Here is a 57,671-nt window from a genome sequence, read left to right as displayed (position 1 = left end):
AGGGACGGTATTCCCTTTCATCTCAATGCCGACAGCGCCGCCGCCTATCTGATGCAACAGGGCCTGATCCATGCGGTGATCGTTGGTGCCGACCGCATTGCCGCCAATGGCGACGCGGCAAACAAAATTGGCACCTACAGCCTCGCCGTGCTGGCGCAATATCATCAGATTCCTTTCTATGTCGCGGCGCCTTTGAGTACGGTGGATTTCGCCATGCCCGATGGCGGCGGTATCGTTATCGAAGAGCGCCCCGCCGCCGAGGTGCAGCAATGTGCGGGCCATGCGGTGGCACCAGAAGGTGTCGAAGTGCGCAATCCGGCTTTTGATGTCACCCCCGCCAGTCTGATCACCGCCATTATCACCGAGCGTGGCGTGGCGCGCCCGGGGTTTCAGGCGGCGCTCCAGGCGCTGGCCGCTGGCCACATGCAGGCTTAGCCCCGCTGTGGCATAATGCCGCGTTGAAAAAATAATCAGGGGTACTCAGTCTCCACATGATCGAATTCGCCAAAGAAACTATTCCTGTCAGTCTCGAAAAGGAGATGCGCCAGTCTTACCTCGATTACGCCATGAGCGTGATCGTCGGCCGCGCCCTTCCCGACGCCCGCGACGGCCTCAAGCCAGTGCATCGTCGTGTGCTCTTCGCCATGCACGAGATGAACAACGACTGGAATAAGCCCTATAAGAAGTCGGCGCGTGTTGTCGGTGACGTCATCGGTAAATACCATCCCCACGGCGACACTGCCGTCTATGACACGATGGTGCGGATGGCGCAGGACTTTTCCATGCGCTACCCGCTCATCGACGGGCAGGGTAACTTTGGTTCGGTGGATGGCGACAGTCCAGCCGCCATGCGCTATACCGAAGTGCGCATGTCCCGCATCGCCCACGAAATGCTGGCGGATCTGGAAAAAGAGACCGTCGATTTTGGTCCCAACTACGATGAGAAGGAGTGGGAACCGCTGGTCATGCCGGCGCGTATCCCCAACCTGCTGATCAACGGTTCCGCCGGCATCGCTGTCGGTATGGCGACCAATATCCCGCCCCACAATCTGACGGAAGTGATCAGTGCCTGTCTGGCGCTGGTGGATGATCCCGAGACCCCGGACGAAGACTTGTTTACCTTGGTCCCGGCGCCGGATTTCCCGACGGCAGGCTTTATTCATGGCCGTGCCGGCAGTATCGAAGCCTACCGCACCGGGCGGGGCCGAGTGGTCATGCGCGCGCGCTGCGAGTTCGAGACGGACAAAAAATCCAACCGGCAGAGCATCATCGTCACCGAACTGCCCTATCAGGTGAATAAGGCCAAGCTCATTGAGCGCATCGCCGAGATGGTCAAGGAAAAGCGTCTGGAAGGCATCAGTGACCTGCGCGACGAGTCGGACAAATCGGGTATGCGTATCGCCATTGAACTCAAGCGGGATGCCAATGCCGACGTGGTGCTGAATAATCTCTACCAGCACACGGTTATGCAGAGCGTGTTCAATATCAATATGGTGGCGCTGCTGGACGGGGCACCGCGGACCCTCGGTCTGCGCGATCTGCTGCAGGCCTTCATTCAGCATCGCCGCGAAGTGGTCACCCGGCGCACCGTCTTCGAGCTGAAGAAGGCACGCGACCGCGCCCATATCCTCGAAGGCCTGGCGGTGGCGCTGGTCAATCTCGACCCGCTCATCAGCCTGATTCGGGCGGCGGCCAACCCGGCGGAAGCCAAGGCGCAGATGCTGGCGAAGGCCTGGGAGCCGGGCATGGTCGCGGCACTGCTGGTCGAACGTGGCGAACCCTCGGAGGGGATGCAAACGGACGGATATCATCTGTCCGAGCTGCAGGCCCAGGCCATTCTCGATTTGCGTTTGCACCGTCTGACCGGGCTGGAGCAGGACAAAATCCGCGATGAATACCTGGCCTTGCTGGATCGCATCCGTGAGTTACTGGAGATTCTTGGCTCAAAGACCCGGCTGATGGAAGTCATCCGCGAAGAGCTGGTGGCCATCCGCGATCAGTACGGGGATGCCCGGCGCAGCGAGATCGTGGCGGACACGGGTGATATTTCGACGGAAGATCTGATTACCGAAGAGGAAATGGTGGTGACCTTCACCCACGCCGGTTATATCAAGGCGCAGCCGGTGACGGTCTTCAATGCCCAGAGGCGGGGCGGCAAAGGCAAGATGGCCACTACCACCAAAGAAGAAGACTTTGTCGAACGCATGTTCTGCGCTTCGACCCATGCGTATTGTTTGTTCTTCAGCAATCTCGGTAAAGTCTTCTGGCAAAAAGTGTATCAGTTGCCGCAGGCAGGTCGTGGCGCCAAGGGCAAGCCCATTGTCAACATGCTGTCGCTGGCACCCACGGAGCGCATTACCGCCGTGTTGCCGGTTCGTGACTTTACCGAGGGCCAGTTTGTCTGCATGGTTACCTCCCTCGGGGTCGTCAAAAAGACGCCGGTCATGGAGTATTCCCGACCGCGCAGTCAGGGGATCAATGCCATCAACCTCGACCCCGGTGATCGTCTGGTCGCCGTTGGCCTCTCCGACGGGCAGCGCGAGTTCATGCTCTTTACTCGGCATGGCATGGCGGTGCGCTTTCCCGAGGCGAAGGCCCGAGCCATGGGTCGCAACGCCCGTGGCGTACGCGGCATCAGTCTGGAAGAAAATGATCGGGTGATCTCGGCACAGTGGGTGGACTCCAGTCAGGTGATCCTCACCACTACCGCCAATGGTTATGGTAAATTGACGAAAGTGGATGAATACCGCCGCACCAACCGGGGTGGGAAGGGCGTTATTGCCATCCAGACCAACGAGCGTAATGGTGATGTGGTCGGCGCCCTGGCGGTAACGGAGCGGGACGAACTGATGCTGGTCTCTGATCATGGCACGCTGATTCGTATGGCGATTAACAGCATTCGTCGCACCGGTCGGAATGCGCAGGGGGTGCGCCTGATTAACCTGGGCGAGGGCGAGCAATTGGCGGGACTGGCATTGATTGCCGATACAGAAGAAGAGGAGGGGGAGCAGACTGATCTGCCCCAGTAACACATAATGAACTATCCTGTTTATAATTTTGGCGCGGGTCCGGCGATGCTCCCCCATGCGGTACTGGAGCAGGTGCAGGCGGAACTGCTCGATTGGCATGGCCGCGGTATTTCGGTCATGGAAATGAGCCATCGCGGTGCCGACTACATGCAGATTATCGCCGGGGCCGAACAAGACCTCCGTGACCTCCTGCAGATTCCCGCCCATTACAGGGTGCTGTTTTTGCAGGGTGGGGCGACCTTGCAGTTTGCCATGGTTCCCATCAACCTGCTGCGTGGTCATGGGCGGGCGAGTTATGTGCAGACCGGTATCTGGTCTGCAAAGGCCATGAGCGAGGCCAGGCGTTTTGCGATCGTCGAAGTGGCGGCCAGCAATGCGGATCGCCAGGCTCGTGTGGTGCCTCTGCAATCGGAGTGGCGGGTTAGCGCCGATACTGCCTACGTGCATATTGCCGGTAATGAAACCATCGGTGGTCTGGAGTTCGATTTTATCCCGGAACTGGGCGATATTCCGCTGGTGAGTGATGCCTCTTCCCATATTCTCTCGAAGCCGGCGGACGTCAGCCGTTTTGGCCTCATTTATGCCGGTGCCCAGAAGAATATCGGGCCGGCCGGTCTGACTCTGGTTATTGTTCGTGAAGACCTCATCGGTCATGCGCCAGCCGGTACTGCAACCATGCTGGACTACGCCGTGCATGCCAAAGAGGGCTCCATGCATAATACACCTCCTACCTTTGCTATTTACGTGGCTGGTTTGGTGTTCAAGTGGTTGAAACAATTGGGTGGGCTGGACGCTATGGCGGAGGTCAATGCGCGTAAGGCCGCATTGCTGTATGCGGCGATTGATAACTCTGGCGGCTTCTATAACAACGCCATCGAGCACCGCAACCGCTCGCAGATGAACGTGCCCTTTACCTTGCACGATGCGGTATTGGACGCGATATTCCTGAAAGAGGCGGATGAGCAGGGGCTCCTCCAGCTCAAGGGACACCGCCTGCTGGGTGGTATGCGCGCTTCTATCTACAACGCCATGCCGGAGGCCGGGGTGCGGGCGCTGGTCGACTTCATGCGGGATTTTGCCCGCCGTCAGGGTTAGGGAGGCAACTTGTCCGCGACTGTACGAACGTTGCCTGAATTGCGCGCCGCTATTGATGTCGTAGACGGAGAAATCCTCCATTTGCTTGCAGAGAGAGGCCGCTTGGCTGCCGAAGTAGGTGAAGTCAAACGCGCCGCTGATGAGACGAATTTCTACCATCCTGATCGGGAGTCCGAAATTCTCCGTCGGCTGATGGCCGAGAATCCCGGACCCTTCTCTGCGGAGCAAATCGCCACTATCTTTCGCGAAATCATTTCTGCTGGCCTGGCCCTGGAAGAGCCGTTACAGGTGGCCTATCTCGGGCCGGCAGGCACCTTCACGCAAATGGCTGCGCAAAAGCATTTCGGGCGGGCTGCGGTGTTGCAACCCACCACGGGGATTGCCGAGATTTTTCTTTTGGTGGACAGTGGGCAGGCGCAGTTCGGCGTGGTGCCGGTGGAAAACAGCACCGAGGGTTCTGTCAATCTCAGCCTCGATCTGCTACTGGATTATCCGCTGCATATTTGCGGTGAGGTGCAGTTACGCATCGTCCATAATCTGGTGGCTAAATGCTCCATGGATGCGATCCAACGGGTCTATGTGCACTACCAGACTCGTGCCCAGTGTCGCCAGTGGCTTGCCGCACACCTACCGCAGGTGCAATTGGTGGACGTCCCCAGTAATGCCGTGGCTGCTGAACGCGCAGCGGCGGATGCAGAGGGTGGCGCTATTTCCACTACCGTGGCTGCCGAGGCTTACGGCCTCGATATTCTGGCCGCCAGTATTGAAGACAATCCCGAGAACACCACGCGCTTTTTGGTGATCGGTAAGATCAGTACCCGCTCCACAGGGAACGACAAGACCAGTCTGGTGGTAGCCGCGGCCAATCGCCCGGGGAGCCTGCATGCGCTGCTGTCGCCATTGGCCGATGCGGGGATCAGCCTCACGCGCATTGAGTCGCGACCGGCACGCTCCGCTGTTTGGGAGTATGTCTTTTATCTCGATCTGCTCGGTCATCGTCAAGATGCCGCCATTGCACCGGTGCTGGATGCCCTTGCGCAACAGGCGTCTTTCTATCGTTGTCTCGGCAGTTATCCCAGAGCGGTATTTTAATGCGCAATAAATATCTGGAATATGCGGCAGCGGGGGTGTCTGACTTGCGTCCTTATCAGCCGGGTAAACCCTTGGCGGAACTGGAACGGGAACTGGGTATCCGTGATGCCATCAAACTGGCCTCCAATGAAAATCCGCTGGGACCCAGCCCCGCGGCGCTGGCGGCTATCCGCGATGCGCTGCCCACCCTGGCCCTGTATCCCGAGGGGTCGGCGCCGGAGTTGCGCGCACTGCTGGCATATCAGTTGGATCTGGACCCGCGGCAATTTATCTTCGGCAACGGTTCTGATCAGGTGGTGGAGTTTGCTGTACGCGCCTTTGCCGGGCCGGGCACCGAGGTGATTGTTTCCCAGTATGCCTTTGCTGCTTACGCCATTGCCGCGCAGGCGAACGGAGCGACCCTGCGGATTGCCCCTGCGCGGGATTACGGCCATGATCTGGATGCCATGGCCGGCCTGCTCAACGCAAAAACCCGGCTGGTGTTTATCGCCAACCCCAACAATCCCACGGGTACCCACCTTTCTGCTGAGGCACTGGAGGCCTTTGTCGACAGCGTGCCCTCACATGCCCTGGTGGTGCTGGATGAGGCTTACCTGGAACTGATGGATACCGCGGATTATCCCGACGGTAAGCTATGGCTGCGGCGCTTCAGCAACCTGATAGTTACCCGGACCTTTTCTAAGGCCTATGGGCTGGCAGGCCTGCGTTGCGGTTACGGCATCGGCCACCCTGACCTGATAGCGGTGCTGGAGCGGGTTCGTCAGCCCTTTAATGTTAATACGTTAGCGCAGGTGGCAGCGCACGCTGCGCTCACCGACCGCGCCCATCTACAGGCTACCCTGGCCAACAATCGCCAAGGGATCGTGGCCCTCCGCGACGGATTACGTAATCTTGGATTGACAATCCTGCCGCCTGCAGGCAACTTTACCGCCTTTGCCGTACCGGGGGGGGGGCAGCGTGTCTACGACGCGCTGTTGCATCGGGGCGTAATCATCCGGCCGCTTACCCCTTACGGCATGCCGGATCATCTGCGGGTCAGTGTTGGTCTGCCGGTGGAAAATCAACGTTTTCTAAAAATGCTGGGCGAGGTCCTGTAATTTTATGATCGTCATTGTTAAGCCACAAGCTACCGCAGAGCAGATGGAGCAGTTGCTGGAGCGTATCCGCCAGTTTGGCCTGCAGCCCATGGTCAGTACCGGTTCCGAGCGCACCGTGGTGGGCCTGTTAGGAGATGAACGGTTGCTGCCCGAGGGAGCCTTGGAATCTTTGCTTGCTGTGGAACAGGTCATGCCTATTCTTAAACCCTACAAACTCGTTAGTCGTGAGTTCAAATCCACCGACACCGTGATCGAGGTGCGTGGTGTGCCCATCGGCGGCAATCAGATTCAAGTGATCGCTGGCCCTTGTTCGGTCGAAACACCTGAACAGATGCGCAGCTCCGCAGAAGCCGTCAGGGCGGCAGGCTGCCGCCTGATGCGTGGCGGAGCTTTCAAACCTCGCACCAGCCCCTACACCTTTCAGGGCGTGGGCGATGAAGGCCTGGATTATTTTCGGGCCGCTGCGGATGCCGTCGGTTTGCCCATCGTCACCGAGCTGATGGATGTCCGCAAGATTGATCTTTTCCTCGAAAAAGGGGTGGATATCATTCAGATCGGCACGCGCAACATGCAGAATTTTGATCTCCTCAAAGAAGTCGGTCGCCTGGATGTGCCGGTTATCCTTAAACGTGGCCTGAGTGCTACCATCAAGGAATGGCTCATGGCGGCTGAATATATTGCTGCTCACGGCAATCACCGGATTATTTTCGCCGAGCGTGGTATTCGCACCTTTGAGACGGCCTATCGCAATGTCCTCGATGTCACCGCTATACCGGTCCTCAAGCGGGAGACGCATCTGCCGGTTATCGTCGATCCCAGTCACGCGGGCGGTAAGGCCTGGCTGGTGCCGCAATTGTCCAAGGCGGCCATTGCGGCTGGTGCAGATGGTTTGCTGGTGGAGTCGCATCCCTGTCCCCAAGAAGCCTGGTGCGATGCCGATCAGGCCTTGAGTCCGGAGCAACTCATGACACTGATGGGTGATCTGCGCAAGATTGCCGAGGCCATCGGCCGCGAGCTCTAGCATGCCAGACTTTCCCTTCCAACGGGTCGCCATTGTCGGCCTTGGCCTGATAGGGGGAAGTGTCGCCAAAGCCCTGCGCGCGGCGGATTTCAGCGGAACAGTCTGGGGCGTGGTCGCGGATAAGGAAGAAGCAATGCGGATTCGTAAGGCAGCAGGTAAGTGGCAGGTCAAGCTGAGTCATGTCCTTGCCCCCGCATTGCAGGACGCTGACCTGGTCATTTTGGCCACGCCTCCGCAGGTGCTCATGGCGCAGTTGCCAGAGGTGGCGCGTCTGGCGTCTCCAACGGCAGTGGTTAGCGATGTCGCGAGCATCAAAGTGCCGGTAGCGCAGCTCGGTGCTCGGCTTTTAGGGAATCGTTTTGTGGCGGCACATCCCTTGGTGGGTGGCGAAAAAACCGGCTTTGGTGCGGCTCGGAAGGGGCTCTATCAGGGCGCACGAGTGATCTTGACCCCGTTGCCGGGTCAGGCAGACGGGTCCCTGGAGGCTATGCGCACATTCTGGCAAATGTTCGGAGCCACCATCGTTCAAATGACGCCGGAAGCCCACGATCATGCTTTGGCTGCCACCAGCCATGTGCCACATCTGCTGGCTTTTGCCTACATGGCAGGTTTGGAGGATCAGGCGAATGTGCTGCAGCAATTGGCGGGTGGTGGTCTGCGCGACTTTTCCCGTATCGCCGCCTCGGATCCCCGGCTCTGGGCCGAGATCCTCTGGGAGAATCGTGCCGCTGTCCGCCAGCATTTGAGCACGGTGCAAAGGACTCTTGGCGCCGCCGAGCGGATGCTGGCGGGTAACGATGCCCAGGCGCTGAATGATCTGCTGGGACGTGGTCAGCGCTGCCGACAAAAATTTCAATTTCCTCCGGTGCATTCCTGAATTATGTCCAGATATCTTGTACATCCAGGTGGTCAGCTCAAAGGTCGTTTTTCGGTCCCCGGCGACAAATCCATTTCCCATCGTGCCGTTATTCTTGGCGCGCTTGCCGAAGGCATCACCGAAGTAGAGGGGTTGCTGGAGGGTGCGGACGTGCTCGCCACCATCGCCGCATTTCGCGCGATGGGCGTCGAAATGGAAGGGCCGAATAATGGGCATTTGCGCATACAGGGTGCCGGCCTGCATGGGTTGCATGCGCCTGCTGTCCCGTTGGATTGTGGAAACTCCGGTACGGCCATGCGTCTGCTGGCGGGGGTGCTGGCCGGGCAGGCTTTTTCCAGCACTTTGATTGGCGACACCAGTTTGCAGAAGCGACCGATGGGCCGCTTGCTGAACCCGTTGCGTGCCATGGGCGCGGAAATCACCGCGCAGGAGGGCAGGGCACCCTTGCATATTCATGGACGGCCCCTGCATGGCATCGAGTATGCGCTGCCGGTGGCTAGCGCCCAGGTCAAATCCGCCGTGCTGTTGGCCGGAGTGTATGCCGACGGGCAAACCTGCGTGACCGAGCCCGCGCCCACCCGCGATCACAGCGAGCGGATGCTGCAAGGCTTCGGCTATCCATTGGAGCGTCAGGGTCCACGCATTTGTCTGCGCAGCGGTGGTCAGTTGCACGGGCAGTCGCTGCAGGTGCCGGGCGATATTTCTTCGGCGGCTTTCTTCCTGCTCGGTGCCACTATCGCGCCGGGCTCCGATCTCACCCTGGAAGGTGTTGGTATCAATCCGACCCGGACCGGTATCATCGAAATCCTCACCCGCATGGGTGCTCGGATTGACCTGACCGCCTTGCGCGAAGTGGGCGGTGAGCCGGTCGCCGATATCCGCGTCCGCTATGCACCGTTGCAAGGCATCGCTATCCCTCCCCGTCTGGTACCTCTGGCTATTGATGAGTTTCCCGCGCTGTTCATAGCGGCGGCGTGTGCGAAGGGGCAGACGGTGATTACCGGCGCCGAAGAACTCCGTGTCAAGGAAAGTGACCGCATCGCGGTGATGGCTGGTGGGCTGCGTGCACTGGGTGCCACTATAGAAGAGCGCGCGGATGGAGCCATTATCAGCGGATCACCGCTGCTGGGTGGCCAGGTAAACAGTCACGGAGATCATCGTATCGCGATGGCCTTCGCTATGGCGGCACTGGTGGCGCGAGGTGATATCGAAATTCTCGACTGTGCCAACGTGGCTACGTCCTTTCCGAGTTTTCCCGCTCTGGCACAGCAGGCCGGGCTGCTGCTGGAGATGGTAAGCGCATGAATATCATCCCCGTCATCACCCTGGATGGTCCCGGCGGGGTCGGTAAGGGCACGCTGGGTCGTCTCTTGGCCCATGATCTGGGTTGGCATCTGTTGGACAGCGGCGCTATTTATCGGGCGTTGGCGCTGGCGGCCCAGCGGGCCGGGCTTCATGCAGATGAGGAAGCGGCGCTGTCCGACCTTGCCCGTGCCTTACCGCTGAGCTTTCGCGGTGCAGTGGACCAAACCCACGTACTACTTGGGGGAGAGGTCGTGGATGCGGAAATCCGCAGCCCCGAAATCAGTGCGTTGACCTCACAAATTGCCGCGCTTCCTGCGGTCCGCGCCGCTTTATTGCAGCGGCAGCGGGATTTTCGCCAGGCGCCGGGACTGGTGGCCGACGGCCGGGATATGGGGACCGTGGTTTTCCCGGACGCACCGCTTAAGATATTTCTGACTGCCAGCGCCGAAGTCCGTGGCAAGCGGCGTCTGAATCAGTTGATGGAACAGGGTAGTAGTGCTAATCTCGCCACAGTTGTGGCGGAAATTGCGGAACGCGATGCCCGGGATCAGCAGCGCAGCGTGGCACCGCTCCGGCCCGCGTCCGATGCGCGCCTCCTGGATACCAGCGAACAAAGCGTTTCTGACACATACAGGGTTCTGCAAAGCTGGGTTCAATCGGCTTTGCAGGAAAATTGAAACCGCCATTTATGGCATCGAGCAGTGATTCAAGGGGCGCCTATGGCGTGCCCGGTAAATGAGGCCTACTGAAATTTATGACCACCCCTAACGCTGAAATGCTTGTTGAACCCAGTTTTGCCGAGATGTTTGAAGAAAGCCAGAGCACCCAGGGCCTCAAGCCTGGCGAGTTGCTCACCGGCATAGTGACCCGCGTCGATAACGACTTTGTCATCGTCGATGTGGGTCTCAAGTCTGAAGGGCCGATCCCCGCTGAGCAGTTCCGTAATGCGGAAGGTGAAATAGAGGTGAAGGTCGGTGACTCTGTGGAGGTCTGTCTGGAGCTGGTGGAAGACGGCATGGGCGAGACCCGCCTCTCCCGTGAAAAAGCCCGTCGCGCCAAGACCTGGGTCGATCTGGAGAAGTCCTTCAACGACAACGCCGTGGTGCATGGCTTCCTTACCGGTAAGGTGAAGGGTGGTTTTACGGTCAGCATCGATGGTGTGCGCGCCTTCCTGCCTGGCTCTTTGGTCGATGTGCGTCCGGTACGGGATGTGGCCTATCTCGAAGGCAAAGACCTGGAGATGAAGATCATCAAGCTGGACCGCAAGCGCAACAACGTGGTGGTTTCCCGCCGCGCGGTGGTCGAGCAGGAACAGAGCGTGGAGCGTGGCGCACTGCTGGAAAGCATTCAGGAAGGTGCCATCCTCGAGGGTGTGGTCAAGAACCTCACCGATTACGGCGCGTTCATCGACCTGGGTGGTATCGACGGCCTGCTGCATATCACCGATATGGGCTGGCGCCGGGTCAAGCATCCCAGCGAAGTGGTCACCGTGGGCGGCGAAGTGCGCGTCCTGGTCCTCAAGTTCGACCGCGAGCGCGGCCGTATCTCTCTCGGCATGAAGCAACTGGGTGAAGATCCCTGGCGCGATATCGCCCGCCGTTATCCCGAGGCTACCCGTATTTTCGGTAAGGTCACCAACGTTACGGATTACGGCGCGTTCGTCGAGATCGAAGAAGGCGTCGAGGGCCTGGTGCATGTCTCCGAAATCGACTGGACCAACAAGAACATCAATCCGGCCAAGGCCCTGCATGTCGGCCAGGAAGTCGAAGTGATGATCCTTGATATCGACGAAGAGCGGCGCCGCATTTCGCTGGGCATCAAGCAGTGCCTGCCCAATCCGTGGGACGACTTCGCGCAGAACTTCCAGAAGGGCGATCGTGTCTCCGGTCAGATCAAGAGTATTACCGACTTCGGTGTGTTCGTTGGCCTGGATGGCGGTATCGATGGCCTGATCCATCTTTCTGATCTCGCCTGGGATCGTACCGGCGAAGAAGCGGTGCGGGACTTCAAGAAGGGAGATACTCTGGATGCGGTCGTCCTCAGCATTGATCCGGAGCGGGAGCGTATCAGCCTCGGGATCAAGCAGATGGAAACTGATCCGTTCATCCAGTTTGTGGTGGCCAATGAAAAGGGTGCCCTGGTCGAAGGTGAAGTCATCTCGGTGGATAGTCGAGGTGCCGAGATTCGGCTTGGCGAGGGTGTGGAAGGATTTCTGCCCCACCGTGAACTGGCTCGTGGTCTGACCTTGTCAGCCGGGGATAAAATTGAGGTCAGCATTGCGATGGTAGATCGCAAGAACCGCACCTTGACCCTCAGCACCAAGGCCCGGGAAGCGGCTGCTTCTCAGGAGGATCAAGCGGCGGCGGTGCAGCAATACGCGCGTAGTGCGGCGACGGGCACCACCAGTCTGGGCGACCTGATCAAAGAACAGCTCAAGCGTAAGCAGGAAGAAGAAAGTTAAGTGTGACCCTTTCCCTCCCGGTCATGTGCTGATCGGGAAGAGGGGGTGAATGAGGTGGCGTCAGGTAAAGGCTTTTTTGAAGCGTCAACCTGCCGCTTACCTTTTTAATTTTATGATGTCCTGTCAGTTCACCATTCTTTGTAAGAAGCTAATAAACTATGACTAAATCGGAATTGATCAAAAACATCAGTGCACAATATCCACATTTGAGTGTGCGCGATATTGAAATGGCTACCCGCCAGATGCTCGATTATCTGAGTGACGCACTGGCTGAGGGTGAACGTATTGAAATTCGTGGTTTTGGAAGTTTTTCCATGCACGTGCGCCCCGCCAAGCAGGGGCGTAATCCGAAAACGGGAGAGCCGGTGCTGGTGCCTGAGAAGCGGGTTCCGCATTTTAAACCGGGTAAGGAACTCCGCGAGCAGGTTGATTACCCTGAGGCGGTTGCAGGTAGCAAGGTCTAATTGACGGTTTCTGGGGTGGAGACCGTTGTCGTCCTCGTCTTGCTCGCGGCGATCGCGCTGGGCGTGTGGATTGGTCGGATTACCGCTCACCGAAAATCTGCGCCGATTGCCCCCGACACGATTCCCGAAATTTATATTCAGGGACTCAACCATCTCCTCAGTGAGCGCAATGATGAGGCGGTAGAGGTTTTTCTCGATGCGCTGCGGCAACATCCGGAGAGCGTTGACATTTTGCTCGCCCTGGGACGCCTCTTTCGGCGGCGCGGAGAGTTGGAACGTGCTTTGCGGGTACATCAGCATCTTCTGGATCAACCGGCACTGGCGCCTGATCTGCGGCAAAGTGTGCTTTTCGAGATCGCGCAGGATTACCTCAAAGCAGGGATTCTCGATCGGGCGGAATCTATCCTCAAAGAATTATTGGATCGTCAACCCGATCATCTAGAGGGCCTTGCTACGCTTGCCGAGCTGTACGAACTGGGTAGTGAGTGGGCGCAGTCTATCGCGGTTCGTCAGCGCTTACATAAAGCAGGTAAGCGCGACCAGCGTCCCGTGATTGCCATGCTCTATGGTGAACTGGCCGAGCAATCGCTGCTCGCCGGAGAGACAGGACAGGCAAAGTTTTTTTTGGAGTTGGCCCGGAAGGAGGATCCAGAAAATCCGCGGGCTTTGGTGATTGGCGGACGCATCGCCTTCGATCGGCAGGACTGGGGTGGTGCGTTAAGGCTTTGGGAAAAACTTCTCGACTCCCCAGTGGAATCTGTAGTTCTGCTTATTTTGGAACCCTTTCTGAGCGTTTTACGATATGCTGAGAACGGCACGGGTGTGCAAGAAGCACGAGAACGCCTGTTGGAGATGTGCAATTCGCCACTGGCCGTAAAACTTTTGGCGCATGCCTTGCAGGCGGTTGAGGGAACCCCCGCGGCGACGGCATATTTAAGACGTGTTTTGTTGCGGCAGCCAGATATGCGGGTGATGCAGGTTTTGCTGGAACTGGATCCCGATGCACCGGATCCCGCATTGTATCCCGTTATGGCGCTAGCAGTCAGGGGACTGTCGGTGGAACCAGCGGTTTTTCATTGTCAGTCTTGTGGTTATCAAAGTCCCCAGTACTATTGGCGCTGCCCTAGCTGCCGTCAGTGGGGTACCTTTTCCGGAGGGTGTAGTTTGTGATTTCACCGCTCATTGTTGCGCTGGATTATGCGAACGAATGCGACGCCCTGGTTTTGGCGGATCAGCTTGATCCTGCCGCGTGTCGGGTCAAGGTCGGTAAGGAACTCTTTACCGCCTGTGGCCCCGCCATTGTGGAGCACCTGCAGGAGCGGGGATTTGACGTATTTCTTGACCTCAAATTTCACGATATTCCGCAGACCGTCGCCAAAGCTTGCAGGGCGGCAGCGCGTCTCGGCGTATGGATGCTCAACGTGCATGCGAGTGGTGGTAGCACCATGCTGCGCGCCGCACGCGAAGCGGTAAACGATGCCGCTGGAACACAGCGGACTCTTCTGGTTGCGGTGACGGTACTCACGAGTATGAACGATGCCGCTTTACGCGAAGTTGGCGTCAACAGCTCGGTGCAGGATCAAGTTGGGCGTTTGGCGACACTTGCAGCAGAATGTGCCTTGGATGGCATCGTCTGTTCTGCGCTGGAGGCAAGTCGTCTACGGGAGTCAGTGCCTGAACTCCTGCGTGTGACTCCGGGGATTCGTCCCGCGCAGTATGCGGAGGATGACCAGAGACGTATTATGACGCCAGCGGCGGCACTGGCAGCGGGATCAGACTTCCTCGTGGTAGGCAGGCCTATTACGGCTGCCGAGGATCCGGCACAGGCCCTTGGCCAGATATTGAGTGAGTTGCCAGGGAGCGCCGCCGGTTCTCAGAAATCCGATTGATATGCTTTTTTAAAGAGGTGGTAAGGGCTGTGCTCCGCGCAACACTGATCATGGAGAAGAAATCTGCTGTGACTACAGACGAAGTAGTGGCGTTGTACAAAGAAGATGGAGCACTGCTCCAGGGACACTTTCTGCTATCCTCAGGGTTGCATAGTGATACCTACCTGCAGTCGGCCAGGGTACTGCAACATCCCGAGCACGCAGCGCGACTGTGTGCGGCGATGGTGGCGGGTATTCCTGATGATCTGCGGCAGCGCATCTCCTGTGTCGTGGGGCCAGCCATGGGTGCGGTTCTGGTGTCCTACGAATGTGGCCGCGCGCTTGGAGTACGCAGCCTGTTCACCGAGCGGGAAGCCGGGCAGATGGTGCTGCGCCGGGGCTTTGCGCTGGCGCCGGGTGAAGGTGTGTTAGTGGTTGAAGATATTACGACGACAGGCGGCTCGACGCGGGAATGTATAGCGGCCATTACCGCAGCAGGTGGGCAAGTATTAGCGACATCGGCAATTATTGATCGCAGTTCAGGATTCAGCGATTTTGACGGCGTACCATTTTTTCCGCTGTTGACGCTCCCGGTACGTACCTGGGAAGCTGTTGATTGTCCGCTCTGTGCAGTTGGCGGGACGCCCGTTAAACCGGGGAGCCGCGGTCTGCGCTGACCTTGAGGGGCAGGTGGCTTGTGTTTATTATTAACGTTTAGGCTTAGACAAAATGCAAAAGAAGGATCAGTTCATGCAAATCTCGACACCAGAGGCCGCGCCTTTGGAAAGACACATCCATGTGACCATTCCCGCCAGTGAGGTGGAGAGTGGGGTATCCCAGCGTCTGCGTAACAAGGCGCGCTCCGCGCGTTTCCCCGGATTCCGGCCCGGCAAGGCGCCCATGGCCCTCATCGAACGCCATTATGGTTCGGATGCCCTCATGGAGACCTTCGATCATCTTATCAATGAACGCTATTCTCAGGCAGTGCGTGACGAGTCCTTACGTCCGGTTGGAAGACCGGAAGTGCAGGTCGAGAAAGGTGGGCGCGGCGAGGACCTCGTGTTTACGGCCGTGGTAGAGGTGTATCCCGAATTTGATCCGCAGGTGCCGGACGCCACCGTTATCCGCAAGACGGCTGAGGTGACGGATGCGGACGTGGATGCCACCATAGACATTATGCGTCAGCAGCGGCGTTTTTATGTGTCTGCCGAGCGTGCTGCACAGGACGAAGACCGGGTCACCGTGGATTTTCAGGGGACCATTGATGGTGCCCCCATGGCGGGCGGGGATGTGACCGACTACCCCGTGGTGCTGGGCTCCGGTCGTTTGCTGCGGGACATTGAGCAGGGACTGCTGGGGATGTCTGCGGGAGAAGACCGGACCGTCGCGGTACAGTTTCCGGCAGAATATCATGCTCCGGAACTCGCCGGTCAGGCTGCCCAGTTCCATCTTCAGGTCAGGGAAGTGGCGGCCCCCCAATTGCCCGAAGTGGACGCGGCTTTTGCCCTGGCACTGGGTATTGAGGATGGGGATGTAGCCATATTGCGGCAGGAAGTACGGGAAAATCTGGAACGTGAAGCGCAGCGGATTAGCCGGGGTCAGGTGAAAGCGCAGATTCTGGAACTGGTAGCGGAGAGCAACCATCCCGATTTGCCCAGGCAAATGATCGGACAGGAATTGGAGCGTTTGCAAAAAGACGCCGATGCAGCAGTTGGCAGCAATGATCTGGACGCGCTGGCCAGGCGGCGAGTGGTACTCGGCCTGGTTTTGTCGGAAATTGTCCGGCGCGAGAAGCTGCGGGCATCCCCAGCGGAAGTCACTCAGGTTATTCGGGACATGTCCGAGCAGTATGAGGACCCTGAGCAGTTCATGAGTTGGTACCGCAGTAATCCCGAGCAGATGGAGCAGGCCGAGGCCCTGGTGCTGGAAGACAAAGTGGTGGCATGGCTTCTGGAGCGTGTTAAAGTGAACGACGAGGTTGTCAGCTTTAACCAGCTCATCGGCCGGGCACCGGTAGCCGAAGCAAACGCGGAATAACCGGTGCCCGTTGCGGGACCGTGTCAACAGACAGGAGCATGGATTATGTGGAAGCAGGCAGGAGACCAGTTGGCGCCCGCCGTACAGGGCTTGGGGTATGTGCCCATCGTGGTCGAGCAGACCGGGCGTGGCGAGCGATCCTATGATATTTACTCGCGGCTGCTCAAAGAGCGGGTGATCTTTATGGTGGGCCAGGTGGAAGACATGATGGCCAATCTGGTGGTCGCTCAGTTGCTTTTTCTGGAAGCGGAGAATCCTGACAAAGATATCGCACTGTATATCAACAGCCCCGGTGGTTCTGTCACGGCTGGCATGGCGATTTATGACACGATGCAGTTTGTTCGCCCGAAGGTCAGTACGGTCTGCATTGGTCAGGCGGCGAGCATGGGGGCTGTATTACTGGCCGCTGGTGCCGAAGGCAAGCGTTACGCGCTGCCTAACGCACGGATTATGCTGCATCAGCCCTCCGGTGGTTTTCAGGGGCAGGCGCATGATATCGAAATCCATACCAAAGAGATTCTGCGTATCCGTGAGCGGCTCAATGATATTTTGGTCCATCATACCGGACAGGATCGTGAACGCATTGAGCAGGATCTCGACAGAGACTTTTTCATGTCGGCCGAGGAGGCCCAAACCTACCGTCTTGTGGACGCTGTGATTAGCCATCGCGGTGAAAACGAGACCGCCTGAACAGGCAGGAGAACAGCTATGGCTGGAAAGCACGAGGGAAGCGGTGAAAAGACGCTGTATTGTTCATTCTGTGGCAAGAGCCAGCATGAAGTCCGCAAGCTGATTGCCGGTCCTTCGGTATTTATCTGTGATGAATGCATTGAGTTGTGCAACGATATCGTCAAAGACGAGATACTGGACGACCACAGCGAGGGTCAGGACAAACTTCCCAAACCTATGGAAATCCGCAAGACGCTGGATGATTACGTCATTGGTCAGGACGTTGCCAAAAAGGTCTTGTCCGTAGCGGTTTACAATCATTACAAGCGTCTTGAACATGGTGGCAAGGACAATGAGGTGGAACTGGACAAGAGTAATATCCTGCTCATCGGCCCCACCGGTTCGGGCAAGACCCTGCTGGCGCAGACCCTGGCGCGCCTCCTGAACGTGCCCTTTGCCATGGCCGATGCCACGACACTCACGGAAGCCGGCTACGTCGGTGAGGATGTCGAAAACATCATTCAGAAGTTGCTGCAGAAATGTGATTACGATGTGGAAAAGGCGCAGACCGGCATCGTCTATATCGATGAGATCGACAAGATCACTCGTAAGTCCGAGAACCCCTCTATCACCCGCGATGTTTCCGGTGAAGGCGTGCAGCAGGCGTTACTCAAGCTGATTGAAGGGACGGTGGCCTCGGTTCCGCCACAAGGCGGCCGCAAGCACCCTCAGCAGGAGTTTCTGCAGGTGGACACGCGGCATATCCTCTTCATCTGTGGTGGTGCCTTTGCGGGTTTGGAGAAGTCCGTCTCTACGCGTCTGGAGAAGGGCGGTATGGGCTTCAATGCGCCCCTCAAGCGCCGCGATAAAGAAGCGACCGCAGCCATGCTGATGCAGAATCTGGAGCCGGAAGATCTGGTTCGTTATGGTTTGATTCCCGAGTTTGTCGGACGGTTGCCTATTCTGGCGCTGCTGGAAGAACTGGATGAAGAAGCACTAATTTCCATCCTCACCGATCCGAAGAATGCTTTGGTGAAGCAATACCAGAAGCTCTTCGCCCTCGAAGGTGTGACTCTGGAGTTCCGTACCGAGGCATTGCGGGCCATTGCCAAGAAGGCACTGACCCGCAAGACCGGAGCACGTGGTTTACGCTCTATTCTTGAGCAGATTCTGTTGGATACGATGTACGAATTGCCCTCGATGAGTGGCGTGAAAAAGGTGGTAGTGGATGCCGCCGTCGTGGAAAGCGGCACCAAGCCGCTGCTGGTTTACGATGATGCTGCCAAGGTGGATATGTCTCATCCGGCCTGACGTAGAGCGTGGTCGTTATTGAAAAGCACTGTCGACGACCCCATCTGCACTGTTATTGGTAGTAATCACCTACTTTTGGAGTAGACCGTGGCCCAAATCGATAAAAGTCTCCTGGTGGAAGAGGAAGCGCAGATGGTACCGGTGTTGCCGCTGCGCGATGTTGTGGTATTTCCGTTCATGGTTATCCCTCTTTTCGTGGGGCGGACGAAGTCGATTCGCGCCCTGGAAGAGGCAATGTCTGGTGAAAAGCAGATTTTGCTGGTGTCACAAAAAAATGCCGCGGACGATGATCCTCAACCGGAAAATATTTATCGGATCGGCACGCTGGCGACGATTCTACAATTACTCAAGTTGCCTGATGGTACGGTCAAGGTGCTGGTCGAAGGTACGGACCGGGCTAGAATTGTCTCCTTCCTGCCTGCGGAGGAATCCTTGCGTGCTCAGGTGCAGATCGTCGCCAGTGGTGCGGCAAACGATCGTGAGCTGGAAGCGCTCATGCGTTCGGTCAGTGCCCAGTTTGAGGCCTACGTCAAACTGAACAAAAAAATTCCCCCGGAGATCCTGTCTACTCTGGCGAGCATGGATGATCCGGCACGACTGGCCGACACGGTAGCGGCACATCTCAGCCTCAAACTCGAAGAAAAACAGGAAATTCTGGAGAAGGCGGACACCCGCGCCCGGCTGGAGCATCTGCTGGGCATGATGGAGTCTGAGATTGACCTGCTGCAGGTGGAAAAGCGCATCCGCGGCCGCGTCAAGCGGCAGATGGAGAAGAGTCAGCGCGAGTATTATCTGAATGAGCAGATGAAGGCCATTCAGAAAGAGCTGGGTGATCTGTCGGAAGAGGGCGGTAGTGAGCTGGATGAGTTGACGCGTAAAATCGACAAGGCCGGAATGCCTAAAGATGTACGGGTCAAGGCGGACGCTGAACTAAAAAAACTGCGGATGATGAGTCCCATGTCCGCAGAGGCGACGGTCGTGCGTAACTACATCGACTGGCTGGTGGGGGTGCCGTGGCGCAAGCGCAGTAAAATCACCAAGGATCTTAAGCGGGCTAAGGCTATTCTCGACGCCGATCATTACGGTCTGGAGGACGTCAAGGAGCGCATTCTCGAATATCTTGCCGTACAGGAACGGGTTGGCAACAGCCGCGGTCCCATCCTGTGTCTGGTAGGTCCGCCTGGCGTGGGTAAGACCAGTCTGGGGCGCTCTATCGCAGCGGCGACCGGACGCAAATTTGTGCGGATGTCCCTAGGTGGCGTGCGCGACGAAGCGGAAATTCGCGGACATCGGCGTACCTATATCGGTGCCCTGCCGGGTAAAATCGTCCAGAGTCTGGCCAAGATTGCTACGCGCAATCCGCTGATGCTGCTGGATGAAGTGGATAAGATGGCGATGGATTTCCGGGGTGACCCGGCCTCCGCCCTCCTCGAAGTGCTGGATCCCGAGCAAAATGCGACTTTCAACGACCATTACCTGGAAGTGGATTTCAATCTCTCGGAGGTGATGTTTGTCACGACGGCGAATACGCTCAATATCCCGGCACCGTTGATGGATCGCATGGAGGTGATTCGTATATCCGGGTACACCGAAGACGAAAAGATCCACATCGCCACCAAGTATCTTCTGCCTAAGCAAACAGAAAAAGCGGGGCTACTGGATGGGGAGATGCAAGTTTCACAGACGGTCATCCGGGACATCATCCGTTACTACACCCGGGAAGCCGGCGTGCGTAATCTGGAGCGGGAGCTCGCACGTATCTGTCGTAAGGTAGTAAAGGAACTCCTGCTCGACAAAAAGCGCACGCGGGTGCAGGTGTCGGATCGCAATTTGGACAAGTATCTCGGGGTGCGTCGCTTCGACTTCGGCAAGGCGGAGAAGGAAAACCGCATCGGTGAGGTCACTGGTCTGGCCTGGACTGAGGTGGGCGGTGAATTGCTGAGTATTGAGGCTGTCGTCGTACCGGGTCGCGGCAAGCTGCTGATCACCGGTAAGCTGGGAGATGTTATGCAGGAGTCTATCCAGGCCGCCATGAGCGTGGTTCGTGCCCGGTCACGGGCGCTGGGCATTCCTGCAGATTTTTACCAGAACCGTGACGTGCATATCCATGTGCCAGAAGGTGCCACGCCTAAAGATGGGCCAAGTGCCGGTATTGGCATGGCCACTGCCTTGGTATCGGCGCTGACCAATATTCCGGTGCATGCCACGGTCGCCATGACCGGGGAGATCACGCTGCGCGGTGAGGTCCTGCCCATCGGTGGGTTAAAGGAGAAGTTGCTGGCAGCACATCGCGGTGGCATCAGCACGGTCTTGATTCCGGCGGAGAATGAAAAAGATCTGCAGGAAATTCCAAAAAATGTGCGTGATGCACTGACCATCAAACCGGTCCGGTGGATTGACGAGGTTCTGGCTATCGCGCTGGAGTCATCACCGATGCCGCTGCCCGCCGACAGCGGAGAAGCGTTGGTTGGCGTAGTAGCGGTTAATGAGCCTTCCGAGGACAAGGCAATGGCACATTAAGGATGTGGTGTGAAAACTGTCTCCATAATTTTTTAGTTATGTAGAATAGGCGTAGGAGCATGACGACATTTATGTCGTCATGCTCCTGACAGCAATGGTTCATTGGCGAAGGCCGGTCTATGATTCGTGATTCAGGCCATTTTTTGCACTTTCTTGACAAGTCTTTTTTTACCCTGCTATAACGTTTTCTGGATAGAGTTGATGCGCAGTTATACCTAGTAACCGAGTCCATAACAGGAGAAAGAAATATGAATAAATCGGAGTTGATCGAGAAGATTGCAGAAGAAGCTGGCGTGACTCGCGCCGCCGCCGGCCATACTCTGGATGCGGCAGTCAAGGTGATTACAGAGGCACTGAAGGCTGGTGATCAGGTAACTCTGGTCGGTTTCGGTTCCTTCCTTGTTTCCAGCCGTGAGGCGCGCAAAGGCCGTAATCCCGCTACTGGTGCAGAAATCATGATCGCCGCAAGTCGCACACCTAAATTTAAGGCTGGTAAAGCACTGCGTGATGCAGTAAACTAGCGCGTCTGGTTTGGGCGGTTAGCTCAGTTGGTAGAGCGTCGGCTTTACACGCCGAATGTCGGGGGTTCGAGCCCCTCACCGCCCACCACCAATTTTATTGGGGTGGTAGTTCAGTTGGTTAGAATGCCGGCCTGTCACGCCGGAGGTCGCGGGTTCGAGCCCCGTCCGCCCCGCCAATGCGAGTAAGGCGACCCTTTTAGGGCGCCTTTTTTTGTGTCTGTTTTTTTGTATAGCGAGACACTGATGCAGCCATTATGGCGTTTTGAGAGCTCTTCCTTTATGGTAGAGCGCTAAATATACAGACAGCTTTACCTCGGTACTATGGCTTTGTGGAGATGTGCTTATGATGGATAGATTTCGGAATTTTGGTCAGTCCTGGGTAGCCAAAATACTCATGATCTTAATCGCATTATCTTTCGTGCTCTGGGGCGTAAGCGGGTATTTATTCTCGGGGGGTTCAAATTCGTCGGCTATAGCGACGGTGGATGGCCAGAAGATTACCGATGCCGTATTTCAGAAACGTATGAAGGATGCTCAGGAACGTTATAGTCACATTTTTGGTGCAGCAACCGCAGCGAAGATGGCGGCGGACAAGAGCTTCGGGCTGGATGTTCTTAATGGTTTGATTGACAATATGCTTTTAGGTGCAGAGGCGGGACGTCTGGGGTTACAGGTGCCCGATGCCGCATTGGCGAAAAAAATCGAATCCATTCCGGCCTTTCAACAGAAGGGTGTTTTTTCTAAAAATCATTACCAGACATTGTTGGCCGCTAACGGAATGACACCAGCACAGTTTGAAGGCATGTTGAGAGAGAGTATGCGCCTGGAGCAGTTACAAGTCATTCCCCAAGTCATTGCTACCGCCTCGGATGCTGAGGCAACCCAGGTTTGGGCCTGGTCTCAGGAATACCGCGATGTCAGTGCAGTAGATATCCAGGACGCCGACTTCGCGGCGGCGGCTAAGCCAACAAGTGCCAAAGTGGCCGGTTACTATCACGCCAACGTCGATCAATTCCAGTTGCCCGCGCAGGCGCAGGTGCAATATGTCGTTCTGGGACCGAAGAATTTTGTCGGTAAGAGTTCAGCCCCGACGAGTTCGACCATCAGCTCTTCCGCAGTGGCGGTGGGGCAGAGCGCTTTGCCTTTTAATAGCCAGGCCGAAAATGCCTTCCAGGCCCAGGTGGAAAACTTCAAGGATCGTCTGTTTAGTAGTCCTGACGGGTTAGGTACGGTTGCCAAAGCCTATGGCCTGAAGGTTCAGGAGAGCGGGATACTCACTGCCGGGACGTTACTTGCCCAGGGGCCTTTTGCCGACGCCAAAGCGCTCGACCTTGCCTTTAGCAAGGCTGTGCTTGCCGGTAAAAATAGTACAGCGCTCACGTTGACGAACGGGGATTTGCTGGCTGTGCATTTGCTCCACTATACGCCGGGTAGCGTCCAACCTCTGAGTGCTGTTGCGGGCACCATTACGGCAAAATTAACCTCGGAAAAGGCGTCGCAACTGGCTCAAAACAAAGCACAGGCATTGTTGGCGGCAGCGCGGCAAGCGAAGAATATGGATGTGCTGACAGATCGTGGTGCATATCCGCTGCACGCTTATCTCGATGTAACCCGGCGTAATGGGCAGGGGCTGGATAATGCGGCGTTAGTGGCTGCTTTTACGGCACCCGCACCAGTAGACGGAGTCCCCTCTATGGATATGGTGAAGACGTCGTCGGGCTACCAGATTTTTGCCGTCACCCGCGTAACTGCACCTTCGGCAGCGGCAATAAACCCCAAAGTGGCGATGCAAATTCGCGCATCTCTGGAGGAGCAGAGAGGTCGTTTGTTGTCGACAGCTTATCTGAAGGACTTGCGGGAGCATGCCAAAGTGAAGATCAACGACGCGCAGTTGGCCCAGATCTCCCATTGATCAATGGGGGTTCCCAGTTCGTCGCGCCGGTTTTAATTGGTCGAAACCCGGGTCCAGATAGTGTCGCCACCGAGCCAGGAAAAACCGATATAGCCATATACTTTAAGTTCATGGGGATCTAAAGCCGTCAGCGTGCCATGAAAATAGGTTTTGTTGTTCGGGTCGTAAATGCGGCCCTGTGCCCATTCTCCCGGGCGTTCGGGTACGAAGTCGGCCAGAATTTGCGGCTGGCCCTTGGCACGGGCCTGCTGCACAGTGTCTTGCAAGTGCCCCACACTTTGCCCGAAAAGTGCGCCATTTTTCTCATAAATACGGATATAACCGCTGCCACCTGCAGTTTGCCACAGGCCAATAATGCCTCCACTGCTCGTACTTGCGGAAGCGATACTGGCGCTCCCAAGAAGCAGTCCGACGAGGACGAAGTAACGAGTTAAAAGACGCGTCATTTTTGGACCTTTTCAGCCTTGTATTCTTGCTGCACATGGTTGTTGCAAAATCTTAACAAAGTAAGAATTGTTAATCAAATGGACAGGTCGTAATAATCTATCGTTTTGATTTTGTTTGTAATGTTTATAAACTATGAATAAAGTCATGGGTTTCGTATGGATCGTATTGCTGGTACCGGCGCCGGCCGGAGAGCCAGAGCAGCAGATTCAGCTCAGTGTGAATCAGGCGTATCGCGTCGCCTCAGCAACGGCGGCCCACCACCGCCGGGTCTGCCGGTCATGAATATGATGGCTGCGCGCGCCCCAGTGGCGGTGGTGCCTGGCCAGGCGAGCTTGTCGGTAGAGGTGGCGGGCAGCGCCCGCTGCGCCTCCGATAAACCCACAGCTTGAAGCGGCAGCACCGAAAACCGATAACTGCCAAGTCATAGTCAAAATGCAGCGCTGGGACTGAGTAGCGGCGCTGCTCTGAACCAGCCTCTTGCATTCCGCAGTGAGACTGTATAAAAATACAGATATTGCCAACGATGATAACCCGCTGGCCCTCAGGAGATATTGCATGGACGAACTCACCCCCCGACAGTCCGAAATTCTCGCCTGGATTCGCGCCCGCATGGCAGAAGATAGTCTGCCGCCCACCCGTGCGGAGTTGATGCGGGCCTTTGCCTTCCGTTCACCCAATGCCGCTGAAAGTCACTTGCGGGTACTGGCGCGCAAGGGCCATATCCTGCTGCAGAGTGGTACGGCCAGGGGCATCCGCCTCTGTGCGAGCGAAGAAGAGGAAATCGGTTTGCCGCTGATCGGGCGGGTGGCCGCCGGGCAACCCATGCTGGCCGAAGAGTTCCGGGAGGGGCAGTTGCCCGTCGACCCAAAGCTCTTTTCGCCAGGGGCCGATTATCTGTTGCGGGTGCAGGGCATGAGTATGCGTGATGCCGGCATTCTCGATGGCGATATCCTCGCCGTCCGTCACGAAGCCTCGCTCACTCCCCACGACGGGCAGATGGTAGTGGCCCGGGTTAACGGTGAGGTGACGGTCAAACGCTGGAAGCGGGACGGCAATCAGGTCTGGCTCTTGCCGGAAAACCCCGATTTCTCACCTATTTCTGTGGATTTGCAGCGCGATAGTCTGACGATTGAAGGTGTGGTGGTCGGACTCTTGCGTATTGGAGGCAAGTTATGAGTCCATCTGCACATAAGGCTGTTGTCAACACCCTGTTGACCAAGCATCCCCAGCGCTTGTGGCAGGGTCTGAATAATCAGCGGACGCCGGGCGTAGCGGTGCATTGGCCGGAGCTGGATCTGTTGGTAGGTGACTGGCCACGTGGCGCCATCACTGAAGTGGTGAGCGCTCAGGACGGTATCGGCGAATTGCGTCTGGTGCTGCCCGCCGTGGCGGAACTCAGTCAGCGCGAGGCACGCTGGATACTCTGGGTCGCGCCTCCGCATATCCCTTATCCGGCAGCGCTGGCGGCTGCAGGCGTCGATCTTTCGCGGATGCTGGTGCTGCATCCACGCAAAGATCAGGATATGCTCTGGGCACTGGAACTGGCCCTGCGTTCCGGCAGTTGCAGTGCGGTGCTGGCCTGGCCACCGGCTTTGCAGGATACCCAGTGGCGTCGCCTGCAACTGGCGGCCGAGGCGGGCAACAGTCTGGCCTTCTTCTTTTTCCGTCAAGGCAGCGCCGCTACCGTGCCCGTCGCCTTACGTCTGGAGCTGCATCCCGCCCGGCAGGGGGTCGACGTAGACGTCCGTAAACGCCGTGGTGCCATGCCGGCACGGGGTATGGTGGCGCTCAGCGATCAACTGGCGCTGGCGCTCTGAGATCACATGCCCTGGCTGGCGGTACAGTTCCCGCATTTGGGTGTGGAGCTTCGGGAGCGGGCGCAGGCAGAAGCAGTCGCGCTGGCGATGGTGGACGCGCAGGGCAGTGCTGGGACCTTGTTGCAGGTCAACGCGATAGCGCTTCAGGCGGGCTTGCGGACTGGCATGACGACGGCGCGGGCCCTGGCCATGCTCCCGGAACTGCAGCTCTGCACCCGTGATCCGGATTTAGAGGCACAGGCGCTCAGCCACTGGGCCAGGCTGCTTTATAGCCTGGCGCCACAGGTGGTGCTACTGGAGGAAATTTCACCCACACTGGCGGTGGAGATCACCGGTAACACCCGCTTGCAGCAGGGCAGGGCACTATTGGAGGACGTGGCGGCATGGGCTGTTGCGACGCGGCTGAGTGTTAGTGCCGGGGTGGCTCCGACACCCCTGGGTGCCGCCTTGCTGGCGCAATGGCAAGGAGCCGGTCCGGGCTCCAGCTTTTGCCCGGGGGCCGTCGACTGGGCGCTGCTCTGGCCACAAATCCCCATAACTCTGCTGCCTTGCGCCGCCACCACCCGTGCGGCCCTGCTGGCCTTGGGTGTTCGCCATTGCGCCCAACTTCAGGCCCTGGACCGCGCGGACTTGGCCAGACGCTTTGGTCCCGAACCTTTGCGTGTGCTGGATCGTCTGAGCGGCAGGGTAAGTGATCCGCGTTCCGCACTGTCCTTCCCGGCGGATCTGGAAGCTTCTATCCCCCTGCACAGTGAAATCAGCCACTGGGAGGGTCTGCGCTTCGCCCTGCACCGCGCTTTGCAGGATATTCATCTCCTGCTCAGAACGCAGGCGCAGGCCAGCCGCTCCTGGCTGCTGCAGTTGCAGGGCCGGGGACGGCAATGGTCCTCCACGCTGGAAGTGCGCGATCCCGCCACGGATGTGGAGATGCTGTTGACGCTCTGGCAATGGCGGCTGCAACAACAGCCCCTGGATTTTGCTGTGCATACCCTGCGCTTGCAGGCACTGGCGCCGCAACACTGGTCGGGGCGACAGGTAGCCTGGTGGCAGGATGGCGCAGAGGAGGCGTGCTGGCAGTTGGTGGAGCAACTACGCCAGCGTCTGGGTGCTGTCGCGGTGCATGCCATCGCCGGAGTCGCGGATCATCGCCCGGATTATGCTTGGCAGAGGGTGCCGCCGGGAGCGGGGCAGGGGGAGGCCAACCCCGCTCGTCCCCTCTGGTTGCTGGCGCAGGCACGGTCACTCACTGCACCATCGTTACATCTGCCCGCGCAGGTGGAGCGCATTGAAGGCGGCTGGTGGGATGGCCGGGATCAGAGCCGGGATTACTTCCGCTGGCGGCATCCTGCCGGGGTCCAGTGCTGGGTCTATCGGGACCGGCGTCAGGCGCGTTTCTATGTGCATGGCTACTTTGCCTGAGTATGTCGAACTCCACTGTCTGAGCGCACTGAGTTTTTTGCGGGGCGCCAGCACCGTGGAAGACCTGCTGGACCGCGCCCAAGCTTTGGAATATCGCGCCCTCGCCATTACCGAGGAATGCTCCCTGAGCAGTGCGGCGCGGGCCCATAGCCATGCCTGCAGTATCGGTTTTCCGTTGATACTGGGCAGTGAAATCGCCCTGGCCGATGGCCCGCGCATCGTCTTGCTGGTGCGGGATGGTGACGGTTACGCCGCGCTATCCCGCTTCATCACCCGCGTCCGGGGACGGGCGGAAAAAGGCAGGTATCAGGCCCTGCTGGCGGACTTGCAAGGACTTGCGGGTTGTCTGGCCATCATTCTCCCCGGTCCGCAAGGCCTGCGCTTTGATACTGCCGGCACCATCGCCGTAAGGGATTATCTTGGCGCTGGAAATGTCTGGCTCGGCGTCGAACTATTGCGTAGCGGCGACGATACGGTGCAACTTCGGGGGGGGCTGGAGCAGGGCAGGGCGCTGGATATTCCCTGTCTGGCTTGCGGGGATGTCCACATGGACCGGCGCAGCCGTCGTTTTTTGCAGGATGTGCTCACTGCCATCCGCCTGCGGCGTCCGCTGGCAGATCTGGGCTGGGCACTGGCCCGCAATGGTGAGCGTCACCTGCGCCCGCGCCCCGTACTGGCAGAACTTTACCCCCCAGAGCTGCTGGCCGAAACCCTGCGGGTGGCAGAGCGTTGTCAGTTTTCTTTAGATAGTCTCGTTTATCGCTACCCCGATGGCACTTGTCCCGCAGGCCAGCAGCGGGATGATTATCTCGCCGAACTGGCCAGGCAAGGCCTGCAACGGCGTTATCCCGAAGGCATTGCCGCGGCGGTCGCTGCGCAAATGGAGGAGGAACTGGCACTGGTGCGGGAACTGGATTACGCCGGCTATTTCCTGACCGTCCACGATATCGTTCGGTTCGCCAAGGGGCGCGGTATCCTCTGCCAGGGCCGGGGCTCGGCGGCCAATTCGGTCATTTGCTATGCCCTCGGCATTACGGAAGTCGATCCCAGCCGGATGCAACTGCTTTTCGCGCGCTTCATTTCCCGCGACCGCCGCGAGCCGCCGGATATTGACGTGGATTTCGAGCATGAGCGCCGCGAAGAAGTCATCCAGTACGTGTTTCAGCACTACGGGCGGGACCATGCCGCGCTGACCGCCACCATCATCCACTACCGGCCGCGCAGCGCCATGCGCGATGCCGCCCGTGCCCTCGGTTTTGCGCCGGTCGAGATTCAGCGCCTCACCCAAGGTCTGGCTTGGTGGGATGGTCACCAGATTCGCCCGGAGCGTTTGCAGGAGCAGGGCTTCGACCCCACCAGCCCGACCATCCAGTGCCTGATCACCGTGGTCAATGCACTGGTCGGCTTCCCGCGTCATCTCTCCCAGCATGTCGGCGGTATGGTGCTCTCTGCGACTCCCCTCAATGCCCTGGTACCCATCGAACCCGCCGCCATGGCAGAGCGCACGGTGATTCAGTGGGACAAGGACGATCTCGACGTCCTTGGTATCCTCAAGGTCGATATACTCGCGCTGGGGATGCTGAGTGTGCTCCGCCGCGCCCTGAGCCTTCTGCATCTGACCCTGGCCGATATTCCCGCCGAAGACCCGGCTACCTACGCCATGCTCCAGCGCGGTGAGAGCCTGGGCGTCTTTCAGGTGGAATCGCGGGCACAGATGAGCATGTTGCCGCGCCTCAAACCCCGCTGTTTTTACGATCTGGTGATCGAAGTCGCCATCATCCGCCCCGGCCCTATCCAGGGCGATATGGTGCATCCCTATCTGCGCCGCCGCCAGGGGCTGGAGCCGGTGCGCTATCCCGGCCCGGAAGTAAAAAAAGTGTTGGAGCGCACCCTGGGAATCCCTATTTTTCAGGAGCAGGTGATGCAGATCGCCATCGAGGCCGCCGGTTTCAGTGGCGACGAGGCCGATGGCCTGCGCCGGGCCATGGCGGCCTGGCGACGTAAGGGGCATCTTGGCCCTTACAGCGACCGCCTCATCAGTGGCCTCCGTCAACATGGTTATTCCGAGGCCTTCGCCCAGCGCCTTTGCCGACAGATTCAAGGTTTCGCTGAATATGGTTTTCCCGAATCCCATGCCGCGAGCTTTGCCCTGCTGGTTTACGCCTCTGCCTGGATCAAGTGCCACCATCCGGCCATATTCACCGCCGCGCTGTTGAACAGCCAGCCCATGGGTTTTTATGCCCCCGCCCAGATTGTGCAGGAGGCCCGCCGCCGTGGCGTTGAGGTATTGTCCGTGGATATCTGCCACAGCGACTGGGACTGTAAGGTGCAGGATGGCGTGCTGCGTCTGGGGCTTTGTCTGATCAAAGGCCTGTCTCCCAAAGAGGCAGAAAAACTCCTGCATTGGCGAGCGCAGGGCGGTGCACTGCACAGCGAAGTACTTCGTCATAGCCTTGACCTGTCCGCCATCACCTTGGACAGACTGGCACGTGCAGGGGCTTTGTCCAGCATGCAGGGGGACCGTCATCAGGCCCTGTGGGCGGTGCAGGGCAGTCTGCCCGCACCCACTGTATTGCCAATGCCGGTCGTACCGGAGCAGGCACCCGCCCTCCCCGTCGAAACGTCTGCCGCCGCCTGTGTTGCCGACTATCAGCAACTGGGTCTGAGCCTCGGTCCCCATCCCCTGCATTTTCTGCGCACGCGGCTCGGCCAAAGTGGCTATCGCAGTATCGCCGAGGTGCGCATGCAGCACCACGGCCGCCCGGATCGTCTCGCCGGTCTGGTCACCCACCGGCAGCGTCCCGGTACAGCCCACGGTACGGTATTCCTGACCCTGGAAGACGAGTCCGGTATGATCAATGTCATCGTCTGGCCGCAAAGGGTCGAAGGCTGGCGGCGACCGCTGCTGCAGGGCCGCCTGCTGGGTATCGGCGGCCGGCTGGAGCGCCAGGGTGCCAGTCTTCATTTTATCGCTGACGCCATGGAGGACCTCAGTCCCTGGCTGGGTACACTGAGTACACGCTCCCGGGATTTTCATTAGTCCCGCTACCATAATCAGCGGGGGCGCTCCGGCATCATTTATTCTGATGGGAAACAAAGGGTGGATACACGGTCTCTCTGATCAGGGCGGCTTTACCAGGACGGGGTCGTCTGGCTTTTACCATGGGCACCGGTTTAGAATCCCAGCATGTTGTTGTTACATCCCACCAAAACATAAGGACAGCATTCACTCATGGAGAAAAAATCCATCGCGTTGGCCGCAGGCCTTCTTATCATCGGAGGCCTTACCGGCGCCGTCGTGGAACGTTTTGCGGTAATGCCCGATATGGGAGCGGGAGTCAGCCTCGGCGCTGCGGCAAGCTTGCTGGAATCCGTGACCCATGGGCAGGCCAAGGCCGAGAAGGTGTTCCCGGGCCCCGGTGGATTAACGGGGATCGAAGCGACTCTGCAGGGACATCCGACCGTTGCCTTTGCCACCGCGGATGGCAAATATCTGGTTGCCGGCCCGGTCCTGAATACGCAAGGTGAGGATGAGGCGCACGCGGCGATGATGAAACTCGGCCTAATTCCCAAGCCGACGAGTGCGGCGACCATGGCCGGGAAAGCTGCTCATGCCGCTAGCTTTGTGCTGGGCACCAGCGGGCCGGAGATTACCGCTTTTGTCGATCCTAACTGCATTTTCTGCCATAAGTTCTATGAAGAGGCCAAAGCGCTGATTGAAGCCGGCAAGCTCAGGGTGCGTTATGTGGTAGTGGCTTTTCTCAAGCCGAGCAGCGCACCGAAAGCCGCGGCCATTCTTGGTGCCACGGACCCTGCTGCCGCTATGGCGGAGAACGAAAAGGGCTTTGATACGGTGACGGAAGAGGGGGGGATTGCACCGGCGCAAAATCCTGCCGCCGCCACCCTCAGCGCGGTAGAAAATAATACCAGGCTGTTGGGCGAGAGCGGTGAAATGGCTACCCCCACCCTGATCTACTGTAATCAAAAGGGTGAGCCGACCTTGGTACACGGCCTGGACAAAGAAAGTTTCAAGGATTTTGTTGCGCATATCGGTAATCTGCAAAATGGAGCGTGCCGGAAGTGAATATGTCGGGATCGAAAGCGGCGGTCATTCGGCGTGGTGACTATCAAGCGCCCAGCTATCAAATCTCCGAAATCGTTCTGGATTTGCGCCTGGATCCGGAAAATACCGAGGTATATGCCCGCCTCCATTTTCAACGCACCGCACCGGCGCCGGTTACCGAATTGCATCTGGACGGTGAGTCTCTGGAGTTGTTGAACCTCCAACGGGATGGCCAAGTGCTGGCAGAAAGCGAGTATCGACAGACCGATGCTGGTTTGTTGTTGCTGAATCCTCCGGAAGCTTTCATTCTGGAGAGCCGGGCGCGCATTCATCCTACGGCTAACACCTCTCTTTCCGGACTCTACCATGCGGGCGGGCAGTTCCTGACCCAATGTGAGGCAGAGGGTTTTCGGCGCATCACCTATTATCTGGATCGTCCTGACTGCCTCGCCCGCTTCACGGTTACTCTGCACGCCCCGCAAAACAGTTGCCCGGTGTTGCTCGCCAATGGCAACTGTATGGCCACAGGCGATGAGGAGGGCGGCTGGCACTGGGCCCGGTGGGAAGACCCCTATCCCAAGCCGGCCTATCTCTTCGCCATGGTGGCCGGTGATCTGGCGGTGGTCCGCGATCAGTACCGTACCGCTTCCGGCCGGGACGTGACCCTGGAAATCTACGTGGACGAACGTGACACCGGCGCCTGCGCCCAGGCCATGGACAGCCTCAAGCGCGCCATGCGCTGGGACGAAGAAGTTTATGGCCGGGAATACGATCTGGACCGCTACATGATTGTCGCTACCGACAGCTTCAATATGGGCGCGATGGAGAACAAAGGCCTCAACATTTTTAATGCTAAATATGTGCTCGCCAGCCCGGAGACCGCTACGGACAGCGACTATCAGGGCATTGAGTCGGTCATTGCCCACGAATATTTCCACAACTGGACCGGCAACCGGGTGACTTTGCGTGACTGGTTTCAGTTGAGCCTCAAGGAAGGCCTGACCGTGTTTCGCGATCAGGAGTTCAGCGCCGACCAGAATTCCCGCGGTGTCCAGCGCATTGGCGATGTGCGCCGCCTGCGTGCCGCCCAGTTCCCGGAAGACGCTGGCCCGCTCGCCCATCCGGTGCGGCCCGATGCCTACTCCGAGATCAACAATTTCTACACCGCCACGGTCTATGAAAAGGGCGCTGAACTGGTGCGGATGATTCATACCCTGCTCGGTAAGGCGCAATTTCGGCAGGGAATGGATCTCTACTTCGAGCGTCACGACGGTCATGCGGTTACTATCGAAGACTTTGTTGCCGCCATGGAGGATGCTAACCAACGCGATTTTTCCGCTTTTCGCCGTTGGTATAGCCAGGCGGGAACACCCGTTTTACGGGCCGTCGGCAGCTACGATCCCGCCCGGCACAGCTATACTCTCACCTTGCACCAGGAAACCCCGGCAACCCCCGGTCAGCCCGTTAAGGAACCAGTGCCGATCCCGGTACGTATCGCACTGCTCAACACGCAGGGGCAACGAGTGCCTCTGGATAGTGTCGTGGGCACCTCCGAAACCGTGTTATTGCTGGAGCAGTCGGAGCAGTCATGGGTCTTTGCGAACTTGCCTGATCCGGTGATCCCCTCCATTCTGCGCGGTTTCTCCGCCCCGGTGCGTCTGCAGGACCCCCTGGATGACGAGGCCCGCAGTTTTCTGGCGCGCCACGACGACGATCCCTTCAATCGCTGGGAGAGCACTCAGGACCTCGCCGTAAAAGCCTTACTCGCCGCCGTGGCGGATTCAGCGACCACCCCATTACCAGGCGCCTTACGGAACGTTATTGCGGCAACGTTGGCTGACCGTCAGGCGGACCCTGCCTTCCGCGCCGAACTGCTGGCTCTCCCCAGTGAGGATTACATCGGCGAACAGATGCCGGTAGTCGCCGTTGAGGCCATCCACCGTGCCCGTGACGGGCTGATGCGTGCCATTGGCGCGCAGTTCGCGAATGAATGGATGGGCCTGTATCACGATCTTGCCGCCGTCTATCAGCGCGACGGGTTGTCTATCGGCCGCCGACGTCTGCGCAATCTGGCCCTGAGTTACCTCATCGCTAGTGAGAGCGGCAGCCATGAGGAGATGACCCTGCACGCTCGCCAGCAATATGCGCAGGCCGACAACATGACCGACCGGTTGGCGGCGTTCCAGTTGCTGGCGCAACACCCGCACCATGACGCCGAGGATATCCTGCTCGACTTTTACCGAAAGTGGCACGAATACCCGCTGGTAATTGATAAGTGGTTTGCCGTACAAGCTGCCGCGCCACGTCCTCAAACCTTGCGTCAGGCAGAACATCTGCTGGTGCATCCCGCTTTCGACTGGCGGGTGCCCAACCGGGTGCGTGCAATACTCGGTGCTTTTGCCGCTAATCCCACGGTTTTCCATGCAGCGGACGGTTCCGGTTATACCTTCTATGCCGAGCAAATCCGCCGTCTGGATGACCTTAACCCGCAGACGGCGGCGCGCCTGGCGACGCCCCTCAGCCGCTGGCAGCGCTATGATGCCCCCCGTCAGCAGGCGATGGGTGCAGCCTTGAAAATGCTGGCTAGCAAGCCCGGGCTTTCCCGCGATCTGGCAGAAGTCATACAGCGTTCCCATCCCGGTAAAGATTGAATATATTCACCATAACTCCCAAGGAGACTGAAAATATGGCTATAGATCGTCAACGCGCCCTCGCCAGAGCGCTCACCCTGCAACAGGAAAAAGGCCTGGATGCCGCGACTATTGCGGTTGCGGAGCAGTTAAGTGGCAAGGCGAATCTTACGCTCGGCGAGGCGGTCAGCGCTCTGGGTAATAATCAGATCGCCGAGGTGGCTGGTTTCTTGAGTGAGAGTATGAACTGTCAGCAACTGGAGCAGGTGTGCGACGCGGGTTCCTATGATCGTGAACAAGCGCGCGAGTGGGCAGTGACCGAGCCGCAATATTGCCTGGCCCACGAAATTGCCTTGATTAGTCATATGATCGAACGCAAGCGGGATGGGCTGGATTAAATACTGAGGGAGTTAGCCCCACGGCCGTGGGGTGTTCTCCAGCCGCTCCCAATACTTGGAGAATTTTTTGCGTTGTCTGCTCTCGCGGGCATGGAGATAGCCCATCAGCATCCCCGCACTAAAGGCGAGTCCGTGCTTGCGGCTGGTAGCCAGCCCCGCCAGATGCTGTCCTGCCATGTCGGCATCATGTACAGCACCAGAGATTTCCTGCAAGGCGGAAAGCATTTTGAGTAGTGCTTTGCTGTCTTTGCTGGGCCACATATCGCCAAGTACCAGAATCACATAGCGCCAGTTCTTGATGCGAATGCGCAAGGCGTGAAAGCTGGCGGCAGTCTTGGCCGCATCTCCCGCAGCCATTAATCGGCGATCCTGACGTCGCAAATGCATTTCCACGTAGTCCTGTAAGTCCTGGTCACTGTGTAGCGCTGCGCGCAGCAGCAGTGCCCAAAGCTTCAGGATCGCGGCGGCGACCTGGCCGAGCTGTGCATGCGTGGTCTCGGCTTGGGCGCTTAGCCATCTGCGCAGGGGGGTTATCTCGGTGCCTGTTTCGGTGGCCAATGCCTCCCAATAAGTGGCGAGTACTTCATGGTCACGCCGTATATTTTGCTGATGAAACCAGTCCGCCAATTCCTGACGGGCACCGCCGAGACGCTTGTCAGGATCCAGGGTTCGGCAGAAACGCAGCAGGGCGCGCAAGCTGCGGACGGTTTTGCGCAACTGATGAAAGGTTTCCGGGCTGTTGCCAGCCCAATGCTGTCTGGCGGCGGTGAGTGCCTGCTGAATTTGCTGGATCAGCAGGCGGCTGAGTGCCTTCCCGGCGTTTTCGTGGTGGCGTAGCGGTGGCGTTTTGTCCCGCATCGCACTGGCATCGGCCGGTATCAGTCCGGCGAGACGCAAGCCCCGGAACATCTTGCTCTCCCCATCGGGCAGCAGTGGCAGATCACGGCACAGCTCCGCGCCCATCTCCAATACCGAGGCAGCCTCTCCTGTTACCAGCTCCAACTCTACTTCGAGAATCGGTTCGCGCAAGCCGTTGGCAACGATTTCTCCACGATCCAGTGCGACCAGTATCTGGCTGCCATCCGCGCGATCCACCCGACTTTCCAGCCGTTCAAAACGGGTTTCGAGAACGACTTGCATGGCCGAATCCAAAAAGGGTGCCAGTAACGCTGCAGCATCCGTGTCAGTAAATACCCGAAGATCCGCTCTGGCGGAGGAAACGGTGACGTTCCATTCGGGACGCTGATGCAATCCGCCAGCGGATTGGCCTTCGGCCTTGAGAGTGGCTACCCACTCTTTCCCTTCCCGACGCACGCGGTAGGCTAGCCTGGCGCGCTGCAAGACACCATCACGGCTATCATAGTAGAGAGCGTGAAGCTGCAAGGGGGGTGCTGTGCCCAGCGCCAGCAGGGGATGTTGGCAAATCTTTTCCCAGGCGGCAGGGGAAGGATCGAGTATCTGTAGTTTAAGCTCTTGTTCCATGTCCCCTCTCCGTTACAAAACGCAGGATCCGCGCCCATTGCGGTAACTCCGCACGAGTTTCTGCAGCCCGCAAATCCGCTATGCCCGCGCCCAGTTGCGCCGCCCGCACATAAAGCTCGCTATCGCGCAGGGTGGCCACCACCGGCAACTGCAAATCTGCCAGAAACGTTTGCAGATGCTGTCCACCCTTGGTACGTGCATTCACGCGGTTGGCAATAACGCCCATGCGCACTTTACCCTTACGAAAACGTTTAATCTCATCCAGTTTCTCCAGGAAAAGACGGCTGGCGTCCATATCGAAAGAAGAGGGACCGATGGGTACCAGCAGCGCCTCCACCTTGTCCAGCATGTCTTCCAGGCGCCCTTTTTTCAGACCAGCAGGGGCATCAAAGACGATGAAATCACTCGGCGGATAATCGCGGAAATCCCGGTCAGCATCGGCAATGACGGACAGCTTTGGTAAGTGCTCCGACCGCCGCTCGGCCCAGGTGCTGGACGAGTGCTGCGGATCCAGGTCAGCGAGAAGTACCGAGCCGCGCAGTGCCAGCAAACTGGCGAGGTTGGTGGCGACCGTCGTTTTTCCGGCACCCCCCTTACTGTTGAGCACCAGAACCCGGATCACGACGAAATCCTGTCACACATGGTGACTAGTCCTCTCATAGTGTTCCAGTAAGCGGTCCTGAGCCGATTTACAGGTGGCATCCGGGGTCTTACGCAAAAAATCATAGACACCATCGGCACGCATGGCCCAAGCGTTACAATCGTCCTCCAAGTATAGCTGAAGGGTTTCCCTGAGTACGCGTGCGCGCAAGTCGGGGTCGAGAATGGGTACCGCCACTTCCAGGCGGCGAAAGAGATTGCGTCCCATCCAGTCGGCACTGGATATCCAAAGCTTGGAATGTCCGTCATTCCCGAAGTAATAGACGCGGCTGTGTTCGAGAAAACGACCGACAATGGAACGTACCCGGATATGCTCAGAGACGCCCGGTATGCCGGGACGTAAGGCACAGGCGCCGCGTACCACCAGGTCGATTTCTACTCCAGCTTGGGAGGCCCGGTATAGGGCGCGAATCAGGTCTGGCTCGACCAGTGCATTCACCCGCGCGATGATGCGGCCTTTCACGCCGTGCCGGGTCTCCGTCTCGATGGCATCACGTATCCCGCTGAACATCGTAAAGGGACTTTGCAGCAGGCAACGGAGTTGCGGCGCCTTGCCCATACCGGTGATGTGCATGAACAGGTCATTCATGTCCGCCGTGATATCAGGATTTGCGGTGAGCAGGCTGAGATCGGTATAAATCCGCGCATTGCGGGGATGATAATTGCCGGTACCCAGATGCCCGTAGAGGCGGATGCCATCCTCTTCACGGCGCAAGACCAGGATCATCTTGGCATGCACCTTGTGGTTGACCACGCCGTATACAACCTGCACACCCACCTCTTCCAGGCGCTCCGCCATCCGGATATTATTGGCTTCGTCAAAGCGGGCCTTGAGCTCGACCACGGCAGTGACCTGTTTGCCCGCCATCGCCGCTTCTATCAGTGCATCAATGATAGGAGAGTCCGGGGTGGTGCGGTACAACGTCTGCTTGATACCGATGACCTGCGGATCATTGGCCGCCTGGCGGAGAAAATCCAGCACCGGATTGAAGCTCTGGTATGGGTGATGGAGGAGAATGGGTGCCTCGTGGAGTTGCGCAAATATGTTTTCCGGGCGCATACAGACTGAGGGCATGCCGGGTACAAAGGGCGGGAAGAGCAGGTCGGGGCGAGGAACCATGTCGATGATGGCTGCCAGCCGTGACAGATTCACGGGCCCCAGCAGCGAATAAAGATTATCCTCACCAAGATCAAAATGCTTCAAGAGATAGTCGACCACCTCGCGCGGACAGTTATTGGCGACTTCCAGCCGTACTGCCTCGCCAAAAGGGCGCATCGGCAATTCATCAGCGAGCGCATCGAGGAGATTATCCACCTCCTCCTCATCCACGAAGAGTTCGCTGTTGCGGGTTACCCGGAACTGATAAAAGCCCTGAATGGCCAGGCCCGGAAAGAGGGTTTGCACATGCTCGTGAATGATAGAAGAGAGAAACACGAAATCATGCGGGCCGGCCAGATGCGCTGGAATCTGGATGATACGCGATAGTATCCGCGGCGCCTGCACAATGGCGATGGGGCTGCGCCGCCCATAGGCGTCCTGACCCTCCAGGACGATGGCGAAATTCAGCCCCTTATTCTGTACCTTGGGAAAGGGATGGGCCGGGTCAAGGCTCAGGGGCGTGAGCAGAGGCAGGACTTCACTCTGAAAATAACTGCTGATCCAGCGTCTTTGCGCTGCCCGCCACTCGCGTCGGCGCAACAGACGGACATTCTCTTTGGCCAGGGCGGGTAGCAGTCGTTGGTTCAGGCAGCGATACTGTGCAGAGATAATTTCGTGGGCCATTCTGGCCACTGCTTCAATTTCGAGATTAGGTCCGAGCATATCCGGCCCCGAGGGGCCAGCGCCGAATTTGCGCCGCTGCAGAAGCCCTGCCATGCGGACTTCAAAAAATTCGTCCAGATTGTTGGAAACAATGGTCAGATAACGTAAACGCTCCAGCAGTGGCACGTGTGGATCATCTGCCAGTGCGAGTACCCGCCGGTTAAATTCGAGGATGCTGAGATCGCGGTTGAAATAGAGATCGGGATTGTCCAGAGGGGGCGCCGCATCAGATTTTTGCTGGGCAGGTGTCTCAGTCACGTGCTTATCCCCATGCGTTGCTCTGCCGCAATCAGGGTGTTCTGCAAGAGTGTGACTACCGTCATGGGTCCGACCCCACCGGGGACCGGAGTGATCCACGCCGCACGTTGCTCCGCACCAGCAAAGTCCACATCGCCGGTGAGACGCCCATCCGGAAGACGGTTAATTCCTACATCAATGACCACTGCTCCCTCACGAATCCACTCGCCGGGTATCAGTCCCGGTTTACCTGCCGCCGCGACGAGCAGTTCGGCGCGTCCCACATGGGCTGCGAGATCGCGGGTGAAGCGGTGGCAGACGGTCACCGTCGCCCCGGCCAGGAGGAGTTCCAGCGCCATGGGCCGCCCGACAATATTGGATGCGCCGACAATCACCGCTTCTTTCCCCCTGACCTTTATGCCGGTTTCCTGAAGCAAGGTCATGATACCGGCGGGCGTACAGGAGCGCAGCAGTGGCGCGCGCAGCGCAAGGCGGCCTACATTATAGGGGTGAAAACCATCGACATCCTTTTCGACGGCAATGGCCTCAATGATTTCTTCAGGATCAAAGTGCGACGGAAGGGGCAACTGTACCAGGATGCCATCCACGGCATTATTAGCGTTTAGTTCGGTAATATGAGACAGAAGTTGTTGTGGCGTGCTGTCTGCAGGAAGATTGGCAGAAAAAGAGCGGATGCCCACTGAAGCACAGGTATCCCGCTTTTTCTGCACATAGACCTGAGACGCAGGATCGGCCCCGACCAGTACTACCGCAAGACCAGGGGAGCGTCCATAACGCTGGAGAAAAGCCTGACTGCGATGGGTGACATCCGCCTGTATTTTTTTAGCTATGGCTTTGCCATCAATGCGTTGTGCAGTCACCAGGACCTCTTTGCTAAGGTCTCAATGCTCGGGAAGAATTCATGACCCATGAAAAATTTACCTGTGTGCGAACAGCGAGCAGGCCAACCCAGCAGAGGGCGGCAAATCGGATGTTTCTCAAAAAAGACCAGCGAGAATGTTCACTGATATTCTTCTGGCCACCTTCCGTCTTGTCAAGCTAAAAAAGCCGGGACCCCGATAAGCGTCCCGGCCATATCCGTCGAGCAGAGCAGCAGTCTCCCGTCAGGCTTCCTGGGCGTTCCGGGACTCGCGTAAATCCTTGGCGAGCACCATATACATGGCCGGCACCACGAAGAGCGAAAAGAAGGCGCCAATACCCAAGCCTGTAAAGATCACCAGGCCCATCTGGAAGCGACTGACCGCGCCGGGTCCGCCCGCTACCAGCAAGGGCAGAACCCCCAGTACCATTGCCCCCGTAGTCATGAGGATGGGACGCAAACGAATGCTCGACGCCTTCTGCACTGCTTCACGCTTGTTGAGTCCTTCTTTCTTCTGGATCTCGTTGGCGAACTGCACGATAAGAATACCCTGCTTGGCGATCAGGCCAATCAGCGTGATCAACCCCACTTCCGTATAGATATTGATAGAAGCCAGACCCAAGCTGATGAAAATCAACGCCCCACTAATGGACATGGGTACGGTAATCAGCACGATCAGCGGATCGCGGAAACTCTCAAATTGTGCCGCCAGTAGCAAGTAGATCAGGATGATGGCCAATGCAAAGGTGGTCAGCAGCCCACCCGTCTCTTGTATGTATTGGCGGGATTGGCTCGCATAGTTCAGAGAAAAATCCTTGGGCATGACCTTTTCTGCCGCAGTCTTAAAGAAGCTCAAAGACTCGCCCATGGTAACGCCCGGTTTGGGCACTGCCTCGATGGTTGCCGAGTTGAGCTGCTGGAACTGCGGCAAGAATTGCGGCTCCACCTTGGTCTCTATAGAAACCACTGTAGATAAGGGCACCATCTGACCGCTGCCGGTCGCGATGTAATATTGCTTCAAGGCTGCCGGATCGAGGCGGAAGTGGTCCGGTACCTGGGGAATGACCTTATAGCTGCGGCCTTCCATATCGAAGCGATTGACGTAGTTGCCGCCTAAGAGGGGCTGCAAGTCCTGGGCGATCTCCGCCATGGTCAGGCCAAGGTTGGCGGCCATATTACGATTGATCTTCAACACGACCTCAGGATTATCAATACGCAAATCCTTGGTCACATAGAAAAACAATCCACTTTTATAGGCCGCTGCGATCACCTGGTCAGCCACCTGATCGATTTTGCCATAGCTGCCCGGGCTTTGCAGCACAAATTGTACCGGCAGACCGCCCGCCGAACCGGGGAGGGACGGCCGTAAAAATGAGGCTACCTGGAGTCCTGGGACGCTTTGCAGGGCCTGCTGGATTTGCGGTTGCAACTGCATCGCCGTCGTGGAACGCTTATTCCAGTTTGTCAGGCGCATGCCGGCGAACAGGCTGTTGGAGCCGCCGCCGCTACCTACCGAAATACCTGTGACCATGAAGGTTGCCTTTTTCTCGGGATATTTATCCAACACCTTCAGAATCTGTTTTCCATAATGGGCCAGTTGATCCGGTGTAATGGTCGGGCTGCCCGTGCCCGCATTAAAAATAATGCCCTGATCTTCCGCTGGCGCTAATTCTGATTTCGAGGTGCTAAACAGAAAGTAGATACTCCCAAACACTACCGCGGCAAAGAGCATGGTGACTGGCACATAATTCAGTGTGCCACCCAAGATATGGTCGTAGAAATTACGCAGAGCAGTGAAGCGCTGCTCGATAAAGTGATCAAAGCCATGTTCCCTTGTCGGGCGCAATATCTTGCTGGAGAGCATCGGTGATAACGTCAATGCTACGATCATGGATATTAAAACCGCAGCCACCAGCGTAAACGCGAATTCACCAAACAGACTCCCCGTCAGCCCCCCCATAAATCCGATGGGGGCGAATACGGCGACGAGCGTGGTGGACATGACGATGATCGGCCCTCCCAGCTCCCGCCCAGTCATTAAAGCCGCTTCAAAAGGCGTTTTTCCTTCATCCATATGCCGGAGCACATTTTCAACAACGATAATGGCATCGTCTACTACCAGCCCGATGGCCAAAACCACTGCCAACAGGGTCAGCAGGTTGATGGTGAAGCCCATAGACCAGGTGATCAGACCTGCGCCCACGATGGACAGCGGGATGGCGATCGCGGGTATGAGCACCGCACGGAATGAACCCATGAAGAGGAAAATTACCAGCACCACCACTGCAAGCGTAATTCCAATGGTTAGGACGACTTCGTCGATAGAGGCCTTGATGAAGGTGCTGGCGTCATAAGGAATCGCCATGTTCATGCCGGGCGGCAGGCTTTTTGACAACTGGGCCAGCGATGTTTTTACCCCAGAAGCTACATCCAGAGAGTTGGCCGAAGGCGACTCCTGAATACCGATGAATGCTGCCGGTTTACCATCAAAAAAGGCCTGAGAGGTGTAATCCTGTGCACCGAGTTCTACTGTGGCCACATCTTTGAGCCGGATGAGGGTGTTACCAGACTGACGCAGAACCAGATTGCGGAATTCATCCACATTATGCAGATTAGTGGTCGCGACAATGGTGTTTTGTACCGTCTTCCCCCGCGTTTGTCCGACTGCGGAGATAAAATCGTTCGCGATTAACGCTTGTGAAACCTGCGCGGCGGTAATGCCCAATGCCGCCATCTTCTGTGGATTCAACCACACCCGCATCGCATAGGTATTCCCGTTGCCAGCGCCCGGCGGCAGTATCTGTGCCTGGCCTACGCCATGTACCGAGGCCAGTCGCGGCTGTGCTACACGCAGCAGGAAGTCGGTAATTTGCTGCTGACTGAGTTCTTTGCTGTAGAAGGCGACATACATCAGGTCCGTCGTGTCACCGACCGTTACGTTGATAACCGGTAATTGACTACCCGTCGGCAACTGATCCGTCACCTGTTGCACTTTCGATTGAATGTTGGCGACCGCCGCACTGGGGCTGTAATTCAGCTTCATGTACACGGTAATGGTCGAACTACCCTCCGAACTGTTGGAGGTCATGTAGTTTATATCCGGTGCGCTGGCAATCACTTTTTCCAAGCGCGAGGTGATGAAGCCTTGTACGATATTCGGGCTGGCTCCGGGATACGCGGTGGTTACGGTGACGACCGTGTTAACGAGAGCCGGATACTCGCGGACAGTCATTATCGAATAGGCATGCAAACCCAGCAGAAAAATGATGAGGCTAAGGGCGGTGGCCAGTACCGGGCGGCGAACAAAAATATCGGTAAAAGTCATGTTCTGCGCCTCACGCTTCTTTCGCGTCGCTGATCTTGACGAGACTACCGTCCACCAGTTTTACCTGCCCGGCAGTGATGACCATATCGCCCGCTTTAAGGCCAGAGACGATACTCACTTGTCCGTTGCGCTCCTTGCCAGGCTTGATGATTTGTTGACGGGCGACTTCCACGGTCTTGCCATCCTGAGTATTCTTTTCGATCACATACACATAATCACCGAAGGTGTTATATGAAAGAGCGGAGACGGGCACCGTCAACACCTTTTCCTCGACATCGCGGACTACCGTGAGTTCGCCAAAAAGTCCGGGGCGCAATACACTTTTCGGATTGGCAATGGTGGCCTGCACATCAATTTGTCGCGTCGTACTATTCACCGAAGCCCCCAACGCGGTGACTTTCCCGCCAAAAATCTGACCGGGGAGCGCATCAGTCTCCATTTGCACCGGTGTATCCACATGAATGTCCTGTAGCTCACTTTGCGGCAGGGTGAAATTCGCATGCAGCGGATCCCAGGATTGCAGGTCGACAATCTTGGTACCGGGTGTGAGATATTGCCCGATATTCACCTGGCGGATGCCCAGATAACCGCTGAAGGGCGCGCGGATGGCCAACTTATTCAGGGTCGCATGAATGTCTTTAAGCGTAGCCACACTACTTTGATACGTGGCCACAGCGGAATCCAGCTGCGATTGGCTGGCGGCTTTGGTGGTAATCAGTTCGCGGGTCCGGTGTAGATTGATCTGTGCCAGACGAAGTTGTGCTTCATCGCTCGCCAGCTGAGCAAGCTGGTTGCTGTCGTCAATCTGCACCAGCACGGTGCCTGCCCGGACATATTGACCAGAATGAAAATGAATGGCGGTCACATTACCGGCTATCTGCGGGGTGATATCCACCCCTTGCACAGCCGCCAGAGAAGCTACGGCCTGCAGGCGGGGATGCCAAAGTTCTATCTTGGCCGCTGTGGCGCTGACGGTCACGACGGGTTTTGGCAGGTGCGCCATAGCCTCGGAAATCTTCTTGTTGACGAAGGCCTTGAAGCCAAAAATACCACCAAAAACAATGATCAGGAGGATGATTACAACAATAAACGCTTTTTTCATGACCAGTCTCCACGGCGGATGGCTGTGCTGAATGTATAATGGCTCATGGGTTAGCCGGCGTTACCGGCAATGTGCCGGCATCTGAATGGGAGTTTTGTGGGGCGCTGGTAGTGGGTGCCTGAGGTCCCGTTTTGTTCCACCAGCCACCACCCAGAGCGACGAGCAGAGCTGCAGTATCCTGATAGCGCTGCGACTCAGCCCTGATTTCAGCAATCCGGGCGTTGTCATACTGTACTTCGGAGGTCAGCAGGGTGAGATAATCAGAGGCTCCCGCCCGGTAACTCGCCTGGGCCAGTTGCAATGCCTGCGCGGCTGCCTGGAGCGCCTCTCGCTGCGCCGCAAGAGTCTGTGCATCATGCTCCACCGCGCGCAGGGCATTCGCTACCTGATCAAAGGCGCTGAGCACTGTGCTTCTGTAAGCGGCATACACTACGTCATAAGCGGCGTGCGCTTCGGCCTTCTGTGCCTCCAGCTTGCCGCCTTCAAAGATCGGTTGCGACATGGCGCCCACCAGACTCCAAATGCTGCTGGCAGGGTTAAAAAACAGCCCCGGGTGACTCGCTGTGGCGCCGAATGCGGCGCTGAGTTGGACGGTAGGATAAAACTGCGCCCGTGCCTCACCGATGACCGCATTCGCCGCCCGCATCTGCGCGAGAGCAGCGCGAATATCCGGACGCTGCTTCAATAATTGCGAGGGGAGGCTTACCGGTAACTTCTCCGGGAGTTGCAACGCTTCGAGGGTAAAGAGTTGGCGTCTGGCGTTCGCAGGAAAGTCTCCCACCAAAATGGCGAGCTCATGACGATAGACGGCGAGTTGCTGCTCCAGCGCTGGCAAGGTCGCCATTTCGGTCGCCAGCTGACTGCGCTGGTTCACCACGCTGACATAGCCGATGGCTCCTGCCCGGTACTGGTTCTCCGTAAGCTCCAGAAGCTTTTTTTCCTGGGCGACGATGGCCATGGTGGCGCGGACCTGACCTTCCGTTGCCGCCTCACTGATAGCGGTGGTGACGATATTGCCGGTCAGGGTCAGTCGCGCTGCTTCCAGTTCCCACTGTTGATACTTCACCAAGGCTTCACTGTTGCGGTAGACCAGACGATTAACGCCGAAAATATCCGGGTAGTAGGAAACGCCGACGCTTCCGGTGATCAGAGAGTAGTGAAAGCCGCCGCTTCCCCCAAAGGCCGCTGAACTGGACTTGCTCCGATTAGCCTGGAGATTGCCCGTTATCTGCGGGTAGAAAATACTGGAATTCACGCGCGCGGTGGCCTGAGCCTGTTTCAACTGTGCCTGAGCCTGAGCGATGGTCGGACTGTTTTTCAGGCCCGCGGCGATTAACTTGTCGAGCACTTTTGAGTGAAAGAGTTTCCACCACTCCTCATGCAGTTCTTTGCCGTACTCAATCTCCTGAGCGTGGCCAGCAGGACCACCGGGCGCCACCGTTTGTTTGATGCTCGCACCAGCCGTATAGGGTGTTTTGTCCGGCGGCGCCTGGGGAACACGCAGCGGCGGCTCAAAGCTACAGGCCGCCAGGCTCCCCGCCAGCACGGTCGCCAGCGCCGCAGCAATGGGTCTTGGCAATGGTTTTTGCACAACAACACCTCTCACGAGCCTATACCGACCGGTCAGTATAATGGCGATAATATTGCCTGCTGTCAAACCTTGTCGGCATTTTTCTCATGCAACTGCAGGGAACCAGCGGCAGGGTAACGCGGTCAAAGTTGCCTGCTGAACACGGTGTGTGAAGCCTCTTGATTTAGACAGAGGTTTCACCGCATATTCAAAGCACAACATTTTAGTTGGAGGAGCGTATGCAGTTAAAAATTTTTGGAACCATCGCCATTGCCTTGATGTTGGCTGCACCGGCAGCGTGGGCTGAGCCCAGTGTAGCGCAAGTCACGCAGGCTGTGCAGGCTGGTCGCCTGGATCAGGCGCAAAGCATGATGCAGGAAGTATTGGTTGCTCATCCGCAATCTGCAGAAGCGCAGTATCTGGAAGCGCGTATTTTGGCGCGGCAGGGTAACTGGGCCGGGGCGGCAGCGGCCTTGCAGAAATCCGAGCAACTTGCACCCGGCATGCCCTTTGTGAAACCGCAGGTGCTGACCTCTTTTAAGAAGTCATTGCAGAGTCATGTGAATAAACCGGTCGGTAAAGTCAGCAAAGAAAGTCACTGGGGTACAGTGCTGGCGTTTTTCCTGGGTCTTGTTGCGCTCATTGCGCTAATATCCATGTTTTTGCGCCGCCGCCGGCAGGTGGGCATGATGTACCGCGGGCAGCCTTCCGGGCCTTTCGGGGGCATGAACGGTTATGGTCCCAATGGTCCCATGAATCCCGGCGGAGCCATGGGCGGCATGCCGCAGCAGGGGGGTGGGCTGGGGTCCAGTCTGGCCTCCGGTATTGCCACTGGTGTTGGTGTGGGCGCCGGACTGGCAGCCGGGCAAGCACTGGCCGGAAGTTTGTTTGGACACGGCAATGAATCGGGTAATGCCGCCAGTGATAGCAGCAACAATGATCTGGGTTTGACGGACGGCTCCTGGGGCAACGACCAGTTGGCGTCCAATGACGACTTCGGACTGGATGACGGCGGAGATAGCTGGGGCTAAGCCAGTTGCTTTGCGCAATCGGAGGGGCATCACTGCAATGCCCCTTTTTAACATCCTTTCATGGGGTTATGGTAGCGGGTAGCCGAGTTTGCGCAATGCCCGGCAGAGAGCGATCAGCGGCAATCCCATCAGTGCGTGGGGGTCTTCTCCTTCCATGCGCTCCACCAGACTGATGCCTAGTCCCTCGGAGCGGAAACTTCCGGCGCAATCCAGTGGCTGGTCTCGCTCCACATAGCGCTCAATCTCCATCCTTGTCAGTGGGCGTAGGACGATCCGATAGGGTACCAGGAGTATTTCTGTGCCGGATGCGGCGACAATGGCAATGCCGTTGAGAAATTCGACGGTCTGACCCTGCATCCACTCCAGTTGTTCCACGGCCCGTTCGGCATTCCCCGGTTTGCCGAGAATGCGGGTACCGCAGACCGCCATCTGGTCGGCGCCGATGACCGCTGCCTGGGGATTGCGGCGCGCCACGGCTTGCGCCTTGGCCTCTGCGAGCCGACAGACGAGAGCCTCTGGCGCCTCGCCCGGTAAAGGGGTTTCATCGACCGCCGAAGCCTCCACGCGGAACGAGAGTTGCAGGCGTTGCAATAATTCCTGGCGGTAAGGACTGGTGGACGCGAGAATTAATTCTGGCAGAGACACGCACTTTCCTCCTTACCCGGTGTTGCGTTGTCCGGCAGAAATAGCATTGATGGTGCGCAACAGGGGGTCCAGCCATATCTCGCGGAACTCAGGCGGTGCATCATCGTTGCGATAACGACGCAGCAAGGCGAGCTGAATATGGTTGAGTGGCTCCATGTACACATTGCGCCGTTGCAGGGAAAATGCCAGGGTCGGATTGTCGGCGAGCAGTTGCTCTAATCCGGTCATGACGAGCATCTCGGCCAGGCTGCGCTCAAATTCGGCGCGAATTTTCTGATATATTCCGGCGGCGAGCTCCTGATCTTTGGGTAAACCGGCATATTCGCCGGCGATAGCCATATCCGTTTTGGCCATGGCCATGGCGATGTTGCCCATGAGCGCCCGAAAGAATGGCCACTGTCGGTACATGTCCCGTAAAGCCTGCAAGCGCTCCGGCTTGTCCCCACGCCACTGGGCGAGCGCCGAACCCAGCCCGTACCAGGCCGGCAGAACATGCCGCGATTGGGCCCAGGCAAAAATCCATGGGATAGCGCGGATAGAAGACATGGAACGGTCCCCGCGCTGGCGATGGGAGGGCCGCGATCCGATATTCATGTGGGCAATTTCGTTAAGCGGGGTGGCCTCGTAGAAATAATCCATGAAGCCCGGCGTGTTTTCGGTCAGGTCGCGGTAAACCGCCTCTCCGGTGCGGGTCAGTTCTGCCATAATCCGCAGGTGGTCCGGTTTATCACTAGATACGGACCGGACCAGACCCATGCTCGCCTTGATGAGGCCTGCCGTGCCCACGGTCAGTTCATAAACGGCCGTCTCCAGATTGGCATATTTAAAGGAAAGCACCTCGCCCTGCTCGGTAATCTTGATTTGACCGCGTACCGTATCCGGCGGCTGAGCCAGAATGGCTTCGTAGGTGGGGCCGCCACCGCGCCCCACGCTGCCGCCGCGGCCGTGGAAGACGCGCACCTGAATCCGTCGCTTGTCTGCCAGGGCAGCCAGCCGTATTTGCGCCTGATACAGGGACCAACTGGAAGCGAGGATGCCGCCATCCTTGCAGGAGTCCGAATATCCCAGCATGACCTCCTGAGTGTCGTCCTGACTGCGGAGGATTTCGGTATAAACCGGATTGTCCAGCAGGGTGGACATCACCGTGTCCATACGCTCGAGATCATGAATTGTCTCAAAAAGTGGGGTTATGGCAATCTCGCTGTAGAGCCCCTGTCGCGACCAACCCGCCAGGCCGAATTCTTTGGCGAGTACCAGCACCTCCATGATGTGGCTCGCTTCGTGGGTCATGGAGATCACGTAGTTGCCAAAACCAGAGGCACTGACTTCACGCCGTAATTGCGCGATACAGCGGAACATGGCGCAGGTTTCCGCAGCCATCGGGGACAGATCAGGTTGCTGTTCCACTCGTGGGCCGGGACGACGCAATGCATCGGACAGAGCCAGCAGGCGCGCTTCTTCGGGGAGTTCCAGGTAGTTGGCAAAGCCGGGTATCCCGGCGAAAAGCTCGGCGATGGTACGGGAATGTACGGCGGATTCTTGACGAATATCCAAATTGGCCAAGTGGAAGCCAAAGGTTTGGACCAGCCAGATGATCTCCTGAACCTCGTTGTCGGCGATATACTCATCGTTGTGACCACGCAGCGAGTCGCGCACCAGCAAGAGATCATCGAGGAAGTCCTCCGCGGCGGCATAGGCAGGGCCGGCGGACTCATTCATGACCTGGCCGTTTTCTAATTGGCGCAGACGCAAGTCGAGGCGGGTCATCATGTAACGCAGTTTACGGCGATAGGGTTCACTGGGAAAACGCTGGTCTACCCACTCAGCAAGTTCCGGGAAATCGTCTGCATCTCGCTCCAGTGAGGCGAGTAAAACGGGAGAGATGGCGCAGAAGCGGCTGGAGTGCCCAAGCAACTGGTAGAGGTCGCTCAGACGCTGCTGGTATTCTCTCAATACTTCAATGCTCTGGGTACGCAAGGCCCAACCGGTAATGGCCGCGGTGACATTAGGGTTGCCGTCCCGGTCTCCCCCGATCCAGGAACCAAAGCGGATGAAGGCAGGGATATCGATATCATCATTCGCAAAAACTCGGCGTGCGGCCCGGCGTGCTGCCCGATAGGTGCGCGGTACCGCCTCAAAAAGGCTATCCCGGAAGTAAAACAGACCGTTTTCAACTTCGTCCTGTACTTGCGGTTTGTTGGCGCGCACCTCTTCGGTTTCCCAGAGAATCTGGATTTGCGCCCGCAGGTTGTCAATCACTTCCTGTTCTTCCTCGTCATTGAGGGTGGGGTCGTCGAGCATTTTACTGGTCACAAAAATGCGGCGTAGGCCATGGAGGACGGTCCGTCGCTTGGACTCCGTGGGGTGTGCTGTGAATACCGGCAAGTAGCGAATCTGATCCAGGAGGAATTGTATCTGTCCAGGGTTAATACCCTGTCTTTGCAATTCGCGGAAGGTTTCCTCGAAGGAGCCAGTCCACAACGCGTCTCTTTTTTGGAGCAGGCGGCGGCGGTGTAGGTGCTGGAACTCTTCTTCGGCGATATTGACCAAACTAAAGTAAGTGTTAAACGCGCGGATGACCAGAACCAGATCGTCTTGGGGGAGGGCATCGATAAAGCGGGCGAGCCGCTCACGGAGACGAACATCCTCCCGCTTGTGTAGGCGAATGTATCCCTGGCGAAGCTGTTCTACCGCGTTGAATACACGGGATCCGGCTTGCTCGCGCAGGACTTCGCCCAGCAGGTTGCCGAGCAGTTTAACGCGGGCACGGAGCGCCTTGTCGTTGATGGTCGTCTTTTCCACGGTTCCGTCTCCTTGTTCATGTTCAGGGGCGACGACCACCGGGTCGTCCGCTGAAGCTGAGGGTCTCTGGGGGGCTGCCTGGGAAAAATCCCTGTCGCGGTCTTCCGCTTTAGGTTAATGGAGCGGAATGGCCCGGGATCACTTTTCACGGCTGGCTTTGCATCTAACGTAATGGGAAGCGTGCTACAGGTCAATTCATAACAAAGGTTGATGGCTGCCCAACCCCAAGCCGACGTAGCGTATCGAGGCTGCACAAGCATGGCATTCGGTTTGCTTTTGAGTTAGTCTAACTGCCTTGCAGTGCAAGGAGTCCCGCAGGCTTTTTCACTACCCTAAAAGCGCCATGAAGTTATAGTCTAAGGAGATAAAAAATGGCCGGACAACAAAAAGGACAGATCCTTCAGGATCCTTTTCTCAATCTGTTGCGTAAAGAGCACGTTCCTGTCGCCATCTATCTGGTGAATGGTATCAAGCTGCAAGGCTTTGTGGAGTCCTTTGACCAGTTCGTTGTATTGCTTCGCAATAATGTGAGTCAGATGATTTATAAGCACGCTATTTCTACGGTGGTTCCTGGTCGCGATGTGCGTTTGCCCTTGCCGGAAGCTGAAGGTGAGGGCAGTACTGAAGAAGAGGCCTGATTCTGGCGAATACCGCTGTTGCTGTGGCCGCGCCCCAGGAGAGGGTTCTCCTCGTCCATGTTGTATTACATGGTGAGGCGGATCCCGACGATGGGGCAGAGTTTTTTCATCTGGCCACGGATAGTGGTGCGGACGTATTAGAACTACTTTCCGTTCAGCGCAGTCGTCCTGATCCGGCGACTTTTCTGGGGCGTGGCAAGGTGGCGGAGCTTGCGGAGCGGGTCTCAGAATTGTCTGTGGATCTCGTTCTTTTCGACCGGATTTTGAGCCCGGTGCAGGAGCGCAATCTGGAGCGGACCCTCCAATGCCGGGTCATCGACCGGGTAGGTCTTATCCTCGATATTTTTGCGCGGCGAGCGCGCACCCATGAAGGCAAATTGCAGGTGGAGCTCGCGCAACTGACGCGTTTGCGGACACGTCTCATCCGTGGTTGGACTCATCTGGAACGCCAGCGCGGCGGCATCGGGTTGAGGGGGCCGGGTGAAACCCAGCTGGAAACAGACCGTCGCCTCATCGGCGAGCGTATTCTTTCTCTGCGCGGACGTCTGGTCAAGGTGGCAGCGCATCGGGCAACACAACGGCGGGAGCGGGCACCCCTGCCGACGGTTGCCCTGGTCGGTTATACCAACGCCGGTAAATCCTCCCTTTTCAACGCCCTCACGGAAAGTTCCAGTTACGCTGCGGATCGCCTTTTTGCGACACTCGATCCGGCCATACGGCGGTTGCAGGTAGCGGGGCACGAAGCCATTCTCCTGGCCGATACTGTCGGTTTTTTGCGTGATTTACCGACGGATTTGATTGCCGCTTTTCGTGCGACTTTGGAAGAGGTGAACCAGGCGCAGCTACTCCTTCACATAGTAGACGGGAGCGCTCCCGATCGTGATGCCCAGATTGCCGCGGTGGACGCGGTTTTGAAAGAAATTGGTGCAGATGAAATCCCCCGCCTGCTGGTACTGAACAAGGTGGATCTGACAGGAGACGTACCGGGGAATGTGTATGAAGGCTCCGGCAGCCTGGCGGCGGTGCGCGTCAGCGCCTACTCGGGTGCGGGTATACCCGAGTTGCTTCAGGCGATGACGCAGCGTGTAGGGAGATCCATGCTGCGTGCTGAGTTAACATTGACACCTGAAGAGGGTGCCTTGCGTGCCCGATTACACCGCATGGCCAGTATTGTTGAGGAAAGTTTTGATGATCAAGGTATGGCACATCTGATTTTTGATATTGATGATCTCACCTGGCGGCGCTTGCGTGCGCAAATGCGCAATAGCGGTTGTCAGGCGATGGATGCGCCCCCTACAATACCGGCTGAAGGCTGAGGAAGGAGAGCGGTATGCCGTGGAGTGATCCGGGCGGAAACGGAAACAAAAACGATAACAACCCTTGGGGACGCCGTCCCAATGCGCAAAAGCCGGTTTTTGATATCCAGAAAATCACCCAGGAGTTAAAAAAACTGGGTGGTATTTTTGGCTCCGGCGGTGGTCGCAGCGGCGGGCCGAAGATGGATCGCAAGTGGTTGAACTTTATACCTTTTGTTGTGATTGCGGTGCTGATCCTGTTCTGGATTGCCTCTGGCATTTATGTCGTGGGGCCAGATGAAGAGGGTGTGGTGCTGCGTTTCGGCAAAGAGGTTGGCATCAGCCAGCCCGGTTTACACTATCGGCTCCCTTTCCCTTTTGAGCGTGTGTATCTGCCCAAAGTAGCGCAGAGTCGTCGTCTGGTTTTGGGCTATAGTGGTGCCGCTGATTCACTGAATCCCGGTATGATGCTGACTGCAGACGGGAACGTGGTGGACGTCCGTTTTGCCGTGCAGTATCGAATTACCAATGCCAGTCATTATCTGTTTGCCACCACGAATCCGGAGCAATTGATTTCCTATTGTGCGGAATCCGCTATGCGCGAGTTGGTGGGGCGCAGCAAAATTGACGATCTGCTCACGTCTGGTAAGGGTACCATTGAGCAGCAGGCGCAGCGGATCACCCAAAACCTGCTGAGTCGTTACCACGTGGGTGTTAGCGTTGATACGGTCCAACTGTTGGAGGTGAGTCCTCCAAAGGTGGTCCAGCCAGCGTTTACGGAGGTGACGGCTGCGCGTGAGGACATGGAACGGGCGCGCAATGAAGCGCAAGCCTATGCGAGCTCGGTGATTCCCAAAGCCAAGGGAGAAGCTGCCGCCATGGTGATGAATGCCGAGGGCTATAAACAGCAGGTGGTTGATCGCGCCAAGGGGGATAGCGCACGCTTCACTGACATCCTCCAGGCCTACCAGAAAAATCCGAAGGTGGTGAGTGAGCGCATGTACTTACGCACCATGCAGGATATTCTGAGCCATACCCAGAAAGTGATTATTGAGAGCAAGGGACAGCCCGTGATTTATCTCCACATGCCCGCCAGGATTCCCGCAGCGGTCACTAGTTTGACGAGTTCTGCGGCAGTCACGGCGCCCGCCATGTCCGTAGCTCCGCCGGTAGCACCGGCGACTAACCCGGCAGCTTTAGCCGTCCCGGTGTCGGGGGCGAACTCATGAAGAACTGGGCCTGGAGTTTGATTATCGCGGTATTGGCTTTGGTACTGCTGGCTTCAGGAAGCTTTTATTCTGTGCCTATGACCCGGACTGCTGTGGTATTACAATTTGGTAAAACGGTACGGGTGGTGGAAACTCCGGGGCTGCATATGAAATGGCCTCTCATGCAGAACGTGGCTTTCATTGATAACCGCTTGTCGAGCTATAGCACGCAGCCCGAACCGTTTTTGACCATCGATAAGAAACCCGTGCTCATCGACTTTTTTGCAGAATGGCAAGTGGTCAATCCACTGGTTTTTTACACCCGCTTGCATAACGATGCGACTGCACAGAGCCAGATCGGTGATATTGTGCGGTCATCTTTGCGGGGTGGGGTCGGTAAAATGACCCTGGAGTCGGTGATACAGGGTAACCGTAAGGAGATGATTGATCCGGTGCTTGTGGATGCCAATCAGCGCCTTCAATCTCTTGGTGTGCATCTGGTCGATGTGCGCATTCTGCAGGTGGGTTTGCCCCCGGAGGTGCTGCAGGCCGTCTACAAACGGATGGAGGCTGGGCGTACGCAGGAGGCTAATGACTATCGCTCACGAGGTGCCGCCGATGCCGCCAAAATCCGCGCTAGCGCGGATAAGGAACAGACCCAGATCATGGCGGATGCCTACCGGCAGCAAGAAGGGCTGAAAGGGCAGGGTGATGCCGAGGCGGCGTCTATCTACGGTGCAGCATATGGCAAAGATCCGGCGTTTTTCTCTTTTTATCGCAGTCTGGAAGCATACCGTCACAGTCTGGGTGACAAAGATGTTCTGGTACTCAGCCCGGGTTCGCCATTCTTCAAATATTTTCGCCATTCGCTGGAGCCGACAGGTAAATGACGCGTCCTGAAACTCACCCAGCCTGGTTGCTGCCCAGCGGTTTTGAGGATGTCCTCCCCGCACGTACAGACGCGCTGGAGCACTGTCGCCGTACCCTGCTCGACCTTTACGCACAATGGGGTTATCGCCAGGTCATTCCACCCCTGGTGGAGCATCTGGAGAGTTTGCTGACCGGAAGTGCCGCCGACCTCGATTTACAGACCTGGAAACTGTTGGATCAGGACAGTGGTCGGTTGGTGGGTCTGCGTTCGGATATGACGCCGCAGATGGCCCGTATAGACGCCCAGACTTCCTCTGCGAAGGAGGTTCGACGTCTAGCCTATGCCGGTACCGTGCTGCGCGCCCGGCCCGATTTGCTCGGTGGGAGCCGTGCCCCTTTTCAGATGGGTGCCGAGCTCTTCGGAGTGGACGGGCCGGAGGGGGATCTGGAGGTCCTTTCCCTGATGGTAGAGAGCCTCATCCACTGTGCAGTGCCGAATCTGTTGCTGGACATCGGTCATGTGGGTATTTCCCAGGCATTGGCGGACGCGGCGGGTCTGGAAGGTGCGCTACGTGCGGACCTGTTGCAGCATGTCGAGCGCAAGGCGTGGCCGGATATGCGGGCGTGGCTGCGGGAGCACCATTGCGGCACAGAGCTGAGCGCAGATTTTGATGCCCTGTCGCGTTTACAGGGTGAATTCGATATCTTGGAGCAGGCTCGCCAGCGCCTCGGACATCACCCGGCGGTTTGCATAGCCCTGGATGAACTGCATTTCGTCTGGGGGGCATTGCGCGCGCGTTATTCTGATCTTGCGATTCAATGTGACCTCTCGGAGATTCACGGGCATCGGTATCATACCGGCTTGCTGTTTTCGCTGTTTGGTCCGCAGCGTGGTGAGGCGCTGGCCAGTGGTGGTCGCTACGATGATATTGGTGCCGCTTTTGGCCGACGGCGCGCGGCGACGGGCTTCAGTTTGGATCTCAAGCCGTTGCTGCGTGAATTCCCGGAGGCGGAGAGAGCGCGGCAGATTTGGGCTCCGGCTGGTACTGATGATCTTTTGTGGCAGTCGATACAGGAACATCGCCGGGCTGGTTATGCGGTTTTACAGGACTTGCTGTGTCAGGAGGTGCCTGGCCAGCAGACGTTGCAGGCACAGGGTTTTGATGCTGTCCTGATCAAAGAACAGACGGGCTGGAAGATGCGGCAGCTTGATTCGTGAATTTTTATTTTCCAGTGACCCATTTGCGGAGTCGTTCGTGGCTATGAATACAAACATTGTGATCATCGGTACCCAATGGGGCGATGAGGGTAAGGGTAAAATTGTCGACTGGCTGACCGAGCGCTGCCAGGCGGTGGTACGCTTTCAGGGCGGACACAATGCTGGCCATACCTTGGTGATTGGCGCTCGGAAAACTGTTCTGCATCTGATTCCCTCGGGTATTCTTCGTGCTGGCGTGTCCTGCTTTATTGGTAACGGTGTGGTGCTGGATCCGCTGGCCTTGTTTTCCGAGCTGGATGAGCTGCAGCCGGTGGTGCCCGATGCCCATGAGCGCTTGTTCATTTCCGACGCCTGCCCGCTGATTCTGCCCTACCACAAGAGTCTCGACCTGGCGCGGGAGCGGGCGATGGGTGCGGCAAAAATCGGCACTACCGGTCGGGGCATTGGGCCCGCTTATGAGGATAAGGTAGCGCGGCGCGCTTTGCGTGTTGCCGACTTGTTTCATCGCGAGCGTTTTGCCGCCAAGCTTGGCGAGGCGCTGGATTACCATAACTTTGTGCTCCAACACTATTTCAAGCAGGAACCGGAAAACTTCCATGCCATCCTGGAGCAGTATCTGGGGCTTGCGGGGCGTCTGGCACCTATGGTGGTAGATGTTTCCGTACGACTGGCGCGTTTGCAGGCGGAAGGGGCGCGGATTCTCTTCGAGGGCGCCCAGGGTACCCTGCTGGATGTGGATCATGGTACGTACCCCTTTGTGACTTCCTCTAATACGGTGGCAGGTGGCGCTTCCGCCGGAAGCGGGGTAGGGCCAGCGGATCTGGGCTATGTGCTGGGCATTACCAAGGCCTACACCACGCGTGTCGGGGCTGGACCATTCCCTACGGAGCTCTTTGATGAGACGGGAGTCTTCCTCGCTGAGCGTGGTGCGGAGGTGGGTGCAACCACCGGACGGGCGCGGCGTTGCGGTTGGTTTGATGCGGTGGCTTTGCGGGCCGCCTGCCGGGTTAATGGGGTGACGGGCCTGTGCATCACTAAGCTGGATGTACTGGATGGCCTCGCGGAGATTCGCGTTGCTGTCGGCTACCGGGTAAATGGGGTGGTTCAGGAGGAACTGCCGGGTGGCGCCGAGGCGCTTGCCGCCTGTGAGCCAGTCTACGAAAGCTTCCCGGGATGGACTGAATCCACGGCAGGCGTGCGGCACTGGGACGACCTTCCCCAGGCGGCCCGTCGCTATCTGGAGGCCATTGCAGAGCGAGCCGGACGGCCCTTGGCGATTATCTCCACCGGGCCGGATCGGGATGACACTATTTTACGTACTGAGATCCTGTGATGCAGCAGGGCAATAAAAAAGGGCAGACCTATTGATCTGCCCTTTGGTACTCGCCAATCGGGTTGGCCAAGCCTCCTCTGCGGGTCTCATCGCTAGCTATAGCGATGAGAAGCGCTACAATGCCAAGGTTGATTGCACAACCTAAGGAGAAGACCATGAGTGAAAAGGACAAGAACAAGATGATTACCCGTCGCGATGCGCTAAAAAACATTGCGGTTGTCGTCGGAGCGGTGGCTACCACGACGATGATGGGAGCTGGTGTGGCAGATGCCGGAACCATGACCAAGACATCGGTGCAATATCAGGATACACCTAAAGGAAAGGATCGTTGTTCAGTATGTGCAAACTTCATTGCTCCACATAGTTGTAAGGTGGTGGCGGGTAACATCAGCCCAAATGGTTGGTGTATGGCCTTTGTTCCTAAGTCAGCATGAGATATCACCCCACCTCCTCCACTAAAGAGGGGTCTTTATAATAAGGCGGCGGATCGGTAGGCACGCCGCCTTATTTCTGCAGTTTATTCTTCAGGTCACCAAACCCCGCCTGAGCCTTGCCTATGTTTTTCTCTACGTTACCCTCAACCTCCTGTTTTTTGCTGCCACTAATCTTACCAAGAACTTCTTTTGACTTGCCTTTAACTTCTTTAATACGACCGTTTACCTGATCCTTGTTCATGGCTGTCTCCTGTATTGAACTCTGCATCACACTACCAGCCGCCGTAACAAAGTAACCAACTGCCATACTGCTGCTGACACTACAAGACCATTTTTAGGTCGGTTGATAAAGCCAGCTCAGCCCTTCGCTCATATGACTTGCGCGGCAGGCTCCACCCGCGAGGCCGAAGCCTTGCTTATAGCCATAATTTCCGCGTTGGTGCGCCCTGATTTATCTGGCTGGAAGATTGAAAATCCCAAAAACACTGAGCAGCCATAAAACCACAATAATGACCACGAGCACATTAAGTATAGACTTAATAGAAGACGCCATAGGTATATAGCTATTGACGAGCCAGAGAAGCACGCCAACCACTATCAAGACCAGCACTACGTGAATTAAAGATGTCATCATAGACCTCCATAACGCAACACATTGTGTGTCACTATTAAAGCGACATTATATTCTGCCGAGCAGAAGAAGAATAAATACTATTAACAGTATCAAACCAATAACTCCACTTGGACCATACCCCCACCCTCTGCTGTGTGGCCAAGCCGGAAACACACCAAGAAGCAGCATAATCAATACGATCAATAGCACCGTACCCAACATGGTAGTTTCTCCTGGTGATTTATGCAGCGGTAATATTTACTGCCAGTGAAGCCTTCGTATTTCTGCCTTGGTAGGTAGAGCACTTTGTTACCCATCAAGCCGACACCCATCTCACGCCGGCACCTGCCCCCAATAAAGCTACACAACCTCTGAGCGACGCTACCAGCACTGCGCAACCCGAGGCGAGATATGCGTAGGTTTTACGACTGGATATTTGGCCCATATTCTTA

Annotated in this window: 48 protein-coding genes and 2 tRNA genes (1 of these 50 running past the window's edge); 37 read left to right on the top strand and 13 right to left on the bottom strand. The window is 57.4% G+C overall.

Features of this window, described 5'->3' with window-relative positions; genetic code table 11:
- The 22 genes from Q0C48_RS10795 to Q0C48_RS10690 all read left to right on the top strand — a co-directional run.
- Window positions 1-435: part of an S-methyl-5-thioribose-1-phosphate isomerase coding region (locus Q0C48_RS10795; RefSeq protein WP_291524241.1), annotated on the top strand (this coding region is incomplete at its 5' end). Its footprint begins 106 nt before the window's first position; the window shows 435 of its 541 annotated nt.
- 56 nt (window positions 436-491) lie between these two features.
- Window positions 492-3,029, top strand: a complete 2,538-nt coding sequence (gene gyrA, locus Q0C48_RS10790; protein ID WP_291524239.1) for a DNA gyrase subunit A — start codon at window positions 492-494, stop codon at window positions 3,027-3,029.
- 6 nt (window positions 3,030-3,035) lie between these two features.
- Window positions 3,036-4,124 carry a 3-phosphoserine/phosphohydroxythreonine transaminase gene (gene serC, locus Q0C48_RS10785; RefSeq protein WP_291524238.1) on the top strand — a complete coding sequence of 363 codons (1,089 nt, stop codon included), beginning with the start codon at window positions 3,036-3,038 and terminating at the stop codon, window positions 4,122-4,124.
- A gap of 9 nt (window positions 4,125-4,133) precedes the next feature.
- A complete protein-coding gene (pheA, locus tag Q0C48_RS10780) occupies window positions 4,134-5,216 on the top strand; it encodes a prephenate dehydratase (RefSeq protein ID WP_291524236.1) in 1,083 nt (360 codons plus the stop codon).
- On the top strand, window positions 5,216-6,313 hold the full coding sequence (gene hisC, locus Q0C48_RS10775) for a histidinol-phosphate transaminase (RefSeq protein WP_291524234.1): 1,098 nt from the start codon (window positions 5,216-5,218) through the stop codon (window positions 6,311-6,313). The genes pheA and hisC overlap by 1 nt, the downstream gene beginning before the upstream one ends.
- A gap of 4 nt (window positions 6,314-6,317) precedes the next feature.
- Entirely contained in the window at window positions 6,318-7,334 is a 1,017-nt protein-coding gene (gene aroF, locus Q0C48_RS10770; RefSeq protein ID WP_291524232.1) for a 3-deoxy-7-phosphoheptulonate synthase, read from the top strand.
- 1 nt (window position 7,335) lies between these two features.
- Complete coding sequence (locus Q0C48_RS10765) at window positions 7,336-8,211, top strand: prephenate dehydrogenase (protein WP_291524230.1); 876 nt, start codon at window positions 7,336-7,338, stop codon at window positions 8,209-8,211.
- Window positions 8,212-8,214: 3 nt separating this feature from the next.
- Window positions 8,215-9,516 (top strand): 3-phosphoshikimate 1-carboxyvinyltransferase, encoded by a 1,302-nt coding sequence (gene aroA / locus Q0C48_RS10760; RefSeq protein WP_291524228.1) that lies wholly within the window; start codon window positions 8,215-8,217, stop codon window positions 9,514-9,516.
- Entirely contained in the window at window positions 9,513-10,193 is a 681-nt protein-coding gene (cmk, locus tag Q0C48_RS10755; RefSeq protein WP_291524226.1) for a (d)CMP kinase, read from the top strand. The genes aroA and cmk overlap by 4 nt, the downstream gene beginning before the upstream one ends.
- A 77-nt stretch (window positions 10,194-10,270) precedes the next feature.
- Window positions 10,271-11,977 carry a 30S ribosomal protein S1 gene (rpsA, locus tag Q0C48_RS10750; protein ID WP_291524224.1) on the top strand — a complete coding sequence of 569 codons (1,707 nt, stop codon included), beginning with the start codon at window positions 10,271-10,273 and terminating at the stop codon, window positions 11,975-11,977.
- Between the two features lie 158 nt (window positions 11,978-12,135).
- Window positions 12,136-12,441, top strand: a complete 306-nt coding sequence (locus Q0C48_RS10745) for an integration host factor subunit beta (RefSeq protein ID WP_291524222.1) — start codon at window positions 12,136-12,138, stop codon at window positions 12,439-12,441.
- Window positions 12,442-13,611: a tetratricopeptide repeat protein gene (locus Q0C48_RS10740; RefSeq protein ID WP_291524220.1), complete on the top strand. Its 1,170-nt coding sequence runs from the start codon at window positions 12,442-12,444 to the stop codon at window positions 13,609-13,611. It abuts the gene before it with no gap.
- Window positions 13,608-14,330 (top strand): orotidine-5'-phosphate decarboxylase, encoded by a 723-nt coding sequence (gene pyrF, locus Q0C48_RS10735; RefSeq protein ID WP_291524218.1) that lies wholly within the window; start codon window positions 13,608-13,610, stop codon window positions 14,328-14,330. Before Q0C48_RS10740 ends, pyrF begins: the two co-directional genes overlap by 4 nt.
- A 68-nt stretch (window positions 14,331-14,398) precedes the next feature.
- Entirely contained in the window at window positions 14,399-14,986 is a 588-nt protein-coding gene (pyrE, locus tag Q0C48_RS10730; protein ID WP_291524216.1) for an orotate phosphoribosyltransferase, read from the top strand.
- A 73-nt stretch (window positions 14,987-15,059) separates the two neighbouring features.
- Window positions 15,060-16,346: a trigger factor gene (tig, locus tag Q0C48_RS10725; RefSeq protein ID WP_291524214.1), complete on the top strand. Its 1,287-nt coding sequence runs from the start codon at window positions 15,060-15,062 to the stop codon at window positions 16,344-16,346.
- A 45-nt stretch (window positions 16,347-16,391) separates the two neighbouring features.
- Window positions 16,392-17,036: an ATP-dependent Clp endopeptidase proteolytic subunit ClpP gene (gene clpP, locus Q0C48_RS10720; RefSeq protein WP_291524212.1), complete on the top strand. Its 645-nt coding sequence runs from the start codon at window positions 16,392-16,394 to the stop codon at window positions 17,034-17,036.
- Between the two features lie 18 nt (window positions 17,037-17,054).
- On the top strand, window positions 17,055-18,326 hold the full coding sequence (clpX, locus tag Q0C48_RS10715; RefSeq protein WP_291524210.1) for an ATP-dependent Clp protease ATP-binding subunit ClpX: 1,272 nt from the start codon (window positions 17,055-17,057) through the stop codon (window positions 18,324-18,326).
- Between the two features lie 132 nt (window positions 18,327-18,458).
- Entirely contained in the window at window positions 18,459-20,846 is a 2,388-nt protein-coding gene (lon, locus tag Q0C48_RS10710) for an endopeptidase La (protein ID WP_366937043.1), read from the top strand.
- 248 nt (window positions 20,847-21,094) lie between these two features.
- Window positions 21,095-21,367 (top strand): HU family DNA-binding protein, encoded by a 273-nt coding sequence (locus Q0C48_RS10705; protein WP_014028811.1) that lies wholly within the window; start codon window positions 21,095-21,097, stop codon window positions 21,365-21,367.
- 12 nt (window positions 21,368-21,379) lie between these two features.
- Window positions 21,380-21,455: transfer RNA gene (locus tag Q0C48_RS10700), tRNA-Val, on the top strand.
- Between the two features lie 11 nt (window positions 21,456-21,466).
- Window positions 21,467-21,543: transfer RNA gene (locus Q0C48_RS10695), tRNA-Asp, on the top strand.
- Window positions 21,544-21,710: 167 nt separating this feature from the next.
- Window positions 21,711-23,279, top strand: a complete 1,569-nt coding sequence (locus Q0C48_RS10690) for a SurA N-terminal domain-containing protein (RefSeq protein WP_291524206.1) — start codon at window positions 21,711-21,713, stop codon at window positions 23,277-23,279.
- 32 nt (window positions 23,280-23,311) lie between these two features.
- Here Q0C48_RS10690 and Q0C48_RS10685 read toward each other — a convergent pair whose 3' ends face one another.
- A complete protein-coding gene (locus Q0C48_RS10685) occupies window positions 23,312-23,725 on the bottom strand; it encodes a DUF2147 domain-containing protein (protein ID WP_291524204.1) in 414 nt (137 codons plus the stop codon).
- 556 nt (window positions 23,726-24,281) lie between these two features.
- On the opposite strand from Q0C48_RS10685, the gene lexA reads away from it, so the two are divergent.
- From lexA to Q0C48_RS10650, 7 genes are all read left to right on the top strand, one after another.
- Complete coding sequence (gene lexA / locus Q0C48_RS10680) at window positions 24,282-24,902, top strand: transcriptional repressor LexA (RefSeq protein ID WP_291524202.1); 621 nt, start codon at window positions 24,282-24,284, stop codon at window positions 24,900-24,902.
- Window positions 24,899-25,543 (top strand): translesion DNA synthesis-associated protein ImuA, encoded by a 645-nt coding sequence (gene imuA / locus Q0C48_RS10675; RefSeq protein ID WP_291524200.1) that lies wholly within the window; start codon window positions 24,899-24,901, stop codon window positions 25,541-25,543. Before lexA ends, imuA begins: the two co-directional genes overlap by 4 nt.
- Before the next feature lie 6 nt (window positions 25,544-25,549).
- Window positions 25,550-26,962, top strand: coding sequence for a DNA polymerase Y family protein (locus tag Q0C48_RS10670; RefSeq protein ID WP_291524197.1), 1,413 nt, complete (start codon window positions 25,550-25,552; stop codon window positions 26,960-26,962).
- Window positions 26,940-30,002, top strand: coding sequence for an error-prone DNA polymerase (locus Q0C48_RS10665; protein WP_291524195.1), 3,063 nt, complete (start codon window positions 26,940-26,942; stop codon window positions 30,000-30,002). The genes Q0C48_RS10670 and Q0C48_RS10665 overlap by 23 nt, the downstream gene beginning before the upstream one ends.
- Window positions 30,003-30,194: 192 nt before the next feature.
- Window positions 30,195-31,046 carry a thiol:disulfide interchange protein DsbG gene (gene dsbG / locus Q0C48_RS10660; RefSeq protein ID WP_291524193.1) on the top strand — a complete coding sequence of 284 codons (852 nt, stop codon included), beginning with the start codon at window positions 30,195-30,197 and terminating at the stop codon, window positions 31,044-31,046.
- A 2-nt stretch (window positions 31,047-31,048) separates the two neighbouring features.
- Window positions 31,049-33,676 carry an aminopeptidase N gene (gene pepN / locus Q0C48_RS10655; protein ID WP_291524192.1) on the top strand — a complete coding sequence of 876 codons (2,628 nt, stop codon included), beginning with the start codon at window positions 31,049-31,051 and terminating at the stop codon, window positions 33,674-33,676.
- 35 nt (window positions 33,677-33,711) lie between these two features.
- Window positions 33,712-34,053 carry a hypothetical protein gene (locus Q0C48_RS10650; RefSeq protein WP_291524190.1) on the top strand — a complete coding sequence of 114 codons (342 nt, stop codon included), beginning with the start codon at window positions 33,712-33,714 and terminating at the stop codon, window positions 34,051-34,053.
- 12 nt (window positions 34,054-34,065) lie between these two features.
- Here Q0C48_RS10650 and Q0C48_RS10645 read toward each other — a convergent pair whose 3' ends face one another.
- The 7 genes from Q0C48_RS10645 to Q0C48_RS10615 all read right to left on the bottom strand — a co-directional run bounded on the left by Q0C48_RS10645 (window position 34,066) and on the right by Q0C48_RS10615 (window position 45,152).
- Window positions 34,066-35,535 carry a CYTH and CHAD domain-containing protein gene (locus tag Q0C48_RS10645; protein WP_291524188.1) on the bottom strand — a complete coding sequence of 490 codons (1,470 nt, stop codon included), beginning with the start codon at window positions 35,533-35,535 and terminating at the stop codon, window positions 34,066-34,068.
- Window positions 35,519-36,157: a ParA family protein gene (locus Q0C48_RS10640; protein ID WP_291524186.1), complete on the bottom strand. Its 639-nt coding sequence runs from the start codon at window positions 36,155-36,157 to the stop codon at window positions 35,519-35,521. Before Q0C48_RS10640 ends, Q0C48_RS10645 begins: the two co-directional genes overlap by 17 nt.
- Window positions 36,158-36,169: 12 nt before the next feature.
- Window positions 36,170-38,275, bottom strand: a complete 2,106-nt coding sequence (gene ppk1, locus Q0C48_RS10635; protein WP_291524183.1) for a polyphosphate kinase 1 — start codon at window positions 38,273-38,275, stop codon at window positions 36,170-36,172.
- Complete coding sequence (folD, locus tag Q0C48_RS10630) at window positions 38,272-39,135, bottom strand: bifunctional methylenetetrahydrofolate dehydrogenase/methenyltetrahydrofolate cyclohydrolase FolD (protein WP_291524181.1); 864 nt, start codon at window positions 39,133-39,135, stop codon at window positions 38,272-38,274. Before folD ends, ppk1 begins: the two co-directional genes overlap by 4 nt.
- A gap of 243 nt (window positions 39,136-39,378) precedes the next feature.
- Window positions 39,379-42,459 carry an efflux RND transporter permease subunit gene (locus Q0C48_RS10625; RefSeq protein ID WP_291524179.1) on the bottom strand — a complete coding sequence of 1,027 codons (3,081 nt, stop codon included), beginning with the start codon at window positions 42,457-42,459 and terminating at the stop codon, window positions 39,379-39,381.
- A gap of 10 nt (window positions 42,460-42,469) precedes the next feature.
- A complete protein-coding gene (locus tag Q0C48_RS10620; protein ID WP_291524177.1) occupies window positions 42,470-43,561 on the bottom strand; it encodes an efflux RND transporter periplasmic adaptor subunit in 1,092 nt (363 codons plus the stop codon).
- 43 nt (window positions 43,562-43,604) lie between these two features.
- The gene (locus Q0C48_RS10615) at window positions 43,605-45,152 is read right to left on the bottom strand and encodes an efflux transporter outer membrane subunit (protein WP_291524174.1); all 1,548 of its coding nucleotides are present in this window, start codon (window positions 45,150-45,152) and stop codon (window positions 43,605-43,607) included.
- Window positions 45,153-45,370: 218 nt separating this feature from the next.
- Here Q0C48_RS10615 and Q0C48_RS10610 point away from each other — a divergent pair, with 218 nt between their 5' ends.
- On the top strand, window positions 45,371-46,162 hold the full coding sequence (locus tag Q0C48_RS10610; RefSeq protein ID WP_291524172.1) for a tetratricopeptide repeat protein: 792 nt from the start codon (window positions 45,371-45,373) through the stop codon (window positions 46,160-46,162).
- A gap of 66 nt (window positions 46,163-46,228) precedes the next feature.
- On the opposite strand, the gene Q0C48_RS10605 is transcribed toward Q0C48_RS10610, so the two are convergent.
- The gene (locus Q0C48_RS10605) at window positions 46,229-46,807 is read right to left on the bottom strand and encodes a nucleoside triphosphate pyrophosphatase (protein WP_291524170.1); all 579 of its coding nucleotides are present in this window, start codon (window positions 46,805-46,807) and stop codon (window positions 46,229-46,231) included.
- A gap of 12 nt (window positions 46,808-46,819) precedes the next feature.
- Window positions 46,820-49,609: a phosphoenolpyruvate carboxylase gene (ppc, locus tag Q0C48_RS10600; protein ID WP_291524168.1), complete on the bottom strand. Its 2,790-nt coding sequence runs from the start codon at window positions 49,607-49,609 to the stop codon at window positions 46,820-46,822.
- A 371-nt stretch (window positions 49,610-49,980) separates the two neighbouring features.
- Here ppc and hfq point away from each other — a divergent pair, with 371 nt between their 5' ends.
- The 7 genes from hfq (at window position 49,981) to iro (ending at window position 56,606) form a co-directional block, all read left to right on the top strand.
- On the top strand, window positions 49,981-50,247 hold the full coding sequence (hfq, locus tag Q0C48_RS10595) for an RNA chaperone Hfq (RefSeq protein WP_291524166.1): 267 nt from the start codon (window positions 49,981-49,983) through the stop codon (window positions 50,245-50,247).
- Between the two features lie 23 nt (window positions 50,248-50,270).
- Entirely contained in the window at window positions 50,271-51,563 is a 1,293-nt protein-coding gene (hflX, locus tag Q0C48_RS10590; protein WP_291524164.1) for a ribosome rescue GTPase HflX, read from the top strand.
- A 14-nt stretch (window positions 51,564-51,577) separates the two neighbouring features.
- Window positions 51,578-52,771, top strand: coding sequence for an FtsH protease activity modulator HflK (hflK, locus tag Q0C48_RS10585; protein WP_291524162.1), 1,194 nt, complete (start codon window positions 51,578-51,580; stop codon window positions 52,769-52,771).
- A complete protein-coding gene (gene hflC, locus Q0C48_RS10580) occupies window positions 52,768-53,640 on the top strand; it encodes a protease modulator HflC (protein ID WP_291524160.1) in 873 nt (290 codons plus the stop codon). The genes hflK and hflC overlap by 4 nt, the downstream gene beginning before the upstream one ends.
- On the top strand, window positions 53,637-54,839 hold the full coding sequence (locus tag Q0C48_RS10575; protein ID WP_291524158.1) for an ATP phosphoribosyltransferase regulatory subunit: 1,203 nt from the start codon (window positions 53,637-53,639) through the stop codon (window positions 54,837-54,839). The genes hflC and Q0C48_RS10575 overlap by 4 nt, the downstream gene beginning before the upstream one ends.
- A 43-nt stretch (window positions 54,840-54,882) precedes the next feature.
- A complete protein-coding gene (locus Q0C48_RS10570) occupies window positions 54,883-56,172 on the top strand; it encodes an adenylosuccinate synthase (protein WP_366937039.1) in 1,290 nt (429 codons plus the stop codon).
- A 155-nt stretch (window positions 56,173-56,327) separates the two neighbouring features.
- The gene (gene iro, locus Q0C48_RS10565; protein WP_291524154.1) at window positions 56,328-56,606 is read left to right on the top strand and encodes an iron oxidase; all 279 of its coding nucleotides are present in this window, start codon (window positions 56,328-56,330) and stop codon (window positions 56,604-56,606) included.
- 70 nt (window positions 56,607-56,676) lie between these two features.
- Here the strand turns inward: iro and Q0C48_RS10560 are convergent, their stop codons facing one another.
- The 3 genes from Q0C48_RS10560 to Q0C48_RS10555 all read right to left on the bottom strand — a co-directional run bounded on the left by Q0C48_RS10560 (window position 56,677) and on the right by Q0C48_RS10555 (window position 57,438).
- A complete protein-coding gene (locus Q0C48_RS10560; protein ID WP_291524151.1) occupies window positions 56,677-56,847 on the bottom strand; it encodes a CsbD family protein in 171 nt (56 codons plus the stop codon).
- A gap of 210 nt (window positions 56,848-57,057) precedes the next feature.
- Window positions 57,058-57,237, bottom strand: coding sequence for a Thivi_2564 family membrane protein (locus Q0C48_RS14715; protein WP_366937042.1), 180 nt, complete (start codon window positions 57,235-57,237; stop codon window positions 57,058-57,060).
- Between the two features lie 48 nt (window positions 57,238-57,285).
- Entirely contained in the window at window positions 57,286-57,438 is a 153-nt protein-coding gene (locus Q0C48_RS10555) for a DUF3309 family protein (protein ID WP_366937041.1), read from the bottom strand.
- Between the last annotated feature and the right edge of the window lie 233 nt (window positions 57,439-57,671).

This window comes from Acidithiobacillus sp. (assembly GCF_023255755.1).
GTDB lineage: Bacteria > Pseudomonadota > Gammaproteobacteria > Acidithiobacillales > Acidithiobacillaceae > Acidithiobacillus.
This window is presented reverse-complemented; position numbering and strand designations above follow the sequence as displayed.

What these genes read in the sequence shown, in the direction of transcription:
- hisC (WP_291524234.1), top strand. Translation starts at nt 5,216, where the DNA reads ATGCGCAATAAATATCTGGAATATGCGGCAGCGGGGGTGTCTGACTTG.
- hflK (WP_291524162.1), top strand. Translation starts at nt 51,578, where the DNA reads ATGCCGTGGAGTGATCCGGGCGGAAACGGAAACAAAAACGATAACAAC.
- aroF (WP_291524232.1), top strand. Translation starts at nt 6,318, where the DNA reads ATGATCGTCATTGTTAAGCCACAAGCTACCGCAGAGCAGATGGAGCAG.
- Q0C48_RS10575 (WP_291524158.1), top strand. Translation starts at nt 53,637, where the DNA reads ATGACGCGTCCTGAAACTCACCCAGCCTGGTTGCTGCCCAGCGGTTTT.
- Q0C48_RS10650 (WP_291524190.1), top strand. Translation starts at nt 33,712, where the DNA reads ATGGCTATAGATCGTCAACGCGCCCTCGCCAGAGCGCTCACCCTGCAA.
- Q0C48_RS10765 (WP_291524230.1), top strand. Translation starts at nt 7,336, where the DNA reads ATGCCAGACTTTCCCTTCCAACGGGTCGCCATTGTCGGCCTTGGCCTG.
- rpsA (WP_291524224.1), top strand. Translation starts at nt 10,271, where the DNA reads ATGACCACCCCTAACGCTGAAATGCTTGTTGAACCCAGTTTTGCCGAG.
- Q0C48_RS10560 (WP_291524151.1), bottom strand. Translation starts at nt 56,847, where the DNA reads ATGAACAAGGATCAGGTAAACGGTCGTATTAAAGAAGTTAAAGGCAAG.
- clpP (WP_291524212.1), top strand. Translation starts at nt 16,392, where the DNA reads ATGTGGAAGCAGGCAGGAGACCAGTTGGCGCCCGCCGTACAGGGCTTG.
- Q0C48_RS10570 (WP_366937039.1), top strand. Translation starts at nt 54,883, where the DNA reads ATGAATACAAACATTGTGATCATCGGTACCCAATGGGGCGATGAGGGT.
- tig (WP_291524214.1), top strand. Translation starts at nt 15,060, where the DNA reads ATGCAAATCTCGACACCAGAGGCCGCGCCTTTGGAAAGACACATCCAT.
- gyrA (WP_291524239.1), top strand. Translation starts at nt 492, where the DNA reads ATGATCGAATTCGCCAAAGAAACTATTCCTGTCAGTCTCGAAAAGGAG.
- Q0C48_RS10610 (WP_291524172.1), top strand. Translation starts at nt 45,371, where the DNA reads ATGCAGTTAAAAATTTTTGGAACCATCGCCATTGCCTTGATGTTGGCT.
- Q0C48_RS10745 (WP_291524222.1), top strand. Translation starts at nt 12,136, where the DNA reads ATGACTAAATCGGAATTGATCAAAAACATCAGTGCACAATATCCACAT.
- serC (WP_291524238.1), top strand. Translation starts at nt 3,036, where the DNA reads ATGAACTATCCTGTTTATAATTTTGGCGCGGGTCCGGCGATGCTCCCC.
- Q0C48_RS10620 (WP_291524177.1), bottom strand. Translation starts at nt 43,561, where the DNA reads ATGAAAAAAGCGTTTATTGTTGTAATCATCCTCCTGATCATTGTTTTT.
- lon (WP_366937043.1), top strand. Translation starts at nt 18,459, where the DNA reads ATGGTACCGGTGTTGCCGCTGCGCGATGTTGTGGTATTTCCGTTCATG.
- Q0C48_RS10665 (WP_291524195.1), top strand. Translation starts at nt 26,940, where the DNA reads ATGTGCATGGCTACTTTGCCTGAGTATGTCGAACTCCACTGTCTGAGC.
- Q0C48_RS14715 (WP_366937042.1), bottom strand. Translation starts at nt 57,237, where the DNA reads ATGACATCTTTAATTCACGTAGTGCTGGTCTTGATAGTGGTTGGCGTG.
- imuA (WP_291524200.1), top strand. Translation starts at nt 24,899, where the DNA reads ATGAGTCCATCTGCACATAAGGCTGTTGTCAACACCCTGTTGACCAAG.
- Q0C48_RS10645 (WP_291524188.1), bottom strand. Translation starts at nt 35,535, where the DNA reads ATGGAACAAGAGCTTAAACTACAGATACTCGATCCTTCCCCTGCCGCC.
- hfq (WP_291524166.1), top strand. Translation starts at nt 49,981, where the DNA reads ATGGCCGGACAACAAAAAGGACAGATCCTTCAGGATCCTTTTCTCAAT.
- lexA (WP_291524202.1), top strand. Translation starts at nt 24,282, where the DNA reads ATGGACGAACTCACCCCCCGACAGTCCGAAATTCTCGCCTGGATTCGC.
- iro (WP_291524154.1), top strand. Translation starts at nt 56,328, where the DNA reads ATGAGTGAAAAGGACAAGAACAAGATGATTACCCGTCGCGATGCGCTA.
- Q0C48_RS10685 (WP_291524204.1), bottom strand. Translation starts at nt 23,725, where the DNA reads ATGACGCGTCTTTTAACTCGTTACTTCGTCCTCGTCGGACTGCTTCTT.
- hflC (WP_291524160.1), top strand. Translation starts at nt 52,768, where the DNA reads ATGAAGAACTGGGCCTGGAGTTTGATTATCGCGGTATTGGCTTTGGTA.
- clpX (WP_291524210.1), top strand. Translation starts at nt 17,055, where the DNA reads ATGGCTGGAAAGCACGAGGGAAGCGGTGAAAAGACGCTGTATTGTTCA.
- Q0C48_RS10690 (WP_291524206.1), top strand. Translation starts at nt 21,711, where the DNA reads ATGATGGATAGATTTCGGAATTTTGGTCAGTCCTGGGTAGCCAAAATA.
- pepN (WP_291524192.1), top strand. Translation starts at nt 31,049, where the DNA reads ATGTCGGGATCGAAAGCGGCGGTCATTCGGCGTGGTGACTATCAAGCG.
- Q0C48_RS10705 (WP_014028811.1), top strand. Translation starts at nt 21,095, where the DNA reads ATGAATAAATCGGAGTTGATCGAGAAGATTGCAGAAGAAGCTGGCGTG.
- cmk (WP_291524226.1), top strand. Translation starts at nt 9,513, where the DNA reads ATGAATATCATCCCCGTCATCACCCTGGATGGTCCCGGCGGGGTCGGT.
- dsbG (WP_291524193.1), top strand. Translation starts at nt 30,195, where the DNA reads ATGGAGAAAAAATCCATCGCGTTGGCCGCAGGCCTTCTTATCATCGGA.
- aroA (WP_291524228.1), top strand. Translation starts at nt 8,215, where the DNA reads ATGTCCAGATATCTTGTACATCCAGGTGGTCAGCTCAAAGGTCGTTTT.
- Q0C48_RS10670 (WP_291524197.1), top strand. Translation starts at nt 25,550, where the DNA reads ATGCCCTGGCTGGCGGTACAGTTCCCGCATTTGGGTGTGGAGCTTCGG.
- Q0C48_RS10625 (WP_291524179.1), bottom strand. Translation starts at nt 42,459, where the DNA reads ATGACTTTTACCGATATTTTTGTTCGCCGCCCGGTACTGGCCACCGCC.